General features: G+C 67.4%; 48 protein-coding genes and 1 pseudogene. 26 read left to right on the forward strand and 23 right to left on the reverse strand.

What is annotated here, in order from left to right; genetic code table 11:
• Positions 1-512 precede the first annotated feature (512 nt).
• Genes rpsN through rpmB form a run of 3 tightly spaced genes read right to left on the reverse strand, consistent with a single transcriptional unit; the run spans position 513 to position 1226 of the window.
• Positions 513-818 carry a 30S ribosomal protein S14 gene (rpsN, locus tag AC5RWD_RS19975; protein ID WP_003798555.1) on the reverse strand — a complete coding sequence of 102 codons (306 nt, stop codon included), beginning with the start codon at positions 816-818 and terminating at the stop codon, positions 513-515.
• Between the two features lie 4 nt (positions 819-822).
• A complete protein-coding gene (rpmG, locus tag AC5RWD_RS19980) occupies positions 823-990 on the reverse strand; it encodes a 50S ribosomal protein L33 (RefSeq protein ID WP_003798558.1) in 168 nt (55 codons plus the stop codon).
• Positions 990-1226: a 50S ribosomal protein L28 gene (gene rpmB / locus AC5RWD_RS19985; RefSeq protein WP_003798559.1), complete on the reverse strand. Its 237-nt coding sequence runs from the start codon at positions 1224-1226 to the stop codon at positions 990-992. Before rpmB ends, rpmG begins: the two co-directional genes overlap by 1 nt.
• A gap of 456 nt (positions 1227-1682) precedes the next feature.
• Here rpmB and AC5RWD_RS19990 point away from each other — a divergent pair, with 456 nt between their 5' ends.
• Together AC5RWD_RS19990 and AC5RWD_RS19995 are read left to right on the forward strand one after the other, a co-directional pair.
• A complete protein-coding gene (locus AC5RWD_RS19990; protein ID WP_494021681.1) occupies positions 1683-2027 on the forward strand; it encodes a hypothetical protein in 345 nt (114 codons plus the stop codon).
• A gap of 37 nt (positions 2028-2064) precedes the next feature.
• Positions 2065-2895 carry an FAD:protein FMN transferase gene (locus AC5RWD_RS19995; protein WP_494021682.1) on the forward strand — a complete coding sequence of 277 codons (831 nt, stop codon included), beginning with the start codon at positions 2065-2067 and terminating at the stop codon, positions 2893-2895.
• On the opposite strand, the gene AC5RWD_RS20000 is transcribed toward AC5RWD_RS19995, so the two are convergent.
• Together AC5RWD_RS20000 and AC5RWD_RS20005 are read right to left on the reverse strand one after the other, a co-directional pair.
• Positions 2892-3653 (reverse strand): SGNH/GDSL hydrolase family protein, encoded by a 762-nt coding sequence (locus AC5RWD_RS20000; protein WP_494021683.1) that lies wholly within the window; start codon positions 3651-3653, stop codon positions 2892-2894. The genes AC5RWD_RS19995 and AC5RWD_RS20000 overlap by 4 nt on opposite strands.
• A gap of 105 nt (positions 3654-3758) precedes the next feature.
• Positions 3759-4244 (reverse strand): MarR family winged helix-turn-helix transcriptional regulator, encoded by a 486-nt coding sequence (locus AC5RWD_RS20005; protein ID WP_494021684.1) that lies wholly within the window; start codon positions 4242-4244, stop codon positions 3759-3761.
• Positions 4245-4339: 95 nt separating this feature from the next.
• Between AC5RWD_RS20005 and AC5RWD_RS20010 the strand changes: the two genes are divergently transcribed.
• The gene (locus AC5RWD_RS20010) at positions 4340-4624 is read left to right on the forward strand and encodes a YciI family protein (protein ID WP_494021685.1); all 285 of its coding nucleotides are present in this window, start codon (positions 4340-4342) and stop codon (positions 4622-4624) included.
• On the opposite strand, the gene AC5RWD_RS20015 is transcribed toward AC5RWD_RS20010, so the two are convergent.
• The 6 genes from AC5RWD_RS20015 to AC5RWD_RS20040 all read right to left on the reverse strand — a co-directional run bounded on the left by AC5RWD_RS20015 (position 4621) and on the right by AC5RWD_RS20040 (position 10993).
• Complete coding sequence (locus AC5RWD_RS20015; protein WP_494021686.1) at positions 4621-5451, reverse strand: SGNH/GDSL hydrolase family protein; 831 nt, start codon at positions 5449-5451, stop codon at positions 4621-4623. The genes AC5RWD_RS20010 and AC5RWD_RS20015 overlap by 4 nt on opposite strands.
• Before the next feature lie 181 nt (positions 5452-5632).
• Entirely contained in the window at positions 5633-6706 is a 1074-nt protein-coding gene (locus AC5RWD_RS20020) for a siderophore-interacting protein (protein WP_494021687.1), read from the reverse strand.
• A complete protein-coding gene (locus AC5RWD_RS20025; protein WP_494021688.1) occupies positions 6703-7530 on the reverse strand; it encodes an ABC transporter ATP-binding protein in 828 nt (275 codons plus the stop codon). The genes AC5RWD_RS20020 and AC5RWD_RS20025 overlap by 4 nt, the downstream gene beginning before the upstream one ends.
• The gene (locus tag AC5RWD_RS20030) at positions 7530-8549 is read right to left on the reverse strand and encodes a FecCD family ABC transporter permease (protein WP_494021721.1); all 1020 of its coding nucleotides are present in this window, start codon (positions 8547-8549) and stop codon (positions 7530-7532) included. The genes AC5RWD_RS20025 and AC5RWD_RS20030 overlap by 1 nt, the downstream gene beginning before the upstream one ends.
• 191 nt (positions 8550-8740) lie before the next feature.
• Entirely contained in the window at positions 8741-9850 is a 1110-nt protein-coding gene (locus tag AC5RWD_RS20035) for a FecCD family ABC transporter permease (protein WP_494021689.1), read from the reverse strand.
• 24 nt (positions 9851-9874) lie between these two features.
• On the reverse strand, positions 9875-10993 hold the full coding sequence (locus tag AC5RWD_RS20040; protein ID WP_494021690.1) for an iron-siderophore ABC transporter substrate-binding protein: 1119 nt from the start codon (positions 10991-10993) through the stop codon (positions 9875-9877).
• A 211-nt stretch (positions 10994-11204) separates the two neighbouring features.
• On the opposite strand from AC5RWD_RS20040, the gene AC5RWD_RS20045 reads away from it, so the two are divergent.
• Complete coding sequence (locus tag AC5RWD_RS20045; RefSeq protein ID WP_494021691.1) at positions 11205-13190, forward strand: MFS transporter; 1986 nt, start codon at positions 11205-11207, stop codon at positions 13188-13190.
• Positions 13187-13735 (forward strand): TetR/AcrR family transcriptional regulator, encoded by a 549-nt coding sequence (locus tag AC5RWD_RS20050; protein ID WP_494021692.1) that lies wholly within the window; start codon positions 13187-13189, stop codon positions 13733-13735. The genes AC5RWD_RS20045 and AC5RWD_RS20050 overlap by 4 nt, the downstream gene beginning before the upstream one ends.
• Positions 13736-13802: 67 nt before the next feature.
• On the opposite strand, the gene AC5RWD_RS20055 is transcribed toward AC5RWD_RS20050, so the two are convergent.
• The 4 genes from AC5RWD_RS20055 to AC5RWD_RS20070 all read right to left on the reverse strand — a co-directional run bounded on the left by AC5RWD_RS20055 (position 13803) and on the right by AC5RWD_RS20070 (position 20447).
• Positions 13803-14543, reverse strand: a complete 741-nt coding sequence (locus tag AC5RWD_RS20055; protein ID WP_494021693.1) for a hypothetical protein — start codon at positions 14541-14543, stop codon at positions 13803-13805.
• A 179-nt stretch (positions 14544-14722) separates the two neighbouring features.
• The gene (locus tag AC5RWD_RS20060) at positions 14723-18175 is read right to left on the reverse strand and encodes an ATP-binding protein (RefSeq protein WP_494021694.1); all 3453 of its coding nucleotides are present in this window, start codon (positions 18173-18175) and stop codon (positions 14723-14725) included.
• Positions 18172-18996: a DUF4194 domain-containing protein gene (locus AC5RWD_RS20065; protein ID WP_494021695.1), complete on the reverse strand. Its 825-nt coding sequence runs from the start codon at positions 18994-18996 to the stop codon at positions 18172-18174. The genes AC5RWD_RS20060 and AC5RWD_RS20065 overlap by 4 nt, the downstream gene beginning before the upstream one ends.
• Positions 18997-18998: 2 nt before the next feature.
• Positions 18999-20447, reverse strand: coding sequence for a DUF3375 family protein (locus tag AC5RWD_RS20070; RefSeq protein WP_494021696.1), 1449 nt, complete (start codon positions 20445-20447; stop codon positions 18999-19001).
• A 317-nt stretch (positions 20448-20764) separates the two neighbouring features.
• Here AC5RWD_RS20070 and AC5RWD_RS20075 point away from each other — a divergent pair, with 317 nt between their 5' ends.
• The 3 genes from AC5RWD_RS20075 to AC5RWD_RS20085 all read left to right on the forward strand — a co-directional run bounded on the left by AC5RWD_RS20075 (position 20765) and on the right by AC5RWD_RS20085 (position 24358).
• Complete coding sequence (locus AC5RWD_RS20075) at positions 20765-21067, forward strand: hypothetical protein (protein WP_494021722.1); 303 nt, start codon at positions 20765-20767, stop codon at positions 21065-21067.
• 64 nt (positions 21068-21131) lie between these two features.
• On the forward strand, positions 21132-23192 hold the full coding sequence (locus tag AC5RWD_RS20080; protein ID WP_494021697.1) for an acyl-CoA dehydrogenase family protein: 2061 nt from the start codon (positions 21132-21134) through the stop codon (positions 23190-23192).
• A gap of 224 nt (positions 23193-23416) precedes the next feature.
• Entirely contained in the window at positions 23417-24358 is a 942-nt protein-coding gene (locus AC5RWD_RS20085) for a YrzE family protein (protein WP_494021698.1), read from the forward strand.
• Positions 24359-24371: 13 nt separating this feature from the next.
• Here the strand turns inward: AC5RWD_RS20085 and AC5RWD_RS20090 are convergent, their stop codons facing one another.
• The gene (locus AC5RWD_RS20090; protein ID WP_494021699.1) at positions 24372-24776 is read right to left on the reverse strand and encodes a YchJ family protein; all 405 of its coding nucleotides are present in this window, start codon (positions 24774-24776) and stop codon (positions 24372-24374) included.
• Positions 24777-24997: 221 nt separating this feature from the next.
• Between AC5RWD_RS20090 and AC5RWD_RS20095 the strand changes: the two genes are divergently transcribed.
• From AC5RWD_RS20095 to AC5RWD_RS20110, 4 genes are all read left to right on the forward strand, one after another.
• Positions 24998-25801 carry a hypothetical protein gene (locus AC5RWD_RS20095; protein WP_494021700.1) on the forward strand — a complete coding sequence of 268 codons (804 nt, stop codon included), beginning with the start codon at positions 24998-25000 and terminating at the stop codon, positions 25799-25801.
• Between the two features lie 109 nt (positions 25802-25910).
• On the forward strand, positions 25911-26915 hold the full coding sequence (locus tag AC5RWD_RS20100; protein WP_494021701.1) for an aldo/keto reductase family protein: 1005 nt from the start codon (positions 25911-25913) through the stop codon (positions 26913-26915).
• 8 nt (positions 26916-26923) lie between these two features.
• Entirely contained in the window at positions 26924-27775 is an 852-nt protein-coding gene (locus tag AC5RWD_RS20105; RefSeq protein WP_494021702.1) for an SDR family oxidoreductase, read from the forward strand.
• A gap of 119 nt (positions 27776-27894) precedes the next feature.
• Positions 27895-29019 carry a sulfite oxidase gene (locus AC5RWD_RS20110; protein WP_494021703.1) on the forward strand — a complete coding sequence of 375 codons (1125 nt, stop codon included), beginning with the start codon at positions 27895-27897 and terminating at the stop codon, positions 29017-29019.
• Between the two features lie 44 nt (positions 29020-29063).
• Here the strand turns inward: AC5RWD_RS20110 and AC5RWD_RS20115 are convergent, their stop codons facing one another.
• Together AC5RWD_RS20115 and AC5RWD_RS20120 are read right to left on the reverse strand one after the other, a co-directional pair.
• Complete coding sequence (locus AC5RWD_RS20115; protein ID WP_494021704.1) at positions 29064-29837, reverse strand: SDR family NAD(P)-dependent oxidoreductase; 774 nt, start codon at positions 29835-29837, stop codon at positions 29064-29066.
• Positions 29838-29867: 30 nt separating this feature from the next.
• Positions 29868-30692 (reverse strand): sugar phosphate isomerase/epimerase family protein, encoded by an 825-nt coding sequence (locus AC5RWD_RS20120; RefSeq protein WP_494021705.1) that lies wholly within the window; start codon positions 30690-30692, stop codon positions 29868-29870.
• 189 nt (positions 30693-30881) lie between these two features.
• Between AC5RWD_RS20120 and AC5RWD_RS20125 the strand changes: the two genes are divergently transcribed.
• From AC5RWD_RS20125 to AC5RWD_RS20155, 7 genes are all read left to right on the forward strand, one after another.
• Positions 30882-32219, forward strand: coding sequence for an MFS transporter (locus tag AC5RWD_RS20125; protein WP_494021706.1), 1338 nt, complete (start codon positions 30882-30884; stop codon positions 32217-32219).
• A 65-nt stretch (positions 32220-32284) separates the two neighbouring features.
• Positions 32285-33151 (forward strand): transketolase, encoded by an 867-nt coding sequence (locus AC5RWD_RS20130; protein ID WP_494021723.1) that lies wholly within the window; start codon positions 32285-32287, stop codon positions 33149-33151.
• Positions 33148-34167: a transketolase family protein gene (locus AC5RWD_RS20135; protein WP_494021707.1), complete on the forward strand. Its 1020-nt coding sequence runs from the start codon at positions 33148-33150 to the stop codon at positions 34165-34167. The genes AC5RWD_RS20130 and AC5RWD_RS20135 overlap by 4 nt, the downstream gene beginning before the upstream one ends.
• A 130-nt stretch (positions 34168-34297) precedes the next feature.
• Positions 34298-34954 (forward strand): GntR family transcriptional regulator, encoded by a 657-nt coding sequence (locus tag AC5RWD_RS20140; RefSeq protein ID WP_494021708.1) that lies wholly within the window; start codon positions 34298-34300, stop codon positions 34952-34954.
• 126 nt (positions 34955-35080) lie between these two features.
• Positions 35081-35962, forward strand: coding sequence for a glycosyltransferase family 2 protein (locus AC5RWD_RS20145; RefSeq protein WP_494021709.1), 882 nt, complete (start codon positions 35081-35083; stop codon positions 35960-35962).
• A gap of 15 nt (positions 35963-35977) precedes the next feature.
• Entirely contained in the window at positions 35978-36172 is a 195-nt protein-coding gene (locus AC5RWD_RS20150; protein WP_494021710.1) for a DUF2795 domain-containing protein, read from the forward strand.
• 34 nt (positions 36173-36206) lie between these two features.
• The gene (locus tag AC5RWD_RS20155) at positions 36207-36590 is read left to right on the forward strand and encodes an RNA-binding S4 domain-containing protein (protein ID WP_003798614.1); all 384 of its coding nucleotides are present in this window, start codon (positions 36207-36209) and stop codon (positions 36588-36590) included.
• Between the two features lie 30 nt (positions 36591-36620).
• Here AC5RWD_RS20155 and AC5RWD_RS20160 read toward each other — a convergent pair whose 3' ends face one another.
• From AC5RWD_RS20160 to AC5RWD_RS20170, 3 genes are read right to left on the reverse strand one after another with little or no spacing between them, the layout of a single operon-like run.
• Positions 36621-37271 (reverse strand): dihydrofolate reductase family protein, encoded by a 651-nt coding sequence (locus AC5RWD_RS20160; protein ID WP_494021711.1) that lies wholly within the window; start codon positions 37269-37271, stop codon positions 36621-36623.
• Positions 37268-39004: a DUF4389 domain-containing protein gene (locus AC5RWD_RS20165; RefSeq protein ID WP_494021712.1), complete on the reverse strand. Its 1737-nt coding sequence runs from the start codon at positions 39002-39004 to the stop codon at positions 37268-37270. Before AC5RWD_RS20165 ends, AC5RWD_RS20160 begins: the two co-directional genes overlap by 4 nt.
• Positions 39001-39663 (reverse strand): hypothetical protein, encoded by a 663-nt coding sequence (locus AC5RWD_RS20170; RefSeq protein ID WP_494021713.1) that lies wholly within the window; start codon positions 39661-39663, stop codon positions 39001-39003. Before AC5RWD_RS20170 ends, AC5RWD_RS20165 begins: the two co-directional genes overlap by 4 nt.
• A 261-nt stretch (positions 39664-39924) precedes the next feature.
• Here AC5RWD_RS20170 and AC5RWD_RS20175 point away from each other — a divergent pair, with 261 nt between their 5' ends.
• The 3 genes from AC5RWD_RS20175 to AC5RWD_RS20185 are packed head-to-tail and all read left to right on the forward strand — an operon-like array spanning position 39925 to position 43177.
• Entirely contained in the window at positions 39925-41553 is a 1629-nt protein-coding gene (locus AC5RWD_RS20175; RefSeq protein WP_494021714.1) for an amidohydrolase, read from the forward strand.
• A 10-nt stretch (positions 41554-41563) separates the two neighbouring features.
• Positions 41564-42181 carry a uracil-DNA glycosylase family protein gene (locus AC5RWD_RS20180; RefSeq protein ID WP_306919970.1) on the forward strand — a complete coding sequence of 206 codons (618 nt, stop codon included), beginning with the start codon at positions 41564-41566 and terminating at the stop codon, positions 42179-42181.
• Between the two features lie 27 nt (positions 42182-42208).
• A complete protein-coding gene (locus tag AC5RWD_RS20185) occupies positions 42209-43177 on the forward strand; it encodes a hypothetical protein (RefSeq protein WP_494021715.1) in 969 nt (322 codons plus the stop codon).
• A gap of 12 nt (positions 43178-43189) precedes the next feature.
• Here AC5RWD_RS20185 and AC5RWD_RS20190 read toward each other — a convergent pair whose 3' ends face one another.
• Together AC5RWD_RS20190 and AC5RWD_RS20195 are read right to left on the reverse strand one after the other, a co-directional pair.
• Positions 43190-44464 carry a type II toxin-antitoxin system HipA family toxin gene (locus tag AC5RWD_RS20190; RefSeq protein WP_494021716.1) on the reverse strand — a complete coding sequence of 425 codons (1275 nt, stop codon included), beginning with the start codon at positions 44462-44464 and terminating at the stop codon, positions 43190-43192.
• Positions 44461-44805 carry a type II toxin-antitoxin system Y4mF family antitoxin gene (locus AC5RWD_RS20195; protein WP_494021717.1) on the reverse strand — a complete coding sequence of 115 codons (345 nt, stop codon included), beginning with the start codon at positions 44803-44805 and terminating at the stop codon, positions 44461-44463. Before AC5RWD_RS20195 ends, AC5RWD_RS20190 begins: the two co-directional genes overlap by 4 nt.
• A 204-nt stretch (positions 44806-45009) precedes the next feature.
• On the opposite strand from AC5RWD_RS20195, the gene AC5RWD_RS20200 reads away from it, so the two are divergent.
• From AC5RWD_RS20200 to AC5RWD_RS20215, 4 genes and pseudogenes are all read left to right on the forward strand, one after another.
• A complete protein-coding gene (locus AC5RWD_RS20200; protein WP_494021718.1) occupies positions 45010-45753 on the forward strand; it encodes a FadR/GntR family transcriptional regulator in 744 nt (247 codons plus the stop codon).
• Between the two features lie 85 nt (positions 45754-45838).
• Positions 45839-46900 (forward strand): asparaginase, encoded by a 1062-nt coding sequence (locus tag AC5RWD_RS20205; RefSeq protein ID WP_494021719.1) that lies wholly within the window; start codon positions 45839-45841, stop codon positions 46898-46900.
• Positions 46901-46912: 12 nt separating this feature from the next.
• On the forward strand, positions 46913-48346 hold the full coding sequence (locus AC5RWD_RS20210) for an aspartate ammonia-lyase (RefSeq protein ID WP_494021720.1): 1434 nt from the start codon (positions 46913-46915) through the stop codon (positions 48344-48346).
• A 43-nt stretch (positions 48347-48389) separates the two neighbouring features.
• Positions 48390-48603 (forward strand): annotated as a pseudogene (locus tag AC5RWD_RS20215) (amino acid permease); the annotation flags it as partial.

A 48603-nucleotide genomic window follows, 5' to 3' on the forward strand; every position in this document is an offset into this window, starting at 1 on the left:
CTTGGCACACTATTGAGTTCTCAAACAACAGACACACCCGGCACCACCCAAACCAACGTTCAGGATCGCTCCGGAGCAACTTTTCAAACTTACCCGGTTTCACTCCCCGACGCAAATCCATGTTCCAGGACCCACACCGGCAAACAAACCAGCCCCACCAAGCTCAAACGACCTCAAAGAGTCACCAGATCATGGTCTTGATTTCGGGGATTTGGCCACCCGCGGTTACCAGCTCTTCGCTGTCTCCCGCGCGGCGACTTGGAAAACATTACACCCACCCCACCCCCAAAGCAACCCAGCCAAAACCCGGCCACGGGGCCGCAGAAACCGCTAAATTCAGCGGATTTCAAGGGGTGTTGCGCCGGGAAGGCGGGCGTCGCCGTCGTAATTCATTCTATGAGGTGCGTCACCCGGCGGCGGACACCGCAAACGGGCAGGGATTAACGCAGAAGAGGGCCGGCAACCATGTGGTTGCCGGCCCTCCTCAAGCAGCTGGAATCAGCGGTGCTGGATTACCAGGAAGACTTGGTGATGCCCGGGAGCTCACCGCGGTGAGCCATGTCGCGGAAGCGAACACGGGAGATACCGAACTTCTGGAAGGTACCGCGCGGACGGCCGTCGATGATGTCGCGGTTACGCAGACGGATCGGGGAGGCGTTGCGGGGCAGCTTCTGCAGGCCGAGGCGTGCAGCTTCGCGTGCTTCGTCGGTCGCATTCGGGTCAACCAGGGTCTTCTTCAGCTCGAGGCGCTTTGCAGCGTAACGCTCAACGATGACCTTGCGCTGCTCGTTGCGAGCAATCTTGGACTTCTTAGCCATGTGTTTAGCGCTCCTCTCGGAATTCGACGTGCTGGCGGATCTTGGGGTCGTACTTCTTCAGGACCAGACGGTCCGGATCGTTACGACGGTTCTTGCGGGTTACGTAGGTGTAACCCGTGCCCGCGGTCGACTTGAGCTTGATGATCGGACGTACGTCCTTGTCCTTTGCCACTAGAGCTTCACTCCTCGTGCCAGGATGTCGGCGACGACAACGTCAATGCCGCGTACGTCGATGGTCTTGATGCCCTTTGCAGAGACCTGCAGAGTGACATTACGGCGCAGGGACGGAACCCAGTAGCGCTTCTTCTGGATGTTCGGGTCGAACCGGCGCTTGTTGCGGCGGTGCGAGTGCGAAATGCTGTGTCCAAAGCCCGGCTCGGCTCCGGTCACCTGGCAGTGTGCTGCCATGACGACTCTCCTCTGAAAAAATGAATGAAACGGCTGGCAGAGTTCTGCTTCACCGTGCGGCAGGCGGCGTCCGCATCCAGCCTCACGCGTCCGCACGTTTCAACACCGGCAAACCGGGTCTACTGCGGCGGAGTACGATGAGCCACGAACACTTGGCGATGGAAGCCACTGCGAAGTGCCGGGATGCTGGGCGAATACAGGAATGCACGCAACTTGAGCCCCTAACTACCGGCCTCCGGGACTGTGAATACTGCCAACAGCCACCGCAAACCGGAGCAATTGCACACGCTCCGCGCCACCTAGCGCCAACCAAGTCTACGAGACACGCGAATTAAAGACCAATCCGGTGGGGAACGGTGCTATAGAACAGCCCTCCCTAAGCGCCTGCCTCCAGGACATATCCGTAAAGAAGGCTCCTCACAGCGAAGTCAAAGGCTCGGGGCGGAATCTTGAGCCATGAACACACAGCTCTTGCCTTCCCCCGGGATCGGAACCCCGGCGCGTCTGGCCCACGGGCCTGCTCCGGTCCGGGAGACCGGCCGCTTCACCGGCCAGCACCGGCGCCGGCTCCTCCGCGCCGATGCCCTGACGGTGGCGGTGACGGCGTGGTCCTCGTTGGCCGCTGCGGTTGCGCTCTGGCTTGCCGACGGCGGCCTGACGGCGTTGTCCTCACCGGTCGGCATGATCACGACGCTGGGCATTGTCGCCGGCCTTGCCGGCATGGAGCTCGTGCTGCTCATGCTGCTGTTGGCCGCCAGGATCCCGTTCATCGACGGACCGGTGGGGTCAGCAAACCTCTGAGACCGCGCACCGCCTCCGGGCCCGGACCTTCACCTGCATGGGGACCGTGATCAGCCTGGCTGTCCCCGCGGACGTGCACAAAGCACCCCAGGCTGCGGCTGATGAGCTGGAAGCGGCGACCGGCGTCGTCGAACGCCTTTTCACTGAACTGGACAGCATCTTCAGCCTCTACCGCCCCGATTCGGAGGCGAGCAGGCTGGCCCGCGGCGAACTCGCGCTGCGGGGGGCTTCCGCGGAAATGCGGGCGCGATATGAGGAGGCGGCCGAGTGGAGGATCCTCACGGAGGGTGCGTTCACGCCGGAGCGTCCCGACGGGGCGCTGGATCTCTCCGGAATCGTCAAGGGGCACGCCATTAGGGAAGCCGGCACGTCGCTGCTGGCGCTCGGCATGGCCAACTGGTGCCTGAACGCCGGCGGGGACGTGCTTGTCGCGGCTCCCCCAACCCCGGCACCGACGCGCCCTGGCGGGCAGGGATTGTTGATCCGGCATGGAGGACGCTGCTGGCCGGTTTCCCGCTGGGCGGGGGCGCCGGGTTTGGCTCCGCTGGGGGCAAAGACGTCCGCCGGCGGGACCCGGGCAGCGCTGGCCACCTCCGGTTCCGCTGAACGCGGGGACCACATCTGGAGTGTCACAGCAAAAGCCGCGGAATTCCGGCAGGTTTCCGTCGCCGCAGGGGAAGTGGTCACCGCCGATGTGCTGGCTACAGCGATCGTGGCCGGCGGGTCCCCATGCTCAACCGCGCCACCGCCATGTGGGACATCGCGGCGCTGGCGTGCGTGCAAATGGCGAACTGCTGGCGACGGGCGGGTTCCGGCGGTAGTTTCGGGCCGCACCGGGATTGAATCGGGCGGCGGGCCACCCGCCTAGAGCCGGATGAGCCGGGCGTACCTGGGCTGGAGGTTGTCGCCGGAGGACTTGCCCGTAACCCGCCGGACCACCCACGGTGCGGCGAATTCCCGGACCCAGCGGGCATTGGCCCTGAGCGCCTCCGCCTTGCTGAGCTCCGGGACGGGAGTCATTGGCGGAACCTCAATGGAGTGCTCGTGTTCGAGGACCGTCAGGACGCGCTTGGCCATGTTGGCGTGGCCGGCGGCGGACATGTGCATCCGGTCCTTCGCCCACATGCCCCAGTCGTAGTATTCGTTGAAGCGCCAGTAGTCCACCAGCAGCGCTCCGTGGTCCCCGGCGATACCGCGCACAAGTTCGTTGTAGATGGCCGTACGTCCCCGCATTGTGCCGAAGACCTTCGAACCCCGCGCGTCGAAGCCCGTGAACAGCACCACGGTAGCGCCTGTCGCCGCGAGCTTCCCGACGGCGTCCTCGTAGTCCGCGAGCAAGTCGTCGATGTCGATCTTGGGCCGGAGAATGTCGTTGGCACCGGCGTACAGGGTCACCAGGGTGGGGTTAAGCGCGATGGCCGCGTCCACCTGCTCGGCCAGGATCTGCCGTAGCTTGCGTCCGCGGATGGCGAGGTTGGCGTAGCCGAAGCCTGGGTCAGCCGCGGCCAGCTGCTCCGCCACCCGGTCTGCCCAGCCTCGGACCCCGTTGGGCCGTGTCGGGTCGTCATCGCCCACGCCCTCCGTAAATGAATCTCCGAGGGCGACGTAGCGGGCGGTGAAATCCATGGGAGCAAGTCTGCCACCCGTTGCCGGGAGCAACCAAGACGGCTCCGCGCGGGTATTGCCTGGAGTGCGGGTATTGCCTACGGTGCCGCCATTGTCCGGGGGGTGCTACTGCTGCCGCTCGCGGAGGATCCAGTGATTGCCGTCCAGGCGGGCCACGATCTTTTCACCAATGCGGGCGAGGTCCGCAACGTCACGCTCAGTCAGGGCATCGAGAAACAGCGAGCGCACGGATTCGACGTGGCCCGGCGCCAGCTTGACGATGGTGGACATGCCCTCTTCGGTGAGGTGCGCGGTGGTGACGCGGGCATCGCCGGGATGCGGCCGGCGTTCCACCCAGCCGCGGTTCTGGAGCTTGGTGACCACATGGGAGAGCCTGGAGAGGGAAGCGCTGGTCCGTGCCGCAAGCTCGCTCATCGGCAGGAAGCGTCCTTCAGCCTCGGAGAGCATCGCCAGCACGTTGTAGTCGAACAGCGACACTTTGCCGGCGGAATGCAGCTGGGTGTCGAGCGACGCGGGCAACATGGTGTTGATGCTCAGCAGGGCAAGCCATGCCCGGCGTTCATTGGGGTTGAGCCAGCGCGGTTCGGTCATTACTCCATCCTAGGAGAACAGACGCTTGACGGTTCAAGGCCGGTTCCGGTGCCGGGTCGCCGGGGCGCCAAGGCTCTGGCGGTAGGCTGGCGGTCATGTACGTAGTTTCCCTGACCTACAAAGTTGCCCAAGAGATCGTGGACCAGCACCTGGACGCCCACGTGGACTGGCTGAAGGATGCCTTTGACGAGGGCATCTTCATCGCCGCCGGACGCAAGGTTCCGCGCACGGGAGGCGTGCTGCTCTCCAAGGCGGACCGTCCGGCCCTCGACGAGTCCCTTGCCAAGGATCCGTTCAATGTGCATGGCGTAGCCGACTTCGACGTCATGGAATTCGCCGCGAACCGCACTGCGCCGGGGTTCGAGAACCTGCTGGACTAGTCGCGCGGCTCCATCAGCTTTTTCAGGCCGCCTTTGCGCGGAACCTTCACCGGCTGAGGCCACCGGGGCCTGAGGTTGTCACCCAGTGTTACGCCTCGGAGCTTACGGCCAAACAGCGGCAGCACCCAGTCATTCACCCACCGCCGCTGCCTCCGCTCCCAGTCGCGGAGCGTTAACCTGGCCGGCGGCTCCCACTCTTTGAGGCTGATTTTGTGCGGCACACCCAAGTGGTCCAGGACTTGCGCCGCGAGGTACTTGTGCCCGGCCTTGGACATGTGCAGCCGGTCGGTGTCCCACATCCTACGGTCATGGAAAGCCTCGAAACACCAGTAGTCCACGAGGACAGCCCCGTATATGGCGGCGAGTTCCCGGACCCGCCGGTTGTATAGGGTGTTCCGCTTCTTCAGCGGTTCGAGCACCGCTGACACCTTGACGTCGAACCCCGTGAACAGGACAAGTGTGGCGCCTGTGGCCGCCAGCCGGGCCACCACCTCCTCGTATTGGGCCAGGAGCTGGTCCATGTCCGTGCCGAAGTCGAGAATGTCGTTACCGCCGGCATAGAGGGTGATGAGCGTGGGCTCCATGGCCAGTGCCTGCTCCAGCTGCTCATCCACGATGTGGCGCAGCCGCTTGCTCCTGATCGCCAGGTTGGCGTAATGCCAGCCGGGTTCCGCCTTCGCCAGCCTCTCCGCCACACGGTCCGCCCAGCCGCGCACGCCGTTCGGCATCCGGGAACTCCGGTCGCCCACGCCTTCGGTGAAGGAATCCCCGAGGGCAACGAACAACCGCCGCCTGCCCCGGTCCGGAAGCAATGGAGAGACACCCACCCCGACAAGGTACACACCGGGAGCAACACCCAGGGAAACCCCAGATGAACGCCGCCATTCCCTTGCGGGTGAGGAAGCGTCCGGGCTCAGCCGGCAAAAGCTGAGGAAGCGTCCCGGACCAGGCGGCAAAAGCTGAGGAAGCGTCCGGGGTTAGCCGGCAAAAGCTGAGGAAGGTCCGGGGTCAGAGCTCGGCCTTGCCCTCACGCCAGTAGCCCATAAAAGCCACCTGCTTCCGGTCGATTCCGACGTCGCGGACCAGGTAGCGCCGCATGTCCTTGATGACGCCTGCCTCGCCGGCGATCCACGCGTAGAACGGCAGGGCACCGGCGGGCTTGTGCGGGTTCTTCGTGGCGCTGACAGCGGCGGCATCGAGGCGGGCCGGGGTTTCCCAGAGGATTTCCTGGTCAACGTTCACGTCGTCGGGCTCCGGGCCGGCGGCCCCAGCGGACTTGATGCCCACCCAGCCCGGCACTGGGACGGCCGCCCTGACCGCTTCCTGAAGGAGTTCGCCGTGCGGCCGGGACCTCCCGATCGAGGCGCCGCGCGCCAGCCAGGTGATTTCGACGTCGGCCGCCGTCTGAAGGTCCAGGAAGTCACCGGCCTCCGGCACTTCCAGGAATGCGTGCCCGGTCATGTAGTCCGGCAGGCTTTCGAGAATGGCGCTGATCGCGGGGACAGCCGTCTCATCGCCGGCGAGAAGCACACGCCCTGCCAGGCCCGGCCGCCATTCGATGCCCGAGTACGTCTCCGCGGTGACGCAGTGCGCCGCGCGGTTGTTCGGCCCGATCAGGGTGAGGGCATCGCCCGGCTGGGCCGTCAGCGCCCAGTTCGCCGCGGGACCGCCGTTGCCGTCGGCGTCGAAATGCATCACGAAGTCGACGTCGATCTCCGGGTACACGGCGTCCAGCCGGGCCTGCCGGACGGTGTACGTGCGCATGGAGCCGCGGGTGGCCGGATCCATGGCCAGCCACTCCTGGTACCAGCCGCTCTCCTCCATCCGGAACTTGGGCAGCGGAAGCCGGCTGCCTTCCGGCGCGAGCGACGGGATCATAAGTTTGATGCGCAGGTCCAGGCAGTCCCCGTGAACGCCGAAGTCGCGCAGCGAGTAGCCGCCGAACGTCACGCGCCGGAAGTTCGGGCTCAGCTCCTGCACGGCTGAGACGGTGACATCAAACGCCAGGGTCATCGGTTCGGTGGCGAGGCCGGGACGGTCCGCGGTGGAGGTGCGGGCGGAACCGTTCTGTACTGCGCTCATGAGGCCATCTCCAGGGTTGTGGTGGGAACTTTTGGGTCGGCGTGGTGCCTGCCGAGGGGGATGATCAGCGGGGTGCCGGACACCGGATCCGGGACCACCCGGGATTCCAGTCCGAAGACATTCCGGACCAGCGCCTCCGTAATCACGTCTCCGGATGCGCCCTCGGCCACGATCTGCCCGGCCTTCAGGGCGATGACATGGTCGGCATAACGAGCTGCGAGGTTGAGGTCGTGCAGCACGATCGCCACGGTGGTGCCGCGCTGGCGGTTGAGGTCGGTGACCAGGTCCAGCACCTCAACCTGGTGCGCCAGGTCCAGGTAGGTGGTGGGCTCGTCGAGCAGCAGCACGTCCGTCTCCTGGGCGAGCGCCATGGCGATCCACACCCGCTGGCGCTGTCCGCCGGAGAGTTCATCGACATTCCGCCCGGCGAGCTCCAGCGTTTCGGTGGCTTCCAGCGCGCGCTGCACCGCGGCGTCGTCCGTCTCCGACCAGCTGCGGAAGAAGCCCTGGTGCGGGTACCGCCCGCGGCCCACCAGGTCACGAACGGTAATCCCGTCCGGCGCCGTCGGGTGCTGCGGCAACAGGCCGAGGGTGCGGGCCAGCTCCCGCGCCGGGCGGGAGTGGATGTCCTTGCCGTCGAGGGTGACCATGCCGCCGGCGGGCTTCAGGAGCCGGGACAGGCCGCGCAGGAGCGTGGATTTTCCGCAGGCGTTGGCACCGACGATCATGGTCACCCTGCCCTCGGGGATCTCCGCCGTGAGGTTTTCCACGACCCGGCGCTGGTCGTACTGCAGCGTGAGGTCCCGGGCTTGCAGAACAGCCATCAGGCATCCTTTCGGTTGGACGTGACCAGGAGCCACAGCAGGAACGGGGCGCCGAGGGCGCCGGTGACGACGCCGACGGGCAGGACGGTGCCGTCCAGCAGCAGCGGGGCGATGTTGGCGGCGAAGTAGTCCGCCGCCAGGACGATCAGGGCGCCCACCAGGGCCGACGCCGGGAGGCTGGAGCGGCCGGTGAAGCGGCGCGCGATGGGGCCGGCCAGGAAGGCGACGAACGCCACCGGCCCGGCAGCCGCCGTCGCCACGGCGGCCAGCGCGACGGCGGTGAGCACCAGACCCAGCCGGGTGGCACCCACACGGATACCGAGTCCCGCGGCGGCGTCATCCCCGAGTTCGAGGATGCGCAGCGGCCCGGCAAGAAAGGCGGCAGCCGGAACCAGGACCATGAGCGTCAGGACCAACACGCCCGCGCGGTCCCAGCTGGCGGAGTTGAGCGAGCCATTGATCCAGATCAGCGCCTCCGCGGCGGTGCGGATGTCGGCCCTAGTCATGAGGAAGCTGACCATGGCGTGCAGCGCGGCGGCGATGCCCACGCCGGCGAGGATGAGGCGGCTGCCGGCGGCATTCCCGCGGCTGCCGCCGCCGAGGGATCCGCCGCGCGAGATGCCGTAGATCAGCGCCGCCACGCCCATCGCACCGCCCAGGGCAGCGCCGGACACCGCGGCACCGGAGGCGCCGAAAACCACGATGGCCAGCACCGCGGCCGCGCTGGCCCCGTAGCTGATGCCGATCACGTCCGGGCTGGCCAGCGGGTTGCGGAGCATGGTCTGGAACAGCGCGCCCGAGAGCCCGAAGGCCAGGCCGATCAGCGTGCCGATGACCGCCCGCGGCAGCTTGGCTTCCATCACGATGAAGCTGGCGCCGGGGATCTTCTCGCCGCCGGTGAAGTGGGCAGCGAGGATTTTGAAGAAGTCGGGGATGGTCACGGTGTAGCTGCCCAGCAGGATACTGGCGGCCAACAGAAGCACGACGCCGGCGGCCAGTACCGCCGTCCGGTTCAGCAGGCCCCGGTTCAGCAGCGTCCGGTTCAGCAGGCGCGGGTTCGGGGCGCGAACGGGCAGATGAAGCCCTGTTTCCGGGGTTTTGGGGGCATTATCTGCCACTTCGCGCACGGGCGTGGGGGCCCCAAGTGTCCGTTCGCGCAGAGGGGTCGCGGAATTGGGGGTCGCGGGTTTGGGGCTCGCCGGGTTCGGGGTCACAGGCCGGCCCCCTTGCCGCGGCGGACCAGCCAGACGAAGACCGGCGCGCCGATCAGGGCGGTCATGATGCCGGCCGGGACCTCGCCGGGCAGCAGGACTACGCGGCCCACGATGTCGGACACCAGCAGCAGCACCGGTGCGACTACGGCGGAGAACGGCAGGATCCAGTGGTAGTCGGGGCCGCTCAGGAAGCGGACGGCGTGCGGGACAACGAGGCCCACGAACCCGATGGGGCCGGCGAGCGCCGTCGCCGACCCGCACAGCAGGACTATGCCCAGCGCGGTGACCGCCCGCGCGACGCCGACGTTCTGGCCCAGTCCGCGGGCAACGTCGTCGCCGAGCGCCAGGCTGTTGAGGACCCTTCCGGTCAGGAGCACAATCAGTGCCCCCACGGTGAGGAACGGCAGGCCGGGCAGCAACACGGACCAGTCGCGGCCCGCGATGCCGCCCACCTGCCAGAACCGGAACCGGTCCCAGGTGTCCTGGCTGGAGACCAGGATGACGTTCATCAGGGAGAACAGCCCCGCGCTCAGGGCCGCGCCCGCCAGGGCGAGCTTGACCGGCGTCGCGCCGTCCCGGCCCATGGAGGCGATGAGGTACACGACGACGGCGGCAGCTGCCGCGCCGATGAAGGCGAACCAGATGTAGCCGGTCAGCGAGGAGATGCCGAAGACGTAGATCCCGGTGACCACGGCCAGGGCGGCGCCGGCGTTGACGCCCATGATGCCCGGGTCGGCCAGCGGGTTGCGCGCCACGCCCTGCATGGCGGCACCGGCCATGCCCAGTGCCGCGCCGGCGAGCAGGCCCAGCAGGGTCCGCGGGATCCGGGCGTGCACCACGGCGTGGTCGCCGTTCGTCGGGTCGAACCCGGTCAGGGCCTGCCAGACGGTTTCGAGGGACAGGCCCCGTGCGCCGACGGCCAGTGAGGCGCAACAGACAACACCGAGCACGACGACGGCGGCCAGCAGCCAGGCGGCGCGCGGCCCGTGGGCCCTGCGGGCAGGCTGGGCGCGAACGGACACTTGGGGCCCAACAGGTGCGGCCACAGGGGCCCCAAGTGTACGTTCGCGCTGGGCGGTGGGGGCCGGCGTCGTGCTCGGTGTCATGGGAGGTTGCCTACTGGACCGGGCTTAGACCGCGTCTGCGGCCTTGGCCAGCTGCGGCAGGAACGTGTCCAGCGACCACGGCAGGCTCAGCGGCGAGGAGGCCGAGATGGACAGGGTGAGCGTGTTGTCCGAGTCGGCGACCATGGCCCCGTTCTTGACGGCCGGGATCTGACCCAGCAGCGGATCCGCCTCGATGGATTTGGTGGTCTTGGCGTCCGGAACCCAGGTCACGAAAATGTCGGACTCGAGCTCGTTGGCCTTCTCCGCGGACCACTCGATGAAGAACTCCTTGGATCCTTTCGAGTTCTCTTCCACCACCGGGGCGAGCTTCATGCCGATCTCACTGAGGAAACGCGGCCTGTTGTCGTTGGCGGTGTACACGTTCACGCCGTTGCTCTTGGCCGGCTCGAGGTTTCCGTAGATGAAGCTCTTGCCTGCGAGCTGCGGGTAGGCGGCGACCTTGTCCTTGATGGTGGCCTCGGTGTCGGCGATCAGCTTGGTGGCCTCGGCTTCCTTGCCCAGCGCCTTGCCGATGATGCTGGTGGAGTCCTGCCAGGAGGTGCCGTAGGCCAGCTCGGGATGCGCAACCACAGGCGCGATCTCGGTGAGCTTCTTGTAGTCCTCTTCCGTCAGGCCGGAGTAGGCGCCCAGGATGACGTCCGGGTTGAGCTTGGCGATTTCCGTGAAGTTGATGCCGTCCGCCTCGGAGAACTGGACCGGTGCCTTGTCCGAGCCGAAACCCGCGCCGAGCTTCTCCAGCGCGGCATCCTTCCACGGCGTGGAGCCCTTGTCGTTGCCGCCCCACTCGTTCTTGGGCACGCCCACCGGAACCACGCCCAGGGCAATGGCAACGTCGTCGTTGACCCAGGAGACCGTCACGACGCGCTTGGGCTGTTCCTTGATGGTGGTTTCGCCAAAGACGTGCTTGATGGTCACCGGGAACTGTGCGCTGGCGGATGATGTGGCGCTTGCCTCCGAGGCGGTGGAGGCCGGCCCGGTCGAACATGCGGTCAGGGAAAGCGCGGCGGCGGCGAGGACGGCGGCGGCCTTGCCGGCGGTCCTGAACAGGGAACGGCGCGTCGTGCCGGCGGCAGCAGCGCCGCCGATAACGGCCTGCCGGCCGAGGAAGAGGGGGGAAGTCACGGAACTCCTTAGGTGATTGAAGCGAACCCAAGTAAGGCTAGCCTACCCTTCCGAAGATTACGAAAGGTTTGCGTCACGTAATTGGTCCGAGTGGCCAGAATAACTCCCAGGCGCCTTGCCAGACAGGGGTGAACGATGGTTCACTCGGAAGGAGTAAACGCCCGTTCACCCTCACCCGGGCACACACCTCCCCCACAAAGGCCTGCCGCACATGACAGCACACCCCGCCCAGAAACCGACCCGCAGCCCGTCCGCCATCACGGCAGTCCTGGCGCTCAGCGGCACTCTTGTGGCGCTCATGCAGACCCTGGTGGTGCCGCTGCTGCCCGACTTTCCTCGGATTCTGTCGGTCACTCCTGATGACGCATCCTGGCTGGTGACCGCCACGCTCCTCGCCAGCGCCGTCGCCACCCCGATCGTGTCCCGCAGTGCCGACATGTATGGCAAGCGGAAAATGATGGTCATCTGCCTGGCCATCATGGTGGCCGGCTCCGTCATGGCTGCCCTGGGCGGGACCTTTCTGTGGCTGATCATCGGGCGGGCGCTCCAAGGGTTCTCCGCGTCGCTGATCCCGGTGGGCATCAGCATCATGCGCGATGAACTGCCCAAGGAGAAGATGGGCTCGGCTGTGGCGCTTATGAGCGCCACCCTGGGTATCGGCAGCGCCCTGGGCCTGCCCCTCGCCGGTATTCTCTATGAAAGCCTCGGCTGGACGTCGATTTTCTGGGTTTCCGCGGCCGCAGGCACGCTGCTGCTGCTGGCGGTGGTGCTCGTGGTGCCGGAATCCAAGGTGCGCACTCCCGGCCGCTTCGACTACGCGGGCGCGTTGGTGCTCTCGGCCGCACTGGGGTCGCTGCTGCTCGCCATTTCCAAGGGCGGCGCCTGGGGCTCGGAACCCGTGCTCCTGCTGTTCCTCGCGGCGGCGCTGCTGCTGGCCGTCTGGATTCCCTACGAGCTCAGGGTGGGCCAGCCCATGGTGGACCTCCGCACCACTGCGCGGCGGCCTGTCCTGATGACCAACCTCGCGTCGCTGCTGATCGGTTTCGCGATGTTTGCCAACATGCTCCTGACCACCCAGCAGCTTCAGCTCCCCGCCGCCACTGGCTACGGCTTTGAACTGAACGTCATCACCGCCGGCCTCTGCATGGTGCCGTCCGGACTGGCCATGGTGGTGTTCGCCCCCGTGTCCGGCGGCATCATCCGGCACTTCGGGGGCAGATCCGCGCTGATGACCGGCGCGGGCGTGATGATCGTCGGGTACGTGGGCCGGGTGTTCTTCTACGACTCCATCATGTGGGTGATCATCGGCTCCACGGTGGTGAGCGTCGGCACGGCCATTGCCTATGCCGCCATGCCAACGCTGATCATGAGTGCCGTCCCGATCACGGAAACCGCCTCCGCCAACGGCCTGAACAGCCTGGTCCGCTCCATTGGCACGTCAATCTCCAGCGCCGCAGTCGCCGCCGTACTCACCTCCGTCACCATTCCGCTCGGCGCCGCCCTGCTGCCCTCCTTCGATGCCTTCAGGGATGTTTTCTGGATGGCCGCGTTGGCGTCCGCAGCTTCCGTCCTCGCCGCCATCTTCATTCCCCGCATCGCCACCCACCGCCCTGCCGCGCCGGCGGCGGCAGAGCTGGTGGTGCAGGGGCGCGTCCTGGCACCGGACCACCGCCCGCTCACGCCCGCCGTCGTCACCGTCCTCCAGACGGAGGGCGAGCCGGTGGACTGGAGCCGCGTAGACACCGACGGCAACTATTCCGTTGCGCTGCCGGGCGCCGGGAAGTACCTCGTGGTGGCCAACGCCGCGGGCTGGGCGCCGATGGCCGAGGTCTTCGATTTCGACGGCCGCACGCTGAAGCAGAATTTCCTCCTGCAGGAACGGCTGGAAATCAGCGGCCGGGCGGCCATTGGCCGCGAGCCCGTGGCCGGCGCCATGGTGGCATTGCTGCACGCCACCGGCGAGCATGTGGACACTGCCAGGACGGACGACGATGGCGTGTACACGCTTCCGCTGCCCGCCGCCGGACGCTACATAGTGACTATGCTTCATCCCGTGACTCATCAAGCCGTGGCGCGGAAGCTCGCCGTCGACAACCGGTCCGTGACCGTGGACCTTATAGCCGGACACGTCCCCGAAGAGGCCGGCGCAGAAGTGGCCGGCACAGGACGGACCGGCGGGGAGCCGGTGCGGGCATGAGCAGCCCCAGCCAGGAGTCCATCCTCACGGCGGCGGGCCGGCTGTTCGGCGAACGGGGCTACCGGGCCGTGACGGTCCGCGACATCGCCGCGGAGGCCGGGGTTTCGGCGGCCCTGGTGATGAAGTTGTTCATCTCCAAGGCCAAGCTGTTCGCGGCGGTGCAGCCGGACGAGTCACTGCTCACCGAGCTGACAGTCCCGGCGTCCGAGCTCGGCGGCGCGCTGGTCTTCCGCGTGCTGATGCGGCGGGAACGCGGCATGCAGGAACCCTGGGCCATCATTCCGATCAATGTCCACGATGCCCCGGACCCGGACGCGGCACGGAACGAACTGCGCGAACGCTACCTCGGCAGCATCGCGAAGCTGATCGGGGATGCGACGCCGGACCGCCGCTATGCCTCGACGGTCACCGCGCTGATGACCGGATTCGGCGAAACGGTCCGGACGTTGGGGCTCTTCGACGGCTGGGACTTTGACGAGCTGGTGGCCTACTACGGCGGAATCGTCCAGGCCCAGATTGACGCCTGCACTGCCGCGCATTCCTAGCGACCGAGGAAGCGTCCGGCCAGACCCCGCCAAAGCTGAGGAAGCGTCCGGCCAGCGGAACTTGGAGCTAGCTGTACGAGATGCTCAGCAGCAGCGCCTTGAGAGCCTGTCCTTCGGTGCCCGCCAGCCAGGACTTGGCCGCGGCGTCACTGGCGAAGGGCTTCTCGATGAACTGCACGTCCGCCACGATCACGCCGTCCCCGGCACGGATGATGCCGTCCAGCGCGGAGCCCTGTCCTGATTTGGGGGCCCCGGCCGCCAAGTGCATGCGGTAGGTCGCGTTGCTGTCCATCCGGTCCACGTAGAACGCGTAGTGGGCGGCCGGGGCAGGCTGCGACGCGAGGCCGGGTACGGGCGCGGACTCGAAGACTGTGCGGGTTACCGGGTGGGAGACGCCGTCGGCGATCCGCCCGGAGTACACGGTGGCCTGCTTGGTGCCGCTGGCATCCACAACCGTCGCCGTGGCCGAGTCCGACGGCGAGCCGGAGCCGGTGAAGAGCTCAACCTTCCAGTCGGCCGGGTACTTGAAGGACACGTGGCCGTTCGGGAACGTGAACGTCTTGACCTCGACAGCCGGAGCCGGCGACGGTGAGGTCCCCGGCTTCGCGGCACCACCGGCACCGGCGCCGCCCCCGGCGGAGGCTGAAGTGCTCGGAGTAGCCGACGCAACTGCGGAAGCGGCCGGGGAGGATGAGGCCGGAGCCGCCGACACCATGGCGCCGCAGCCGGCCAGGGAGAGGGCGGCGGCAGCAGCAACGGCAGTGATGACGGGGGCGCGGAACGCAGGGCGCATGGTGGTGCCTTTCATGATGACGCCGTCAAGCTCGCAGGGGCTGCTCTGCCCGCCGCATGGGAGTTTCCATGACCCTGTGGAGCATTTGGCGAAGACTGGTGGAGTCACCACAGTGGCACGCCAAAACAGCCTGCCACTAGGGTCAGGTTAATAAATCCATCGATTTGTTATGAACTGCGCGAAAGCGTTACGGACTAACGCAGGACGATATCAACGGGATTGGCCTCGGAGCGCCACTGCCCTGCTGTTCCCGGTTTCGGAGTGATAACGGGAGCAGTGAGCACGCCGGAGCGGTTGGTGCGCCTGTCCCGCAGGATCTCGGTGACCGAGCCCAGGTGCCGGGACAGGTCTATGACGTTCTCCGGTGCCGCGAGGAGCAGCTGGAAGCCAAACTCATGCAGCGCCTTGATGCCCGCGCCGGCGAACTCCTCGGAAGCCAGCACGAACGCCTCGTCCATCATCACCGTGCCGTACGTGGTGAAGCCCTGTTCGGCGATGCCCAGCTGGTAGCTCAGCGCCGCCGCCATGATGAACGCGGTGAACCGCTGGCGTTCACCGCCGGACATGGAGCCGGTGTCGGCGTGCATGAACACCTCCGTGCGCTTGCCGCCCTTCTTCCCGGTGGCGTCCACCTCGCGGTGCTCCTTGCACTGGATGAACAGGTGGCCGCGTACATCCAGCACCTCGGCCCGCCAGCGCCGGTCCTCGGGAGTCTGCGAGCCCAGCCGCTTCACCAGTGTCTCCAGCGACTTGTAGCGGGCGGTCAGTTCGGCGTCGTCGGTCTGGCCCGCCTGGGCGGTTTCACTCTTGCCATGCCGTGTATGGCGGGTCTTCAGCGCGTTCTGGATGGCGTCCTTGAACTGCTTGGCCGTGGCCGGCAGGGTCTGCTTGATGTCCAGTTCCAGGTAGCTGCCTTCGTGGAAATTCACCTCGGACAGGATTCCGTTCAGCGGCAGGATCCTGCTGGTGATGGAACGGCGCTCCTCGTCCAGCAAGTGGAGAAGGGTGCTGAACGACTCGTGCGTGCGCTGGTTGAAGAACTGCCGGAACTCGGCCTCCTGCGCGGGAAGCCCGTCATTGATGATCGCGTGGTACCGGGCCTCGAACTCACCGACGGCCCCGATGGACGTGCCATGGTCGGCCGAAATGGCGGTGCCCCAGTCACGGACGAAGCCTTCGAAGATCCGCGTGAGCCGCTCCGACGTGGTCTGGGCACGGGACTCCGCGCCGTGCAGGTCGCCGAGCAGCTGGGTCCGCACCCGGCCGGCAAGGTTCTCCAGCTCGTGCATTTCCGTGACGTCGCCGAATTCGGCGAAGTAGGGCGCCAGCGCTGCGGTGGTGGAGTCCGACGGCGGGGCCTGGTGCAGACGGGTACGGGCGGCTTCCAGCAGGGAATCGGAGGCGGTGAGCTGCTGGTCCAGTGCCTTGTATTCGCTCTGCAGCACTGCGGCGGCCTCGGTGCTGGACTGGTGCTTCTGGCGCGCCGCTTCGATGTTGGCCCGAAGCGGTTCGAGGTCGGCCTGGGCCGCGAGGGCGTCCTTGAGCCGCTGTTCAATCCTGCTTAGCTCGTCTGCAGCCACCGCCGCAGAGACCTGTTCCCACGGGCGGTGGTCCTCGGCCACCCGACGGAGGGCCTCGAGCTGCCGTGACATGCCCTGGTGTGATTCCTCGCGGCTTTGCGCCAGCTGCGCCGCCTTGGCCAGTTCCTGGCGCAGGTCTTCAACCTGCCCCGCCACGAGCTCGAGCTTGGAGGCGTTGTCGAACCCGAGGACGTAGTCCTGGCGGCTGGTGAAGCGGTCGTCCTTCTCCACGGTGTGCCGGTTGCGCTTGACCACGCCGCCGAGGCTCAGGCCCTTGTCCAGTGCGGCCAGCTCGTCGGGGTTCTCCACGCACGGGTACGCGAAGTCGAGGGCGATCCGCTCACGGATCCACACCCCGGCTTCCGCGTTTGTCCCGGTGGTGAGGATGTCCAGCTTGGTCAGCAGGTCTCCGTCAGCCACGTCCTCCACGGCGAGCGCTGCTCCGGCAAGCGGCTTGGAGACGTCCACCGCACGCAATGCGCCGCGGACCGTGTTGCCGTTCAGGTAGCGGGTGACCGCGGCGAAGTGCTCGCCCGGAACAAGCAGGGTGGTGGCCAGGTTCCGCAGGGCACGTTCAGCTGCGGGGCGCCACTGTTCCTGGCCTTCGGCGAGGTCGATCAGCTCGCCGCCGAACGGCATCTGCTCCTCGGGAACGCCGGTGGCGGCCGCAATGGCGGCCCGGTTTTCAATGCTCGACGGCGGCAGCAGGGACTTGCGCGTTTTCAGCGACACAAGCTCCTGCTCGGCCGCGGCAAGCTCACGCTTCTTCGTGGCATGGGCGTCGAAGGCCTCGAACCGGAGTTCCTGCAGTGCCGCGGAGTCATCCTTCAGCTCGGCCGAGCGGGTGGCCGCCTGTTCGTGCGCCTGCTCCCAGCCTTCGGCCGTCCATTCCAGATCCAGGCCGGCGTCCGTGAGCGCCTGCCGGGCCGCCTCCTCCACCTGCTGGCGGAGCTTCAGCCCCACCCGGGCGTTCTCGAGGGACTGCTCGATCGAGGAGATGGCGTTGCCGCCCTGGTTGTTGTACTCCGCCTCCAGCTGCCGCAGCTCCTTGGCCAGCCCGTCCCGCACGCCGCGTTCCGCTGCGAGCTCCTTGGCCTTCGCCTGGGCCAACGCCTTGAAGCGGGCCAGGGTTTTCTCGTGCACGGTGACGGCAAGCTGCTGCCGGTAGGCCTCAAACTCCTCCCCCGCAAGCTCCCGGAGCCGGTTCGCGTCCAGCAGCGCCTGCGCGTACTCCCTGTTCAGGCCCGGAACCGGGGCCAGCTGGTCGCGCTGCTGCCGGACGTCCTCAAGGCGCTGCCGGATGGACATGAGGTTGCTGAATTCCTCGACGACGTCGTCGGCCGCGGCCAGGGTCGCCGGGGCGTCCAGCACCTGGTCGCGGAAGAACGTGTTCACGCTGCCGCCGAGGCCCTTGCCGGCCTGGATGACACGGAGCAAGGGCAGCGCCTGGTCCGAGTTGATGCCCAGCAGCCGGCGGAACCGCTCCGCGAACGCCTTGTGGACGTCAAAGACCTGGGCGTCCGGGAAGATGTTCTCCAGCGCGGCCCTGGTGAAGCGCTTCTCGGCGATGTCCTCGATCGCGGCGAGGTCCAGGGGCCGGTTGTCGATCAGGTAGTACCGGCCGACGCTCGACTCCGTGCCGTTCTTGGGCAGGTCAAAGAGCGCCGACACCGTCACTTTGGTGCCTGCGGCGTTGTCGAACGTCAGGGCGACGGCGGACCAGGTGGCACCAGGGCGCTGGAACGCGCTGGCCGAGCCCTCCCCGACGGCCTTGTCCCCCACCTTGCCGCGCATGTACGTGAACGTGGTCCGCTTGTCCTCCACGGCGCCCGAGCGCTGAGCGGCGGCCTCGTTGGAGCGCGGCCGTGCATCGAACACCCGCAGCATGGCGTCGAACAGCGTCGACTTGCCCACGCCCGAATTGCCGGTCAGCAGGGTGCCGTTGCGGTCCACGTGCATCGTGTGCGCACCGTGGAACGTGCCCCAGTTGACCACCTGCACCAGGGCCAGCCGCATCTGGCCCGGGTTGACGACCTCACCCAGCGGAAGCATGCTCGCGATGCTCACTTGGCTTCTCCGTCCGTGACCGGTGTTTCGTCGCCGTCTGCCTCTTCGTCGCCGCCGGAGGTATCGCCGTCGAGCTCGATTAGGGGTTCTGTACCTGATGGGTCTGCTGTGGCTGCTATCAGGGCTTCGATTTGGGCCGGGATGTCGCCGATGTTTTCGAAGGGGAGGGCCAGGGGGAGGGCGTTGGAGATGGTGTAGACGTCGTCCAGGCCGGTGGTGAGCAGGAGCTGTCGGGCCAGGAGCTTGGTGATGGCGCGGTTCACGACGTCCGAGTCGCGCAGGGCGTCCTGCTGGCCGGCCGGCTGGTAATGCGCCACGAGTTCGGCGATTTCTTCGCGCGTGATGGTGGGGTCCGTCTGCGCGGTGACGTGGCGGTCCAGCAGGAGCCGCAGGCGCAGCAGCACGATGGTTTCCACCCGGCTCAGGGCGCGCTGTTGGCGCAGGATGCTGGAGCGGGCGCTGCCGCCGATCGCATCAGGGTCAACGGGACGGAGCACCGCGATCTTGCGCTCGTGGTCCAGCTGCAGCGTGAGGAACAGCTCGGAGAGCCGGCTGCGGAGGATCAGCTGGTTGTCCAGCAGGGTTGTCCAGAGTTTCTCGTCCCGGCCGCCGTCGACGTACGGGCCTTTCAGCAGCTTCACGAGGGCCTGGCGGACCTTCATGGGCAGCACGCCGGTATCGCCGGGGAAGAGCGCGGCACCGTCCACAAAGGTGTCGCGGGGGCCGACGCCGCCGGTCGTGGGGTGTGGCTGCGTCGCCGCTGTTTCGGCGGGCTCAGCCACCGGGGAGTCGGCGTCCGCCGTCGTCATCTCTTCAGTCATCGCTAATCCTTCTTGAGCGTTACCACCGGCAGGTACGCCTTGCGGGTGGTGCCGTCTATCTGTTCGAAGTCGAGGGCCTCCCAGGCCAGCTGGTCAAAGCCGGCGCCGGTGTGGAGTGCGTGCGAGAGGAGCGCCCGGATGGAGTTGATGTGCTGTTCCTCGGGGGGAAGCTGCTGCCAGGCCTCGGCGAGGGTGGCGGCCCCGGCAGCCGCGGTGCGGATCGCCTCGGGCCTGGCCTTGGCCGTGCGGGGCGAGCGGACCCGGTCCGAGTCGCTGAACGCGATGGGGTCGGCGAGCTTGGGCGGGGCAGCAAACTCGTCCGGGTCGAAGAGCTTGACCATCGCCAGGGATTCAAAACCGGCGTTGAACAGCACCGGGCCGTGGACCAGGCCCGGCCGTTCGCGCTCGTAGGGCATGGACCGGATGGCCTGTTCCGCCTCGCGCAGCACCTTGCGGAGCCGCACCGACTGGCGGAAGTCATCACTCTGGACGTAGGTGTTCAAGCTCTCGCTGAGCTTGCCGTAGATGCGCTGGATCTGGCTGTGCTGCTGCCGGAGCTCCGCCACCAGGTTTTTCAGGGTCTCGCGGTCTTCCGGCGACAGGTCATCCGCGAACTGGCGGCTGAGCACCTCGCCGATCGCAGAGCGGAAACGCAGCTGCTGCTGCGGGTCCTCGAGGAAGGCGGTGAAGGAACGGAAGGTCCTGCCCTCCGGGCTCTGGCGCAGCCGCTTGTCCGCCTCAAGAACCTGCGCCATCGTGGCGCCCTTGGTCAGGGATTCCTCGATGATCTGGTTCCGGAGCTCGCCCACGAGCTCCTCGATGCGGTCACGCATCTTCTTGTAATCCGCGGGCAGGCTGGCGGCAAGGTCCAGGATGTTGCCGGCTGCTTCCACAGCCTGGTCGTCGTCGAGCAGGCCGTCGAAGTCACCGGAGCTGATGTCCTCGATCAGCTGCTGCCGCTCCTCAATCTCCTCCTCCAGCGCTTCCAGCCGTGCACTCTGGTCCGGGTTGGTCTCGTTGGCAAGCTTTTCCACGTCACCCAGGAGAGTACCCAGCCGGGAGCCGTTAAGCGTGGACCTTTCGCTGGAGAGGCTGTCCAGGAATGCCAGCACCCGCGCGGCCGCCTCCGTGACCTCGTAAACGATCTGACCCGACTGGTTCCGGCGCGTCAGGAACTGCTTGCGGGTCCACTCATCACCGAAGGATTTCCCGTTGGCATGCCCGCCCAGCCCCGGGTCCTGGCGGCGCAACTGCTCAAGGAAGGAGTCGACGTCGGCGTGGAATTCTTCCAGCGGAAGCTGCGGCCGGGTGCGGGTAAAGGACGCCTGCAGGACCGCGATCACCCACGGGGCGGAGCGGGTGAGGGCCCACGCCGGCCCCTTGGTGAGGAGCTCAAGGTCCCTGAGCCTGGCGCTGATCGCATCAGCGGAGGACGTGGCGGACCGGGGCACACACTCTCCTTCAGCAGCTTGGGGGATGGTCTGGGCAGCGGAAACCCGAAAACTGCCAACTACAAGGTTAACGCAGAGCCACAGGCATGCCCGCTCAGCGACCCCACACCAACCCCTAAGCAGACGCGGTTGCCCGCCAGGCAACGTTACGGGTGTGACAGATGAGGTTTTCGCAATCACTCCGTGACCTACGCAGGAGTATTGTCTCGATCCCGTATCAAGGCGGCCACAGCATGGCCGAGACGCTGGAGGAAGCTTCGCCCCTGGACCTACTCTCGAGCTACTGGTCCATCCGCAGCAACGGCGCAGGGGGAAGCATGCAGTTCGACTTGAGTGCAGTGGAGACAGCCACCTTGGTGTTCATTGGAACACTGATGTTTGCCTTGGTGCTTGTCTTGTTCGTGGCGGCGGCGGCATTCGCCGCGCTCGTCCTGGTGGGCGTGGGGCGGCTGGCCTGGCTGATCATAGCCACGGCGCTGCTCAGGACCGTCCACGCGATCAACCACACCTGGGACAGCCTGGTGCACCACGCCTCCGCAGTCGAGTTTCCCGCGGAGTTTCAGGGGCAGCCATCCCCTAGCACCGGAACCTACCCGCGGGTAGCATTGAGGGACAGCTGAAGGGTTCTCCACCCGCGGCGGACCCAGGGCTTTGAGCCGGTCATCCGGTTAGAGGAGATGCCCCGTGAGCTCCGCCACTGACAGCCAGGCGACTGAACGCCCGGCGACCGACACCACCACGGCAGCGGACGGCACTGGCGCCGTCCCGCCCGTGGACAGTCCAGCGTCCGAAACACCCGTCGCTCCGGAAAAGATCGGCGCTGGCGCGTCCGCCGAAGACGCCCGCGCCATTGCCGAAGCAGCACGCGAAACCGAGTGGGCCAGGCCCAGCTTCGCCAAGGGCCTCTACCTCGGCAGCTTCGACCTGGGCCTCATCCATCCCTGGCCCGCCGCGAGACCCGATGACGTGGAACGCGGCGAGGCATTCATGGCGCAGCTGACGGAGTTCTGCCGCACCATGTCCGGACGGATTATCGAGCGTGAGGCGAAAATTCCCGACGAATACCTCCGCGGCCTGGCAGAGCTGGGCGTGTTCGGCATGAAGATCCCACAGGAGTACGGCGGCCTGGGCCTGTCCCTGGTCTATTACGGCCGCGCGCTGGCTCTGCTCGGATCTGTGCACCCGAGCCTGGGCGCCCTGCTCTCCGCCCACCAGTCCATCGGCGTGCCGGAGCCAGTGAAGGTGTTTGGCACCCCCGAGCAGAAACGCAAGTACCTGCCGCGCTGTGCAGAGGGGGCGGTCACGGCATTCCTGCTGACCGAGCCCGACGTCGGCAGCGACCCCGCCCGGATGGGCAGCACTGCCGTTCCCGCTGCCGACGGCGGGTCGTACGTTCTGGACGGCGTCAAACTCTGGACCACCAACGGCGTGATCGCCGAGCTCGTGGTGGTGATGGCCGTGGTGCCGCAGCACACCGACGCGGACGGCGCCGTCCACAAGGGCGGCATTACCGCGTTCGTCGTGGAAATGGATTCCCCCGGAATCACCGTGGAGAACCGGAACACCTTCATGGGCCTGCGCGGCATCGAGAACGGCGTCACCAGGTTTCACCAGGTCCGGGTGCCCGCCGCCAACCGGCTTGGCCGTGAGGGGCAGGGCCTGAAAATTGCGCTCACCACACTGAACACCGGCAGGCTCTCGCTGCCGGCTCTGTGCGTGGCGACGGGCCGCTGGAGCCTCAAGATCGCACGGGAATGGTCCAATGCCCGCACACAGTGGGGCCGCCCGGTGGGCAAACACGAAGCCGTAGGCAAGAAAATCGCGTTCATCGCCGCCACGGCGTTCGCCCTTGACGCCGTGTTCGAGCTGTCCGCCGAGATGGCCGATGCCGGCCAGAAGGACGTCCGCATCGAGGCGGCACTGGCCAAACTGTGGTCCACCGAGATCAGCTGCCGGATCGCGGACGAACTTGTGCAGATCCGCGGCGGCCGTGGCTATGAGACGGCCGACTCCCTCGAAGCCCGCGGCGAGCGTGCCGTCCCGGCGGAGCAGCAGCTGCGGGACCTGCGGATCAACCGCATTTTCGAGGGCTCGTCCGAGATCATGCGGCTGCTGATAGCCCGCGAGGCGGTGGATGCGCACCTCGCCGCCGCCGGGGACCTCGCCTCCGCGGAGGCGAGCCTTTCCGAGAAGGCGCGGGCCGCCGTCGGCGCCTCCGGCTTCTATGCCAAGTGGCTGCCCAAACTGGTGGCAGGCGCCGGTATGGATCCGCGCTCCTACAGTGATTTTGGCCGCCTGGCCAAGCACCTCCGCTTCGTGGAGCGGTCCTCGCGCCGGCTCGCCCGCCAGACCTTCTACGGCATGGGCCGCTGGCAGGCCCGCCTTGAGCACAAACAGGCGTTCCTGGGCCGGATCGTGGACATCGGGGCCGAGCTGTTCGCCATGGCCGCCAGCTGCTCCCGCGCCGAGATGCTGCTCCGCACAGCACCCGAACGCGGTGCCACCGCGTTTGAACTGGCCGACGCCTTCTGCGAACAGGCACGCGTCCGGGTGGACGAGTACTTCGACCAGCTGTGGCGGAACACCGACGACGGCGACCGCGACGTCGCGCGCAGGGTGCTGGCCGGCGACTACACGTGGCTGGAGGCCGGTGTGCTGGACCAGTCCGAAGGGACCGGTCCGTGGATCGCCGACGCCTCCGCCCGCGCGTCGACCAAGGAGAACCTGCACCGCGCCTACCGCTGACCGCACCAGTCATCCGGCACCACACACGAGGCCCCAGACCGCCGGCCCGGCCTCCACGCCGCCTCTGACAAGGGAAGACACGCTCAAACCAAGATACTAAGCATCCTTGCTAATGCCCATTGAACGGAGTTAGCTAGAAAGTGAGGCCAGTGCCTTGGCCTCGGCATTGCGTTGCCCGGCTTCAGCCCCTGAGCCCGGGTCCGTTCAATGAAAGCGAGTCGCTGATGAGCAGCCCAACCGGTGCCGGGGAAAGACGCCCCCGGCACACTTCCCCTGAATCAGGCACGTCCGAAAGCAGACCCGATCTCAGCAGGCCTGAACACAGCGCGGCAGAGCCCTACGCTGCCACCCGCCGCTCCGCGGAGCGCGGTTCGGCAGACGCCCCCACGGAAGCCACGCCTGTCTACGATGACACCCGGACCCGGCGTTCGGACCGTCCCGGCGCCACCAGCGCCGGCGCTACGGACACGCACACCCGGGCGCTGAACACCACTGACACGCCGTACGCCGAGCGCGACTACACACCGGACAATGAACCGCACGGCCACCCGGATACAGCACGGCCCGAGGACCCGGCCTTTGCCACCCGGGAAATGGCCGCAGCCCGCCAAAAGGAGGCGTTCGGCGGTATCAAGATCGGCTCGGCGTTCTTTGGCTGGCTGGCCGCCACGGGCATGGCCGTGCTGTTGACCGCACTGGTCGCCGCGGCCGGGACTGCCGTGGGACTTGCCACGAACACCGACGTGAACGCTGCCGTCGGCCGGGCAGCATCCAACCAGACAGTGGGGATCGTGGGCATCGTCGTCCTGCTGGTCATCCTCTTCGCCTCCTACTACAGCGGCGGCTACGTCGCCGGCAGGATGGCCCGGTTCAACGGTGCGAAGCAGGGGTTCATGGTGTGGATCTGGGCCCTGATCGCCGCTGTGCTGGTGGCCGTTCTCGGCATGATCGCGGGCGAGCAGTTCAATATCCTGGCGCAGCTGAACAGCTTCCCCCGGATTCCGGTCAACGAGGGCCAGGTGACCACCACCGGCGTCATTGCCGCAGTCGTCGTGGCCCTGGTGGCGCTGGTGGGTGCCGTTCTGGGCGGCATGGCCGGGATGCACTTCCACCGCAAGGTGGACCGTGCCGGCTTTACTCCCACGGCGGATTATGAGGAGCGCTGAATACAGCGGGCCGCTACCGGTGAAGCGCGACGGCGTCTAGGTAGTACCAGCGCCGGTCCACCCTCAGGAAACGGCTGGTTTCATGGTGGACGCCGCGCTCCCCGTCCTGACGGAAATGCGCCTTGAATTCCACAACGCCTTCGGTGTCGAGCGGGCCGCCCCTGCTGGCGGACACGATGTCCAGCCGCCGCCACTCCAGGCCGGGGTCGAACTCCAGTTCTGCGGGCCGTGTGCTGGAGTGCCATGTTTTCAGGAGGTAGCCGGCATCCAGCAGGACGAAGGCGGAGTAGCGGGAACGCATCAGCTGCTCGGCGGTGGCTGCCTCTGCCGCACCGCTGTGGAACCGGCCGCAGCAGTCCGCGTACTGGTCGCCGGAAAGGCACGGGCAGTTGCCGGAAAAGGGTACTGGCTCGGTCATGGCATTCCTGGGAACGTGGCGGGTGGCTTGCTGAATCAGACTATAGGCGCCCTGATGCGGCCGCGTCCTATAACAGCTTTGAAACAACAGGTGCCGGCACTTGCCATGAGGGCATGTCGGCAGTAAATAGTCCGTAAGGTGGTTAGGGGCTGTTTCCCGGCGTGATCAACGGGCTCGATCACATCGGTGACGAGCCGGGCGCCGAGGGTAAGGAGGGTGAAGTGGAAGATCCGACAACGATTGCACTGAACCTGACCTTTTTTGGCACCCTGGGTGTCGCCTTCCTGATGTTCCTCGGCCTGTGCATCAGCGTCACGCTCACGCTGGTGATTGCGGGGCTGGGACGCCTCGTGGCGCTGATCGTGATGGCGCTGTTCGGCCGGTTCCCGAGGAACGAGACCATCGAGATCGTGCGGCTCGCTCCCGACGGAACCCCGCTGCCCGCGGACGCAGAAGTGGTGCCGGCCAAAGCCAAGGCGAAAAAGGCCGCCAAGGCCCCCCGCCCGGCCCGGGAGCCCCGCGCACCGATCGACTGGAAGAAACTGCGGACCCGCGCCGGCCTTCAGGAGGCGCTCCGCAGCGCCGTCGTCCACCATCCCCTGGTGACTGCCGCCCGCCCGGTGCCGCCCGTCCTCGCGAAGGACTGGGCCGAGGCCGTAGCAGCCGCCGACGCCCGCGCAATGGCCCGGGCCCGGGCCGCCGCGCCCGAAGTCAAGGTCACCGTGCGGGACCTGCCGCCGCCCGACGTCGCCGCCGCCAGCGTGACCGAGGTGGCTCCACTCGTGGAGTCGGCCCTGCGCCACGATGCCGTGCCGGCCGGCGCTGCCAGCAGCGGTGCCGCCAACAATAGTGCCGCCAGCAAGAACCCTGCCAGCAAGGGCGAAACCGTCCGGTCCGCCTTGGCGCTGTCCGCCCAGCCGCCGCGGCCTGCGCGGAAACCGGCCGCAGCCGGACACGTCACCGTCCTGGACACCGGTTCCATGACGTCGCTCGCGCAACACCCGGACGCCCGCACGCGCGCCTGACTACGCTGCTTCATGCCGCCGGCCGCCTGCAGAAGGTTAACCGCGGGACAGCGAGATAAGCCGCCGGCATCCCTTACCCTGAGCAACTATGTCCGCTAGCGTGAAGCCCATGGAATTCAGATACTTGGGCAACAGCGGCTTCAAGATTTCGGAAATCACGTTCGGCAACTGGCTCACGCATGGCTCCCAGGTGGAGAACGACGTTGCCACCCGGTGTGTGCAGGCGGCACTGGACGCCGGCATCAGCACCTTCGACACGGCGGACGTCTACGCCAACACCGCGGCGGAAACCGTTCTGGGCGAAGCGCTCAAGGGCGAACGCCGGCAGTCCATCGAGATCTTCACCAAGGTGTTCGGTCCCACCGGCCCCAAGGGCAAGAACGATCTCGGCCTGTCCCGCAAGCACATCATGGAATCCATCGACGGGTCCCTCGGCCGGCTGCAGACGGACTACGTGGACCTGTACCAGGCACACCGCTACGACTTTGAAACGCCGCTTGAGGAAACGATGCAGGCCTTCGCGGACATCGTCCGGCAGGGAAAGGCCCTGTACATCGGCGTCAGCGAGTGGACGGCCGAGCAGCTCCGCAACGGCCACGCCCTGGCCAAGGACCTGGGCTTCCAGCTGATCTCCAACCAGCCGCAGTACTCCATGCTGTGGCGGGTCATCGAGGAGGAGGTGGTTCCGGCGTCGGAGGAACTGGGCGTCTCCCAGATCGTCTGGTCCCCCATGGCGCAGGGTGTGCTGAGCGGCAAGTACCTTCCCGGCCAGCCGCTCCCGGAGGGCAGCCGCGCCACCGACGACAGGGGCGGTGCCAAGATGATCCAGCGCTGGATGCGGGACGACGTCCTGGCCGCCGTGCAGGAGCTGCGGCCGGTTGCCGAGGAAGCGGGGCTGACCATGCCGCAGCTGGCGGTGGCCTGGGTCCTGCAGAATCCGAATGTCGCCTCCGCGATTGTGGGCGCCTCCCGGCCGGAACAGGTGGCCGACAGCGCCGCGGCCGCGGGCGTTCGCCTTGAGCCTGACGTCCTGAAGAAGATCGACGCCGCCGTCGGCTCCCTCGCCGAACGGGACCCCGCCCAGACAAAGTCCCCCGCAACCCGCGAGGCCTAGGAGCACCCATGACGGACCTTCCAGACCTAGCGGTGACCGGTGCCACGGGGTTCCTGGGCGGCAGGGTGGCCCGCCAGTTGTCCGACGCCGGGTTCTCCCAGCGCCTGCTGGTGCGCGACCCGCGGCGGGCGCCGGACTTGGCAGACGCCCCCGCGGCGGTGGTCAGCTATGCGGACCCCGTGCTGTCCCGCGCGGCCCTGGAAGGGGTCAAGGTCCTGTTCATGGTGTCGGCGGCGGAGGCGGAGGACCGGCTGCAGCAGCATTACGCCTTCGTGGACGCCGCAGCGGAGGCCGGCGTGCAGCACGTTGTGTACACGTCCTTCTTCGGGGCGGCGCCGGACTGCACCTTCACCCTGGGCCGCGACCACTACGCCACCGAGGAGCGGATCAGGGCATCCGGCATGGCGTTCACGTTCCTGCGGGACAACTTCTACCTGGATTTCCTGCCCATGCTGGCCGGGGAGGACGGCGTCATCCGGGGCCCGGCGGGCGACGGCGTGATGGCCGCAGTCACGCGGGAGGACATTGCCCGGTCCGCGGTGGCCGTGCTGCGCGACCCGGCCGTCCACGCCGGGGCAACTTACGACCTGACGGGACCGGAAGACATCTCGCTGTCGCACGCCGCCGAGGTGCTCACTCGTGCCACGGGCAGGACCGTCACGTACCACCAGGAAACGTTGGACGAAGCGTTCGCCTCCCGGGCTTCCTATGGCGCACCGGCCTGGCAAGTCGAGGCCTGGGTCAGCACGTACACGGCGATCGCCGCGGGGGAACTGGCCGGGGCGACGCCGGACGTGCACGGCCTCACCGGCCAGGACCCGATGTCACTCGAGGAACTGGCGAAGCTGCCACAGCTGTAGAACGGTGCCGGGCTGTTGACGGTCTGTGTTGACCGTCCTGCGGACACGGCGTAAACCTGTGAAGAGGAGCACGCCTATCAGCTGCTGCACGCCGCAGCACCGAGCAGAATCGCAAGGCCATGTCCAAGCTGATCTACCGCCGCCGACCGTCCGCCCGCCCGGCACCCCATACCGGTGTTGCAGCCCATTCCGGTGAACCCACGCACGGCCGGCTCACCCGGGAAGAGCTGCAGCTCGCGGTGCGGAACCATTCGATGCCGCTCGAGGCGCTGCGCGAGGACGTGACTCCACCCGGGCTGCATTACGTGCTGACGCACTTCGATATTCCGCAGGTCAGCGGCGCGTGGCACCTGCGAATCGGCGGTGCCGTGGAGCGGGCCATGGAGCTGAGCCTTGCGGCGCTGAAGCGGGATCCTGCCATTAGCGTCCAGGTGACCATGGAATGCGCCGGCAATGGCCGGTCGCTGCTGAGGCCGCGGCCACTCAGCCAGCCCTGGACCCTGGAAGGCGTGGGAACGGCAGTGTGGACCGGCGTTCCGCTGGCATACCTGCTTGCCCAGGCCGGCGTCGAACCGGAAGCCGCCGAGGTGGTGTTCACCGGTCTGGACGCCGGTATCCAGGGCGGTGTGAGGCAACAGTACGCGCGGAGCCTGCCGATTTCGGAAGCATCCCGGGCCGACGTCGTCCTTGCCTACAAGATGAACGGCAACGACCTGCCGCCGCAGCACGGCTATCCGCTGCGGCTCGTCGTCCCCGGCTGGTACGGCATGGCCAGCGTCAAGTGGCTGCAGTCGGTCAAGGTGGTCACGACGCCGTTCACCGGCTTCCAGCAGTCGGTGGCCTACCGCTACCAGCACAACGCGGACGACGCCGGCACGCCGGTTACGCGGATCAGGGTGCGGTCCCTGATGGTCCCGCCGGGCATTCCTGACTTTTACACCCGCCGCAGGTACCTCCCCCGCGGGCCCGTCATGCTCCAGGGCCGGGCGTGGTCCGGTGAAGGCGCCGTGACGAAGGTGGAAGTCGGCATCGACGGCAAGTGGGTTCCGGCGCAGCTGGGCAAGCCTGCCGGCGCCTTTGCCTGGCGCGGCTGGAGCCTGCCCTGGGTGGCCGACCCCGGCCACCATGAACTGGCGTGCAGGGCCACCGACGCGACCGGGGCCATCCAGCCGCTGGAGCAGCACTGGAATTACCAGGGCATGGGCAACAACACGGTGCAGCGGGTACGGGTCATCGTCGAATAGGTGCGGTGCGCTGGGCGGGGTTTTGCGGCGCTTTTGCAGCGCTCTTAGTGCATGTGGCTTCCGCCGTTGATGTCGATGGTGGTGCCGGTCAGGTAGGCGGAGTCCTCGGAGGACAGGAAGGTGATGACGGCGGCGACTTCTTCGGTGGTGGCGTTGCGGCCCAGCGGGATGCCGGCATTGATGGCTGCTTCCTGCTCCTCGGTGCTGCCGACGCGGATGTTGGTGTCCACGGCGCCGGGGGTGATGGCGTTGACGGTCACACCGGAGTCTCCGAGTTCGCGGGCGAGGGCCTTGGTGAATCCGAGGACGGCCGCCTTCGCAGCGGAGTAGGGAACCTTGCCGAAGACGCCGCCGCCGCGCTGCGCGGAAACGGAGGACATGTTGACGATCCGGCCCCAGCCGTTGTCGATCATGTCCGGCAGGAAAGCCTTCGTGACGAGGTAGGTGCCCGTGGAGTTCACGGCCATGACCTTGTTCCAAAGGTCAAGCGTGGTCTCCAGGAAAGGCACCGGCGACGTGATGCCGGCGATGTTGGCCAGTGCGCCGACAGCGGGAAGGGCGCCGCTCTTGACCTCGGCGGCAACTGCCTTGTACGCGGCGTTGACGGAGTCCTCGTTGGCGACGTCGATCTCGTAGCCAAACGCCGGGACGTTGAATTCGTTGCCGATTTCGGTGGCGACCTTGGCGGACTTCTCGCCGTCGAGGTCCAGGATCACCACGCCCCAGCCCTGGCTGGCGTAGCGACGTGCGGTGGTGATGCCGATGCCCCGTTCTGAGGTGGCTCCGGTGAGGACGGCGGTGCGCTGAATGGCGGTCATGATTTCTCCTTGGGGTTTGTGTGGGGTTGTTCAGATGAGGTCGGTGATGAAGCTGGCTGCCTTGGCGGCGGCAGCCGGGCGTTCGTCGTGGGTGACGTCCCGGGTTTCGAGTTCCAGGCTGAAGTGCCCGGTGTAGCCCTGTTCGGCGAGGCCCCGCAGCCCGGCGGCGAAATCGGCCTGGCCGTTGCCGATGCTGAGGTTGATGTTCCCGGGCACGGCATCGCGCAGGTGCACGTGGGCTATCCGGCCCTCGTGGCGTGCCAGGTACCCCAGCGGATCCTCGCCGGCGGCGACGATGTGGCTGAAGTCGATGACAATCCCGACGCCGGAGCCAGCCAGCCGCTGCGCCAGCAGTCCGGCGCGTTCCAGGTTCCAGCAGAACCGCAGGAAGTGCAGCGATTCGGTCCAGAGTTCGACGCCGAACTCCGCCGCGCGCTCCCCCGCCCGGATGAGTTGGGCGGCGACGGCGTCCAGGTCCTCCTCGAGGCTGCGGACCGGTTCGTGGCTCAGCGCACCGCAGGGAAGAACCAGTGCCTTGGCCCCGGTTTTCGCGGTGAGGGTGAGCAGGGCATCAAGGTGCGCGTCGCGCTCGGCCTGCCGGCCGGCGTCGAGCACTGCATTCAAATCCCCGATATCCCCGTTGACGGAGCGCACCCGCAGGCCCGATGCGGCCACCTCGCCGGCAACAGCGGTGACGGCGTCGGCGTCGAGTTCATACGGAACGTGGTCGCAGACGCCGGGGAGGGCGCCAAGGTCGATCTCGGCGAAGCCGAGCCCGGCGATGGTTCGCAGGGCTGTCGGCAAATCCTGGTGGCGGAAGCTGATGGATGAGCACCCGAGTCGGGAATGGAACATCGTCATCGATCCTCTGGTCGTGCCCGGCAGGCGGTAGTGATGGACACCACAGTAGCTGGGTTGACTGTTAACAGTCAACTCCCGACGGTGACTGTTGACAGTCAGCATGACCCCCGTCACACTGGGACGTATCTTGTTAACAGTCGACAGCGCTGGAGCTCTTCAGCCGCTCTTCGAAAGGGAACCAACATGAGCAACGAAGCTCTAAAAATGCGGGGGCACGTCCACGGCACCAAGGACGCTAGGCGGGTCGCCATCGGCTCGGGCGTCGGCGCCGTCATTGAGACGTACGACTTCATCGGCTTCGGAACCGCGGCCGCCCTGTACTTCGGTACTGCTTTCTTCCCCACCGGCGACCCGGTGACCGGAACGTTGGCCGCGTTCGCCACGCTGGGTGTCGGCTTCGCAGCCCGTCCGATCGGCGGCATCATCGGCGGGCACCTGGGCGACAAGGTAGGCCGCAAGCCCGTACTGGTCACCTCGCTGATCCTCATGGGCATCGCCACCTTCTTCATCGGCCTGCTGCCCACGTATGAGCAGGTGGGGCTGCTGGCTCCGGCTCTGCTGGTCTTCGTCCGCATCGTCCAGGGGCTGGCCTTCGGTGCTGAGTGGGGCGGCGCCATCCTGATGAGCTACGAGCATGCACCCTGGAAGTCCAAGGGCAAGTACACCGGCATCGTGCAGGCCGGCTTCCCGGTTGGCCTGCTCCTGGCAAACCTGGTGTTCCTGGTCAGCGTGAACCTTGGCGGTGAGCTCGCCTGGCGCGTTCCCTTCCTGGCCAGCATCGTGCTGGTGGTTGTCGGCCTGATCATCCGCTCCAAGGTCCCCGAGTCCCCCGTGTTTGACGAGGTCAAGGAAAGCGGCTCCATCGTCAAGTCCCCGATCGTCGAGGTCATCAAGACCGACTGGCGCAGCATCGTTCGGGGCATCGGCCTGCGCATCGCCGAGACCGCCGGCTACGCCGTGTCGATCACGTACATGATTTCCTACCTGCACACCCAGCAGCTCGCTGACAAGAGCCAGACACTCGTGGCTCTCTGCATCGCCTCGGCCATCGGCATCTTCGCCACCATGGCCTGGGCCCGCCTCACCGACAGGATCGGCCGCCGGCCGCTTTACATCTGGTCCACAGCCTTCGCCCTGCTCTTCGGCATTCCCATGTTCCTCCTCGTGAACACCGGAATGTTCATCTTCGTCATTGCGACCATCGTCATCTCCTACGCCGTCTGCCAGAACTCACTCGCCGGCGCCCAGGGCCCGTGGTTCCCCGAGCTGTTCCAGGCCAAGACCCGCTCATCCGGAGCCTCACTGGCCTACCAGATCTCCGCCATGGTCTCCGGGTTCACCCCCTTTATCACCACGCTCCTGTTCGTGGCGCTCGGCTGGATGGGTCCCGCCCTGCTCTTCAGCACCTATGCGGCCATCGGCCTCTGGGCAGCACTTGTCACCCGCGAAACCTGGGGCAAGCGCGAACGCCAGCTGGCTGACGAAGCCACCAAAAGCACCCCGCAGTCAGTGGACGCCTGATGACCGCCGTCCGCGAAACCACCCCGCCGCAACTGCACACCCAAGAACTCCCCAAGAAGGAACGCATGACCCAGGAAACTGCCACCGAACGACTTGAGCGGGTCAGTGCCGCCGCCTACCGGATCCGGCACCACGCCCTGAACATGGGCGAGGTCCAGGGCCAGGGCTACGTGGGCCAGGCCCTCGGTGCAGCGGACATGCTCGCCGCCGTGTACGCCGACCAGCTGCGGTTCCGTGCCGAGGATCCGCACTGGGAGGGCCGCGACCGGTTCCTGCTCTCCACCGGGCACTACGCCATCGGCCACTACGCCGCCCTGGCCGAGGCCGGCATCGTCCCCGTCTCCGAGCTGGAGACCTACGGCTCCGATGATTCCCGGCTTCCGATGTCCGGGATGTCCACCTACACCCCCGGCATGGAAATCTCCGGCGGCTCCCTGGGCCACGGACTCACCATCGCCGTCGGCATGGCCCTTGGCCTGCGCCACCAGGGATCCGGCGCCAGGATCTACAACTTCCTCTCCGATGGGGAACTGGATGAAGGCTCCACTTGGGAAGCAGCCATGGGCGCGCACCACCACCAGCTCGGCAACCTGACCGCCATGGTGGACATCAACGCCCTGCAGGCCGACGGCAAGGCCGACACCGTGCTCCGCACCGAACCGATCACCGAAAAGTGGGAAGCCGCCGGGTGGTACACCCAGCGGGTCGACGGCAACGACATGGCCGCCCTGCTCGCCGCGTTCGACAACGCCGCAGCCCAGGCAGCCGCCAGCGGACGCCCCTCCGTAATCCTCTGCGACACCAAGGTGGGCTGCGGCGTGCCGCTGCTGGAGGAACGGGAAAAGGCGCACTTCATGCGCATCGAAGAACACGAATGGCAGCTCTGCCGCGAGCAGCTGACCGCAGGATACGAAGGAAAGGCTTCAGCATGAGCGCCACCACCGAGGCCCCCGACACTACAACAGCCGCAAAGCCCAAGCTCAAGACCTCGGCCATGATCGCGTCCTTCGCCGATCCCGGTCAAAAAACTGCCTCCGCCCCGTTCGGGCATGCACTGGTCAAGGCCGCGCAGGAGAACGACAGGATCGTCGGCCTCACCGCGGACCTGGGCAAGTACACGGACATGCACATCTTCGCGCAGGCCTTCCCGGAGCGGTTCTTCCAGATGGGCATGGCCGAGCAGCTACTCTTCGGCGCAGCCGCAGGCCTTGCCGAAACCGGCCTGGTGCCGTTCGCCTCCACCTATTCCGTGTTCGCTGCCCGCCGCGCCTACGACTTCCTCTGCCTGGACGCGGCCGAGCCCAACCTGAACGTCAACATCGTGGGCGGCCTCCCCGGGCTCACCACCGGATACGGCCCCAGCCACCAGGCCACCGAGGACATGGCGATCTTCCGCGGCATGCCCAACCTGACCATCGTGGACCCGTGCGACTCCATCGACATCGAGCAGGCCGTCCCGCAGCTGGCCGCCAGCGAAGGACCCACGTACCTGCGCCTGCTTCGCGGCAACGTGCCCACGGTTCTGGACGAGTACGACTACACCTTCGAACTCGGCAAGGCCAAGGTCCTGCGCGGGGGCAACGACGTCGTCTTCGTCTCCAGCGGTCTCATGACCATGCGTGCCCTCCAGGCAGCAAAGGCGCTGGCGGAACACAACGTGGATGTCGCCGTCGTCCACACCCCCACCATCAAGCCGTTCGACGCCGCCACTGTCCTGGCCGAAATCAACACCGACCGGCTCGCCGTGACCCTGGAGAACCACAGCGTGGTGGGCGGGCTGTTCGAAACCGTCGCCTCGGCCGTGGTGACCGCCGGCCTCGGCAAGCGGGTGGTGCCGGTGGCGCTGCCCGACGAATTCCTCGACGCCGGAGCCCTGCCGACGCTGCACGAGCGCTACGGCCTGTCAGTCCAGCGGATCGTCGCCAAGGTGCTTGCTGAGCTCGGCTAAGCCCGGCTTCGGCTCCGCCAGGCACAGCCGCGGCAGGAGCGCCGGTCCAACCTGGACCCGCGCTCCTGCCGTGGCATCATTGTTAACACGGCGACTGTAAACAGTCGACCTCTGACCTTGGGAGAATCCGATGGCCGCGACAGCAACCCTGCTGGGACTGGAAAAGAAGAGCCTCCGCGAGCAGGCGGTGGCGGCGCTGCGCACTGCCATCACCAGCGGAGCGCTTGAGCCTGGCCGCCATTTGGTGGAAACCGAACTGTCCGAGATGCTGCAGATCAGCCGTGGAACGCTACGGGAGGCTTTGCGGCAGCTCCAGCAGGAAGGCCTCATCTCTGCGGGCGCCCGCGGCCGGCTAGCGGTCCGCCACCTGGATGCCAAGGAAATCCGCGACATCTACTCCGTCCGCGCCGCCCTGGAATCCCTTGCGGCCCGCACGCTGTGTGAACTGCCCGACCGCCAGCAGGTCATCGGATCCCTCCGCACGGCCATCCAGGCCATGGAGGCGGCCACCCACGGCACCATGGAGGAACGGGTCGAATCCGACCTTGAGTTTCACCGTACCATGTGCCGCCTCACCGGCAACGAGACGCTGCTGCATTCGTGGGAATCCCTGGAGGGGTCCATCCGCATGTCCATCATGTTCGCCGGGCTCGAAAAGGGCGTGCGGAACATGAGCGTGGACCGGCACAACGACATCGTCGCGGCCATCGAAACAGGGGACGCCACCCTGGCCCGCAACACCATCCGCGAACACATGGACTCCGCGGCGGCCGTCCTCGTCGCGTAGAGTCGGCGAGTCCGGTCCGACACGCCCGAAGCGGGTTTAGCCAGCAACAGCCCTGGGTATCTGAATCAGAGCAGAGCAGGGACTCTTTGGTCTCGACCGACTTTTGGCTTCGGAAAGGCGGTGGTCATGGATCGCCACACATCTGCCACCTGGGCCTCGGGCCAGACATCCCGGGACCCTGCCCTCGACGTCCTCATCCCCACCTGCAACCGGCCCGCAGAACTGGCAGTCACTCTGGCCGGCCTCGCAGCGCAGAGCGGACCGGCCTTCCGGCTGGTGGTCAGTGACCAGTCGGACGGACCGCCGGCCTGGGAGCTTCCAGCGGCAGCCAGCCTGATCCGGGTTCTCCGTGCACAGGGCACGCCAGTTGAGCTGCATCGCCACCTGCCGCGCCGCGGCCTCGCCGAACACCGCCAGTTTGCACTGGAGCAGGTCCGGGCGGACAAAGTGTTGTTCCTCGATGACGACGTTTGGCTGGAGCCGGGCGCTCTGGCCAGGATGAGTGATGCCCTCGATGCCCTGGGCTGCGGCTTTGTGGGCATGGCCCCTCAGGGCCTCTCCTTTTTGAGTGACCGGCGTCCGGAGCAGACCGTCACCTTCGCACCGTGGCAGGGACCCGTGACTCCGGAGCGCATCCGTCCCGATGAGGAAGGCTTCCAGCGCTGGCCACTGCACAGCGCAGCAAACCTTGCCCATCTAAGCGCCGAGCTGGGGCTGGGGCCAGGGGAGTGGATTCCGTACAAGGTGGCCTGGCTGGGAGGGTGCACCATGTTCCGCCGCCAGGCTCTGGAGGAAGCCGGCGGTTTTCAGTTCTGGGCCCAGCTGCCGCCGGAGCACTGCGGCGAGGACGTCGTGGTCCAGTGGCGGGTAATGGAGATGTCCGGCGGCGCGGGCATCCTTCCGACCGGAGCGGTCCACCTGGAATCCCCCACCACCGTCACAGACCGCCGGGTGGAGGCCTTCGACGTCGTGCTGGCGGACAGCCCAACGATGCACAGCAACAACTAGTTGAAAGGTACTGACATGGCTGAAACACCCAATCCCATCCAGATCCAGAAGTTTCTGGGCGGAATCGACTATCCCGCCAGCCGGGAGACCCTCATCTCCCGCGCTAAGGAGTCGGGCGCGGATAGCAGTGTCCTGGATGCCCTCCAGAATATTCCCGACAAGGAATATGACAGTCCGACGGCGGTAAGTTCCGCTGTATCCGACGCCTAGGTCCGCCTCGGCCCGGATATACTCGGCTGCAGTCATGAGCAGCCTTCCCTCAGCCCCCAGCACCGTCCGCGTCGACGCGTGGCTGTGGGCCATCCGCGCCTACAAGACACGGTCCGCCGCCACCGCCGCCTGCCGCGCGGGGCATGTGCGCATCAACGGGAACCCGGCCAAGGCCTCGCAGTCGCTGGTGCCCGGCGACACCGTCCGCGTCCGCCAGCCCGGCTACGAACGGATCCTCGAAGTGCGCAGGCTGATCGCCAAGCGCGTGGGTGCGGAGGCAGCCTCACACTGCTTCACCGACCATACGCCTCCCCGGCCCGCGGCTCCGGCGCTTGGGCTGCCGCAGCGTGACCGCGGGACCGGCCGGCCCACCAAGAAGGACCGCCGTGAAATGGAGCGCCTGCGCGGCCTGGGCTGAACTCAACACACTTTGAAAGGCGCGGTCGCCTCAGTCTTTGACCTGTTCGCGGCCGTCCCGCACCTCGAACTCCCCCACCTCCAGGTCGGCGGCCCCGAAGGCGGCGGGCAACAGGGTCAGGTGGACCGCACCTGACGACGTCGCCTTGCTCCCGGCCAAAGTAAATGCCGACGGCGTGACGCCGGGTTCGAAGAGCCGCTTGCCCTGGCCCAGGACCACCGGGAAGATGATCAGCCGGTATTCGTCCACCAGGCCGGCGTCGTGCAGGGCGCGGACCAGCCGGTAGCTGCCGTGGACCTGAAGCTCCCGGCCCGGGCCTGACTTGAGGTCGTCAACGGCTTCAAGGAAATTCGCGGGGAGGATGGTGGTACTGTTCCACGTCGCCTCGGTGAGCGTTGAGGACACCACATACTTGGGCAGGCTGTTGAGCGCCCTGGCGACGGCGTCGTCCGGGTCCGTGACCTGCTCCCAGTAGGGCTGGAACATCTGGTAGGTGGTGCGGCCCAGCAGGATGGCGTCGGCTTCGGCGAACCAGCCGTTCACGATCCTGCCCATGTCCTCGTCGAAGAGCGGCACCAGCCAGCCGCCGAATTCGAAGCCGCCGCTGGTGTCCTCGTCCCTGCCGCCGGGGCCCTGCATGACGCCGTCGAGGGTCACGAAGGTGTGAACGGTGAGTTTCATGTTGGCCCTCCCGGTGGAGTGGTTTGCGGGCTGGCGGCCGGGGCTTCTCCCGGATCCACGGGGCCCATGTCGAGCCGGAACGGGGGATACTCGTCCCGCATCAGCGCAACATAGGCCAGGACGCGGTAGACCCAGCGGTTGAGGCCGATCAGCAGGTCGAACAGGCTCCGCAGGTACCTGCCGGTGAACAGCAGGATGACGCCGGCGATGAAGGCCAGGAGCGAGAGCAGGGAGACCGCACCGCCTGCCGTATAGCGGCCGGCACCGGCGAACTCGTCATCCGACGCCACCCAGGTCCGCGAGGATCCTGCGAGCACGCCCACAATCAGGAGGTGCGGGATGGCGAGCAGCCAGGACTTCACCAGCACCAGGCCGCGCGACAGGTGGTCCGGATAGTCCACCTCGAAGTCGGCGGGGTAGTCGGTGCGGGCCAGGGTGAAGGGCGGGTAGCGGTCCGTGCCGATCGCTGTGAAGGCGTAGAAGGACACCCGCCAGCTCCAGCGCAGCACGCCCACATTGAAGTTGAACAGCGAGTGCGGGTAGCGGGCGGTGAACAGGATCGCGAACCACGCCACGATGCTGGTGACGATCAGTGCGAACCAGAGGAAGAACAGGACGATCAGGTGCGGGATGGCCAGGAACCATTTGACCAGCCACATCCACCGGGACAGCGCCGGGTCCACATGGCCGGTCAGGCGGGCAGGGTACCGTGGGTTCTCCAGGAGGTCGACCACGGCGGGCGGCGGCGGTGCGCCCGCCCCGCCGCCGGGGGCGGGATAGCCGGGGGCGGGATAGCCGGGCGCCGGATAGCCAGGAGCCGGGTACGAAGCCGGCTGCGTGCCGGGCGGCACTGGCGCGCTCCCCGGGGGTACTCCCGCGCTGCCGGGCGGAACGCCCGCACTTCCGCCCGGCACGGCGGAACTGGCGAACGGACTGGTGGCGCCGGCAGCCGCGGGAGGTCCCGGGGTTTCCGCTGGCGGGACATGCCCCGCGAGCGGGTGGCCGGGCGGATAGCGGCCGGGACGGTACTGGCCTGCGGGAACATGCGGCGGCGGCCCGTGCCGCCCCAGCCCCATGGCACCTGCGACGATCAGCGGCACACCGATGACCAGCAGTACGATCCCGGCAATGAGCAGCCACAGGAACAGAGGCCAGAGGAGGTCGGAGCGGATGCCTGCCTGCAGATCCACGGAAACCGGGGTGGTGGCGTCGGCGTTCATGACCACCAGGGTCCAGCTGCCAGGAAGGATGTTCCATCTGAGTTCCTGCGTGCCCGTGCCCTCCGCGGATGCGGCCCAGAAGTTCTGAGCTCCAGGGCGGGCCGGGGTCCGGGTTCCCGGCACTTCGGTGTAATCGACCCTGAAGGGCCGCAGATTCAATTCCCGGATTTCGGAGCGCTTGACGCCCTCAAGATAGCGCGCCGCGTCCTGCTGGTGTGCGACGCCAATGAAAATCCCCTTGCCCGGGTTGGCTGCCGCTCCGCGCAGCAGGATGCTGCCGGCAGTTCCCGAGGGAATGACGTCCGGCAGCCTGCCGCTGACCATGACGTCCAGCCCTGCCGTGGTGATGGCGGAGGACGCCGCGTCGAACCGGTGCGGCTGCGTGGTGAAGTAGCCTTCGTCGCGCTGTTGGAAGTTGAGCCAGCCCACTCCTGCTGCTCCCGCCAGCAGCCCCAGTCCCAGGAGCGCGGCGATGGTACCGAGGACGAGCATCACCATGCGGCCAGGTTTCATGCCGGTTCCTTGTCTCGGCTCCTGCGGCGGGCTGCCACCCGTGGTTCGGCGTCGCCGGGTTGGGCGGTGCCCAGCTCCGCCGCGGTTGCATGGACGTCCGTTGACCGGGCCGTGCCTGACCGGGCCATGCGTGGCTGGGCCGCGCGTGGTTGGGCCGTGCCTGACGGCGCGGTGCGTTGTTCGCCGCTGAAGCGCTCGGCTTTGCGCGCCTTATCGCCCCGCTTGCCGTCCGGCTGCTTGTGGTCACCGTGCTTATGGTCGGGCTCTTTGTGGTCACTGTGTTTGGGGTCGGGGTTCCGGTGGTCAGCGTGCTTGTGGTCCCCGCGCCCATGAGTGTACGAGGGGTGCGCGTGGATGCCCGGCCGGGGGTCCACGATGCTCAGCCGGCAAGGTTTCTCGGACGTGCCTTCGCCGCTGAGCTGGGTGAGCTGGGCGGGATCATGGAGCGCGGTGATGGTGTCCATGGCGGCACGGGCCATCGACAGGTCCAGAACGATCTCCTTGCCCGGCAGCAGAGTCCTGGCACGTCGAGCAACAACATAAAGCGCGCGGATGTTGGCTGGCGTAAGGGTTCCGCGGACCTCGATGCAGGCGCGCTCCATGTTCGCGTCGATGTGGACCACAACCTTGAGCCGGTGATGGCTGGCGGTGATGTCCACGGCGCTCACATCCCCCGGGCAGGCAGTCGCTGCCCAAACTGAATCGGCCGGAACGTATAAAGGGACCGGATATTAAAGTTCATGTGGCCAACGCCTCCCCGACTTCATTGTCGGCACCGTCTCACGTCAAGAATGCACCTTCTGTGCCAGCGCTGGGAAGAGGCCGGTCCCCCGCTCCCCCAAGGGCCGGACCAAGGAACGGCGCGCCTTGACCGCGCGGCGCGGATTGGCGCTGGCCGAATACCTGCCTAGCCTGTTCGTATGCCTTCCAGCCAGGACGATCCAGCAGCGCAGCCCCGGATGCCCACGGGCATCGTGCTGGCCTCCGTGAGGCTGCCCGGCGAGGCAGGATGCTGTGACGTCCATATCCGCGACGGCCGCATCTCAGCGATCACCGCGGCCGGAGTACGCCCCGGAAGTTCCACCGCAACGGATGCCCAGGTGCTGGATCTTGAGGGGCGTTTCGTCATTCCGGGGCTGTGGGACGAGCACGTCCACATGACGCAGTGGGCGCTGGCCGGCAACCGGATCGACCTTTCCGGCGCCGCTTCGGCGCGCGCCGCCGTCGAACTTGTCAGGAAGCGGATTATGGCGGCAGGCCCCGGGACAGAACCGGCCATGACGGTGGTGGGCACCGGCTTCCGGGACGCCGTATGGGATGACGTCCCCAGTACCGAAATGCTCTACGACGCCACCCGGGGACTGCCCACGGCGCTGATCAGCCATGACCTGCACTGCGTCTGGCTGAATTCCGCGGCCGCCCGGCGGTACGGCGTCCAGCTCCCGGCGAACGGGCTGCTCCGCGAGGAGGCTGCATTCGCCGTCACGCGCGAGCTCGCAAAGCTGCCCGACGACGTCGTCGACAGTTGGGTGCTCACGGCCGGCCGGGAAGCCGCCGCCCGCGGTGTTGTGGGCGTGGTGGACCTGGAGATGACATGGAACCGCGATGTCTGGTTGCGCCGGATCGCCGGCGGGTTCCGCTCCCTGCGCGTGGACGCAGGCGTGTATCCGGAGGACCTGGGGCGCGCGGCCACAGAGGGGATGCAGACCGGACAGGAGGTCGACGGCGGGGCGGGCCTTTTGCGGGTCGGTCCGCTAAAGGTGCTCATCGACGGCTCCCTCAACACGCGCACCGCCTTCTGCGTCGACCCGTACCCGCACGGCGGGCACGGCATCCTGACCGTAAGCGAAGCCGAACTGGTTGCCCTGCTGGCCAAGGCCCGGGAGACGGGCTTCGTGCCGGCGGTCCACGCCATTGGCGACGCCGCCAACCGGGTTGCGCTGGATGCCTTCGCCGAAGTGGGAACCGGAGGCCGGATCGAGCACGCCCAGTTTGTGCGGCAGGAGGATTTCCCCCTGTTCGGCGAGCTCGGCCTGACGGCCAGCGTCCAGCCCGCCCACGCCCTCGACGACCGCGACGCCGCGGACGCCAACTGGGCCGGCCGCACTGACCGTGCCTTCCCGCTGCGCTCACTGCTGGACGGTGGGGCGCGGCTGGCGCTGGGTTCCGATGCGCCGGTGGCGCCACTGGATCCGTGGCTCGCAATGTCCGCCGCGACGGCGAGGGAACGGGACGACGGCCGCGGCCCGTGGCACCCGGAACAGGCGCTGACCCGGCAGGAGGCTCTGCTCGCATCGACGCGGCGGCGCGGCGGTATCCGGGCCGGGGATGTGGCGGACATCGCCGTGCTGGATGCGGATCCCTTTGCCGTGTCCGATGCCGTGTTCGCCGGAATGCCCGTGGCTGCAACGCTCGTGGCAGGCCGGTTCACGTTCCGGGGTGCAGGGTTTAGAACTCCTGTTGGGTCGGCGGGAACTCCCCCACCCACCCTTACCGTCAAAAGCGTAGAGTGGCCTAAGACGCCTGATTCTTGGACGCCATGCAGCTAAGGGAGAAATCGTGACGATTGACTGGGACGAAAAGAAAGCCCTGCTACAGGAACCGAACATCGCAGCAGTGACGCAACTGTGCGATGAACTCATGGAGAAGAAGCCGGGATCGATCGTTCCTTACATCGACCCCGTCCATGACGAGGACGAATGCCGGATTGTCAGCCTCCAGGTAAGCCCGGGCAAGGGAACCGAGTCCGGTTTCGTGTCCCATTTCAATGACGATGAGGCCGCCCGGCGGGCCACCCAGATCTACGAGCTCGCCGAGCTGGATCCGCGCTACGTTATGCCGTGGAATGCCTACCCCTGGGTACGCGACCCGGACATGCCCTCGGCCCTCAGTGTCCAGGAAAAGACGGACGGCCTGCGCCCCTTCCGGCAGTTCATGAAGATCAACAGGCGCGTCTCGGCCATCATCGCCCACGGGACTGACGCCGCCACCTTCCTGACCCTCTTCGAGAAGACGTACCATTACTCGCTCAAGAACAACGGCATCAAAATCTACAAGGCCAGCGCGCTCGGCGGGCGGGCCTTTGCTGTTTCCGAGGCCAAGCAGGAAGAACTCCTGACCAAGAGCGTGGAGGTCTACAAGGACGCCATGCAGCGCGCAGGCATTCAGCACCTTTAGCTCACGGTCACCGGCCCGGTTAAACGCGTGCTCGACTGGCTGCTCGATTCCGACCCCTCCATACGATGGCAGGTCCTGCGCGACCTGACGGATGCGCCTGCCGAAGAGGTGCTAACCGAGCGTGCCCGGGTGGCCGCGGAGGGTTGGGGTGCGCGCCTGCTTGCCCTGCAGGGCGACGATGGCCAGTGGGACGGCGGCACGTTCTTCCCGGTCCCCTACGACGGCTCCGAGGCGGGCCAGCCTTGGACCGCCACGACCTACAGCCTGCTGCTCCTGCGCGACCTCGGGCTCGACCCCGCCAGCGAACCGGCGCGCGCCGCGGTCCGGAAAGTGCGGGAGAACAGCCGCTGGGAAGAGGGCGGCCAGCCGTTCTTCGAAGGCGAGGTGGAGCCCTGCATCAACGGCAAGGCCGTCGCCCTCGGAGCGTACTTCGGCGAGGACGTCGACGGCATCGTCCGGCGGCTGCTCGGCGAACAGCTTGCGGACGGCGGCTGGAACTGCGAGGCGGAGCGGGGATCGGTGCGATCGTCGTTCGCGACCACGATCAATGTGCTGGAAGGGCTGCTGGAACACGAGCGGGCCACGGGCGGAACGCCGGAGTCTATCGCTGCGCGGAAGCGGGGCGAGGAATACCTGCTGGAACGTGCGCTGCTTCGGCGCAAGAGCACCGGAGAGCTGGCGGACCCCGACTGGCTGCAGTTTTCCTACCCGACGCGCTGGTTCTACGACGCGCTGCGCGGCCTTGACTACTTCCGCGACGCATATTTCCAGGACACCTGCTCGCAAGACGCCTGCGGGCCGCCCGACACCCGCCTCGCCGAGGCCGTGGGTCTGCTCCGCTCAAAACGGCAGACCGACGGAACCTGGCTGCTTGAAAACACCCACCCCGGCCGCATCCACTTCGCCATGGAGGACGGCGACGGGCGCCCCAGCCGCTGGAATACGCTCCGGGCCCTGCGCGTGCTCAAGTGGTACGACGGCGGCCCTGGCCTCTAGGCGGTCCCGGCCTTACCCCTCCAGCAGCCGCCGCCGGTGCTTGAGCTCCTTGACCCACGCCCTGGTAACCATGTCCGGAAAAGGTGAGGCACCGCCGTCGTCCGTTGAAACGGTGGCTGTTGAAGCGGCAGCCGTGGAAACGAAAGCAGTAGAGGCAAAAGCCGTCCCGGCTTCCAGGTCCGCGAGCAGCGGACCGGCGGCCTTCAGCGCCAGATCCACCGCTTGGACAGCCGTGCGTTCGGGCAGCCCGAGGCCAGTGGCCCAGGCCAGGAAGTGTTTGCGGGAGATGCCGCTGCGCTTGCCGCCGAGCGTCAGGGCGAGCGTCTTGTCCCCGTAAACCACTGTGGAGGGGATGTCGTAGACGGGCGCGATGGACCACTCCCCGTGCGGTTGCTGCACCATGGACACATTCTTCGCATGCAGGTCGCCGTTGCCGCTGAGCAACGCGAAGGCGGCCTGGATGGCGAGGTTTCGCAGCGCCGGCAGCGGCGCCGCGCAGTACTCGGCGAGCGCATGGCAGACCGTTCCGAACCCCACGTTGTACTTGTCCGCCGGGTACAGCTTCAGGACCTGCGCGCCGTCCTCGACGGCGAGGCGGGCCACTTGGTCGACGGCACCGCCCGCCAGGGGCACCCGGTCGAACCGCTCCACCAGCAGCCCGGGCCGGCCAGCGACGTCGCGCATCAGCTGCACCCGGCTCAGCGGAATCCGCAGCTTCGCCGCGTAGCGGAACATGATGAACTCGTTCTCCACCACGTGCGGGAATTCCGGGGCGTTGAGCTTGAGGATGAAGCGGCGCCCCGCACTGGCCACCGGCATGGAGATCATCCCGGCGGACAGCTTGTCCTGGACGCCGGCGAGTGCCACCGGATCGATCAGGCCCGAGTCGCCCAGCAGCTCGTCGAAGTCCACTGGCTTTCGCGGGTCCACCTCGACGGCGTGTTCCTCCGGGTCCAGTGGCTCCCCGTGGCCCACGATCTGCACGTCGCCCACAGGGTTGCCGCCCGCGGCGATCAGCAGGGACAAGTCGTCGTCCGCGCTGGTCTTGATGGACCGGCGCAGCGCGTTCAGCCGCCGGCCCTCCGGGAGCAGGCCGGTGAAGTATGGCGGCGCCGCCCCTGCCCCGGACAGCACCGGATCCGGCGACAGTGGCAGGGAACTCGCGACGGCTGGGCGGCCGCTCTGCAGGTAGGCGGACAGATAGTTGAACCTGGTGCCGCCGTCGTGCCGTTCCAAACGGGCGGCCAGGACGCCGCGCTTATAGATGTCAGCGATCCGGTGCCTCACGGCCGGCTCTCCCGTTCGCCGGGGCCGCTAGCTTCCGGCGAGGCGGCCGACGGCGGGACGTGCGACGGCGGCTGGGTCACCAGTGGCTGGGTCACCAGTGGCTGGGTCACCAGTGCGCGGGCGGCGGCGCTGGTCCGGGTGGCGAGCTGGAGCTCCAGTCCGAGCGTGTCCAGCAGGGCCAAAAGAGTGTCCAGCCGGAGGCTCGGTTTGCCCTGTTCCACGAAGCGGACGAAGCGCTCGGAGACTCCCGCCATGTCGGCCAGGTCCTGCTGGCTCAGGCGGAGGTCCCCGCGCCGGGCGCGCACGGCCGCGGCCAGCTGCGGGGTAAACGGAGTGGCCACACTGCCTCCTCAAGCAATAGGAACGATCGTGCCGGTCTCCTCGTACGTTCAACGCTACGCCGCGTCTGTAACAGCACACAAGGGCAGGATCGGAACGAACGTGCCGGATTGCTCGAGTACCCGTTCCGCCAGTCGCCGCCCTCGAGACTGCACGCACGCGGCCCCGGTTGACACCCGCCTGTGACCCGTGCCATATTCTTAATCGTGAACCTGTCAGACAGCCGGACAGCCGGACAGCAAGTCGGCGAGCAAAGCGGAGTAAGCAGCTTCCCGCTGGCGCGCCTCAGCGCGGCCGAGGCTGTCTTCAACGCCATCCGCGGCGATATCCAGAGCGGCGCGCTTGCCGTCGGCGCAAAGCTCAGCTCGGAAGCCGCCCTGGCCGGGCAGTATGGAGTGAGCCGCTCCGTGATCCGCGAGGCCCTGCGCTCCTGCACCGCCCTCGGCCTGACCGTCACCAGGACGGGCCGTGGCACGTTCGTCGTCGCCGACCATGTGGCAAACGACCTCGTCCTTGGCCAGTTCTCCGCCCGGGACCTCACCGAGGCCCGCCCGCATATTGAAGTCCCCGCCGCCGGCCTGGCCGCCGAACGCCGCACCGCCGAGGACCTGGAGATCCTCCGCGGCATGATGGCATCCATGGCCGCGGAAACCGACCCCGAAGCCTGGGTCGCCTTGGACTCCAGCTTCCATGCAGCCATCGCCCGGGCCAGCGGCAACAAGGTCTTCGAAAGTGTGGTGGCGGACATCCGCGACGCCCTCGCGCACCAGTCAGAAACCCTCAACATGGTGGCCGACCGCCAGCACGCCTCCGACGTCGAGCACCGCCTCATCCTCGACGCCATCGAAGCCGGCTCCGCAGCAGACGCCAGCGCCGCGATGGCCGGGCACCTGCGCGCCGTCGGTGAAGCCCTCGACTCCATCCTGGGCGACAGCGAACCAGCCCGGTAGCGGACCAGGCCTTCCCGGCGCACCGAACCCACCCGACTCCTCCACGCACACCCAACGCAAGTCAACACGAAACCCAAAGGACACCATGCCTTCCCCCGCCATGCCGGCAAGCCATTCCCCTTCCGCGCCGCCCGCCGCCGCAGCGATCCTGCCGCGGCACGAGCCCCTGGCGTTCCAGACCCGTGACGGGCTGGTGGAAAGCGTCCACTACGGCTCCCTGATCGCCACCGCCCCTGGCGGCCGCACGCTGCTCTCCGCCGGCGAACCACACGCCCCGTTCTACCCCCGGTCCTCCCTCAAGCCCCTGCAGTCCGTGGCCATGGTTCGGGCCGGACTGGACCTGCCGGCCGATCTGCTGGCCCTCACCGCCGCGAGCCACTCGGGCGCGGCCCGGCACCTCGACGGCGCCAGCCGCATCCTGGAGCTGCACGGCCTGACGCCCGCGGCCCTCGAAAACAGTTCTGACCTCCCCTACGGCGTCCGCGAGCGCGAGGAGTGGCTGCGCGACGGCGGCCGCCCCACCCAGCTGGCGCAGAACTGCTCCGGCAAGCACGCCGCCATGGCCGCCACCTGCGTCATCAACGGCTGGCCGGTCCAGGGCTATCTCGACCCGTCCCATCCGCTGCAAAAGCTCGTGGCCGAGACCGTCACGGACCTGACAGGCGAGGAACCGGCCGGCCTCAGCACCGATGGCTGCGGAACCCCGCTGTTCGCCCTCACCCTCGCCGGAATGGCCCGCGCCTTCGGCCGCCTCGCCTCGGCCGAACTGGCTGACGGTGCCTCTGGCCCCGAAAGCCCGGAAGCCGCCGTGGCCCATTCCATGCGCCGCCATCCGGAAATGGTGGCGGGCGAGGGCCGCGACGTCACGGAGCTCATGCGCCTCCTGCCCGGCGCCCTGGCGAAGGACGGCTTCGAAGGCATCCAGCTGGTTGGGCTGGCGGACGGGCGCGCCGTCGCCGTCAAGATTTCCGACGGCGGTGACCGGGCCAGAATGCCCGTCACCGTCCGCGCGATGGAAGCGCTCGACGTCGACACCTCCGCCCTTGCGGGAATCGCCACCGGCGCGGTCCTCGGCGGAGGCCGCCAAGTGGGCCTGCTTCAGGCCGCAGACTTTTCCTCCCTGTCCCCGACCGACGACGTTCTTTAAGGACTGCACCACATGACCGAAACCCAAACCCTGCCGGATCCCCAATCCCTGTCCAATGTGCGCTCCGAGCACGATCTGCTCGGCGACCGGGACATCCCCGCCGGCGCCTACTGGGGCGTCCACACGCTCCGCGCCGTGGAAAACTTCCCCATCACCGGGCAGCCGCTCTCCAGCAACATGCACCTGGTCCGCGGCCTCGCCGCCGTGAAGCTGGCAGCCGCCCGCACCAACCTGGAACTCGGGCTGCTGGACGCCGAACGGGCTGCGGCCATCGAACAGGCGTGCGCCGATGTGATGAACGGCCACCTCAGCGAACAGTTCGTGGTGGACGTGATCCAGGGCGGTGCGGGAACGTCGTCGAACATGAACGCGAACGAGGTCATCGCCAACCGCGCCCTGGAAATCCTTGGCCACCCCAAGGGCGACTACGCGCGGCTGCACCCCAACGACCACGTGAACCTGAGCCAGTCCACCAACGATGTCTACCCCACCGCGGTGAAGCTCGGCACCATCTTCGCTGCCCGCGAGCTGCTCTCCGCGCTGGCGGAACTCGAGGAATCGTTCGCGGAGAAGGCCATGGAGTTCCGCACCGTGGTAAAAATGGGCCGCACCCAGCTCCAGGACGCCGTTCCCATGACCCTGGGCCAGGAATTCGGCACCTATGCCGTGACCATCGGCGAGGACCGGCAGCGGCTGGCCGAGGCGGACCTGCTCATCCATGAGATCAACCTCGGCGCCACGGCGATCGGCACCGGGCTGAACGCCCCCGCCGATTACGCCGAGGCCGCCTGCCGGCACCTGGCCGAGATTACCGGCCTGCCGCTGGTCACCGCCGTCGACCTCATCGAGGCCACCCAGGACGTGGGCGCCTTCGTCCACCTGTCCGGCGTGCTCAAGCGCGTGGCCGTCAAGCTGTCCAAGATCTGCAACGACCTCCGTCTGTTGTCCTCCGGACCGCGCGCCGGCTTCGGCGAGATCAACCTTCCGGCCGTCCAGTCCGGATCCTCCATCATGCCCGGCAAGATCAACCCGGTGATCCCGGAAGTGGTCAGCCAGGTGGCCTACGAGGTCATCGGCAACGACGTCACCATCACCATGGCCGCCGAAGCCGGGCAGCTCCAACTCAACGCCTTCGAACCGATCATCGTGCACAGCCTGCACAAGAGCATCTCGCACCTCGAAGCGGCCTGCCGTACGCTCACGGCGCGCTGCGTCCGCGGCATCACCGCCAACACCGAACGGCTGCGCCTCACGGTGGAACAGTCCATCGGCCTGGTGACCGCTCTCAACCCGCACCTCGGCTACGCCACCGCCACCGCGATCGCCCAGGAAGCCCTGGCCACCGGCCGGGGCGTGGCCGAACTGGTCCTTGAACACGGCCTGCTCACCGAAGCCCAGCTGCAGGAGCTCCTCAGCCCCGAACGCCTGGCGAACCTCAGCAAATAACGTCCTATCCGTCCGACCCCAACCGGAAACCAAAGGATCCCTCATGTCCAACCCCCAACAGGGCGCTGCCTCGAACGCGGCAGTCACTGACCATACGGTCCCGGCCCAGGCGCATGCCACTGAAAACCTTCTTCACGCGGAGGACAAGGGCTACCACAAGAGCCTGAAGCCGCGGCAGATCCAGATGATCGCCATCGGCGGCGCGATCGGCACCGGCCTGTTCCTGGGCGCCGGCGGCCGGCTCAACGCCGCCGGCC

Source organism: Arthrobacter sp. CMU6, assembly GCF_059090205.1.

Excerpts from the sequence above, each read along its gene's own strand:
- AC5RWD_RS20100 (WP_494021701.1), top strand. The coding sequence starts at position 25,911 with ATGGAATTCAGATACTTGGGCAACAGCGGCTTCAAGATTTCGGAAATC.
- AC5RWD_RS20150 (WP_494021710.1), top strand. The coding sequence starts at position 35,978 with ATGGCTGAAACACCCAATCCCATCCAGATCCAGAAGTTTCTGGGCGGA.
- AC5RWD_RS20020 (WP_494021687.1), bottom strand. The coding sequence starts at position 6,706 with ATGAGCGCAGTACAGAACGGTTCCGCCCGCACCTCCACCGCGGACCGT.
- AC5RWD_RS20160 (WP_494021711.1), bottom strand. The coding sequence starts at position 37,271 with ATGAAACTCACCGTTCACACCTTCGTGACCCTCGACGGCGTCATGCAG.
- AC5RWD_RS20135 (WP_494021707.1), top strand. The coding sequence starts at position 33,148 with ATGAGCGCCACCACCGAGGCCCCCGACACTACAACAGCCGCAAAGCCC.
- AC5RWD_RS20110 (WP_494021703.1), top strand. The coding sequence starts at position 27,895 with ATGTCCAAGCTGATCTACCGCCGCCGACCGTCCGCCCGCCCGGCACCC.
- AC5RWD_RS20165 (WP_494021712.1), bottom strand. The coding sequence starts at position 39,004 with ATGAAACCTGGCCGCATGGTGATGCTCGTCCTCGGTACCATCGCCGCG.
- rpmB (WP_003798559.1), bottom strand. The coding sequence starts at position 1,226 with ATGGCAGCACACTGCCAGGTGACCGGAGCCGAGCCGGGCTTTGGACAC.
- AC5RWD_RS20175 (WP_494021714.1), top strand. The coding sequence starts at position 39,925 with ATGCCTTCCAGCCAGGACGATCCAGCAGCGCAGCCCCGGATGCCCACG.
- AC5RWD_RS19995 (WP_494021682.1), top strand. The coding sequence starts at position 2,065 with ATGGGGACCGTGATCAGCCTGGCTGTCCCCGCGGACGTGCACAAAGCA.
- AC5RWD_RS20105 (WP_494021702.1), top strand. The coding sequence starts at position 26,924 with ATGACGGACCTTCCAGACCTAGCGGTGACCGGTGCCACGGGGTTCCTG.
- AC5RWD_RS20140 (WP_494021708.1), top strand. The coding sequence starts at position 34,298 with ATGGCCGCGACAGCAACCCTGCTGGGACTGGAAAAGAAGAGCCTCCGC.
- AC5RWD_RS20050 (WP_494021692.1), top strand. The coding sequence starts at position 13,187 with ATGAGCAGCCCCAGCCAGGAGTCCATCCTCACGGCGGCGGGCCGGCTG.
- AC5RWD_RS20000 (WP_494021683.1), bottom strand. The coding sequence starts at position 3,653 with ATGGATTTCACCGCCCGCTACGTCGCCCTCGGAGATTCATTTACGGAG.
- AC5RWD_RS20090 (WP_494021699.1), bottom strand. The coding sequence starts at position 24,776 with ATGACCGAGCCAGTACCCTTTTCCGGCAACTGCCCGTGCCTTTCCGGC.
- AC5RWD_RS20125 (WP_494021706.1), top strand. The coding sequence starts at position 30,882 with ATGAGCAACGAAGCTCTAAAAATGCGGGGGCACGTCCACGGCACCAAG.
- AC5RWD_RS20075 (WP_494021722.1), top strand. The coding sequence starts at position 20,765 with ATGCAGTTCGACTTGAGTGCAGTGGAGACAGCCACCTTGGTGTTCATT.
- AC5RWD_RS20025 (WP_494021688.1), bottom strand. The coding sequence starts at position 7,530 with ATGGCTGTTCTGCAAGCCCGGGACCTCACGCTGCAGTACGACCAGCGC.
- AC5RWD_RS19990 (WP_494021681.1), top strand. The coding sequence starts at position 1,683 with ATGAACACACAGCTCTTGCCTTCCCCCGGGATCGGAACCCCGGCGCGT.
- AC5RWD_RS20045 (WP_494021691.1), top strand. The coding sequence starts at position 11,205 with ATGACAGCACACCCCGCCCAGAAACCGACCCGCAGCCCGTCCGCCATC.
- AC5RWD_RS20115 (WP_494021704.1), bottom strand. The coding sequence starts at position 29,837 with ATGACCGCCATTCAGCGCACCGCCGTCCTCACCGGAGCCACCTCAGAA.
- AC5RWD_RS20055 (WP_494021693.1), bottom strand. The coding sequence starts at position 14,543 with ATGAAAGGCACCACCATGCGCCCTGCGTTCCGCGCCCCCGTCATCACT.
- AC5RWD_RS20005 (WP_494021684.1), bottom strand. The coding sequence starts at position 4,244 with ATGACCGAACCGCGCTGGCTCAACCCCAATGAACGCCGGGCATGGCTT.
- AC5RWD_RS20085 (WP_494021698.1), top strand. The coding sequence starts at position 23,417 with ATGAGCAGCCCAACCGGTGCCGGGGAAAGACGCCCCCGGCACACTTCC.
- AC5RWD_RS20035 (WP_494021689.1), bottom strand. The coding sequence starts at position 9,850 with ATGACACCGAGCACGACGCCGGCCCCCACCGCCCAGCGCGAACGTACA.
- AC5RWD_RS20065 (WP_494021695.1), bottom strand. The coding sequence starts at position 18,996 with ATGACTGAAGAGATGACGACGGCGGACGCCGACTCCCCGGTGGCTGAG.
- rpsN (WP_003798555.1), bottom strand. The coding sequence starts at position 818 with ATGGCTAAGAAGTCCAAGATTGCTCGCAACGAGCAGCGCAAGGTCATC.
- AC5RWD_RS20210 (WP_494021720.1), top strand. The coding sequence starts at position 46,913 with ATGACCGAAACCCAAACCCTGCCGGATCCCCAATCCCTGTCCAATGTG.
- AC5RWD_RS20145 (WP_494021709.1), top strand. The coding sequence starts at position 35,081 with ATGGATCGCCACACATCTGCCACCTGGGCCTCGGGCCAGACATCCCGG.
- AC5RWD_RS20155 (WP_003798614.1), top strand. The coding sequence starts at position 36,207 with ATGAGCAGCCTTCCCTCAGCCCCCAGCACCGTCCGCGTCGACGCGTGG.
- AC5RWD_RS20130 (WP_494021723.1), top strand. The coding sequence starts at position 32,285 with ATGACCCAGGAAACTGCCACCGAACGACTTGAGCGGGTCAGTGCCGCC.
- AC5RWD_RS20120 (WP_494021705.1), bottom strand. The coding sequence starts at position 30,692 with ATGTTCCATTCCCGACTCGGGTGCTCATCCATCAGCTTCCGCCACCAG.
- AC5RWD_RS20205 (WP_494021719.1), top strand. The coding sequence starts at position 45,839 with ATGCCTTCCCCCGCCATGCCGGCAAGCCATTCCCCTTCCGCGCCGCCC.
- AC5RWD_RS20010 (WP_494021685.1), top strand. The coding sequence starts at position 4,340 with ATGTACGTAGTTTCCCTGACCTACAAAGTTGCCCAAGAGATCGTGGAC.